55 protein-coding genes, 1 tRNA gene and 2 pseudogenes (2 of these 58 only partly in view) are annotated in these 55,757 nt (G+C 69.2%); 23 read left to right on the top strand and 35 right to left on the bottom strand.

All coding sequences use genetic code 11. The features are described from left to right. A protein-coding gene (dnaK, locus tag ACZ6AA_RS14410) for a molecular chaperone DnaK (RefSeq protein ID WP_468460913.1) crosses the window boundary here: on the bottom strand, positions 1–1,462 show its 5' portion. Its footprint begins 410 nt before the window's first position; 1,462 of the gene's 1,872 nt are visible here — the first part of the coding sequence; its start codon is at positions 1,460–1,462; the stop codon falls past the left edge of the window. 378 nt (positions 1,463–1,840) lie between these two features. Here dnaK and ACZ6AA_RS14405 point away from each other — a divergent pair, with 378 nt between their 5' ends. Beyond that, positions 1,841–4,108, top strand: coding sequence for a (Fe-S)-binding protein (locus ACZ6AA_RS14405; RefSeq protein ID WP_468460911.1), 2,268 nt, complete (start codon positions 1,841–1,843; stop codon positions 4,106–4,108). 129 nt (positions 4,109–4,237) lie between these two features. Beyond that, positions 4,238–5,557 (top strand): FG-GAP repeat domain-containing protein, encoded by a 1,320-nt coding sequence (locus ACZ6AA_RS14400; protein ID WP_468481634.1) that lies wholly within the window; start codon positions 4,238–4,240, stop codon positions 5,555–5,557. On the opposite strand, the gene ACZ6AA_RS14395 is transcribed toward ACZ6AA_RS14400, so the two are convergent. The 3 genes from ACZ6AA_RS14395 to ACZ6AA_RS14385 form a co-directional block, all read right to left on the bottom strand. Then, positions 5,550–5,738: a hypothetical protein gene (locus ACZ6AA_RS14395; protein WP_468481633.1), complete on the bottom strand. Its 189-nt coding sequence runs from the start codon at positions 5,736–5,738 to the stop codon at positions 5,550–5,552. The two genes, ACZ6AA_RS14400 and ACZ6AA_RS14395, sit on opposite strands and share 8 nt — an antisense overlap. Further along, positions 5,735–6,208, bottom strand: coding sequence for a hypothetical protein (locus tag ACZ6AA_RS14390; RefSeq protein ID WP_468481632.1), 474 nt, complete (start codon positions 6,206–6,208; stop codon positions 5,735–5,737). The genes ACZ6AA_RS14395 and ACZ6AA_RS14390 overlap by 4 nt, the downstream gene beginning before the upstream one ends. A 91-nt stretch (positions 6,209–6,299) precedes the next feature. Next, positions 6,300–7,550, bottom strand: a complete 1,251-nt coding sequence (locus ACZ6AA_RS14385) for a helix-turn-helix domain-containing protein (protein WP_468461120.1) — start codon at positions 7,548–7,550, stop codon at positions 6,300–6,302. A gap of 251 nt (positions 7,551–7,801) precedes the next feature. Here ACZ6AA_RS14385 and ACZ6AA_RS14380 point away from each other — a divergent pair, with 251 nt between their 5' ends. The 5 genes from ACZ6AA_RS14380 to ACZ6AA_RS14360 all read left to right on the top strand — a co-directional run bounded on the left by ACZ6AA_RS14380 (position 7,802) and on the right by ACZ6AA_RS14360 (position 15,431). Next, positions 7,802–9,193: an FG-GAP-like repeat-containing protein gene (locus ACZ6AA_RS14380; RefSeq protein ID WP_471458185.1), complete on the top strand. Its 1,392-nt coding sequence runs from the start codon at positions 7,802–7,804 to the stop codon at positions 9,191–9,193. Positions 9,194–9,236: 43 nt separating this feature from the next. Then, positions 9,237–10,706, top strand: a complete 1,470-nt coding sequence (locus ACZ6AA_RS14375) for an FG-GAP-like repeat-containing protein (RefSeq protein WP_471458184.1) — start codon at positions 9,237–9,239, stop codon at positions 10,704–10,706. 381 nt (positions 10,707–11,087) lie between these two features. After that, positions 11,088–12,587, top strand: coding sequence for an FG-GAP repeat protein (locus ACZ6AA_RS14370; protein WP_468481629.1), 1,500 nt, complete (start codon positions 11,088–11,090; stop codon positions 12,585–12,587). A gap of 153 nt (positions 12,588–12,740) precedes the next feature. Next, positions 12,741–14,219, top strand: a complete 1,479-nt coding sequence (locus tag ACZ6AA_RS14365; protein ID WP_468460897.1) for an FG-GAP-like repeat-containing protein — start codon at positions 12,741–12,743, stop codon at positions 14,217–14,219. A 126-nt stretch (positions 14,220–14,345) separates the two neighbouring features. Then, positions 14,346–15,431: a Yip1 family protein gene (locus tag ACZ6AA_RS14360; RefSeq protein ID WP_468460895.1), complete on the top strand. Its 1,086-nt coding sequence runs from the start codon at positions 14,346–14,348 to the stop codon at positions 15,429–15,431. 125 nt (positions 15,432–15,556) lie between these two features. On the opposite strand, the gene ACZ6AA_RS14355 is transcribed toward ACZ6AA_RS14360, so the two are convergent. Beyond that, entirely contained in the window at positions 15,557–16,054 is a 498-nt protein-coding gene (locus ACZ6AA_RS14355) for a phosphoribosyltransferase (RefSeq protein ID WP_468481628.1), read from the bottom strand. Positions 16,055–16,062: 8 nt separating this feature from the next. Further along, a complete protein-coding gene (dcd, locus tag ACZ6AA_RS14350; protein ID WP_030362097.1) occupies positions 16,063–16,638 on the bottom strand; it encodes a dCTP deaminase in 576 nt (191 codons plus the stop codon). A gap of 649 nt (positions 16,639–17,287) precedes the next feature. Between dcd and ACZ6AA_RS14345 the strand changes: the two genes are divergently transcribed. Then, positions 17,288–17,361 (top strand) — tRNA-Gly (locus ACZ6AA_RS14345). A 60-nt stretch (positions 17,362–17,421) separates the two neighbouring features. Here the strand turns inward: ACZ6AA_RS14345 and ACZ6AA_RS14340 are convergent. From ACZ6AA_RS14340 to ACZ6AA_RS14295, 10 genes and pseudogenes are all read right to left on the bottom strand, one after another. After that, positions 17,422–18,597, bottom strand: coding sequence for a tyrosine-type recombinase/integrase (locus ACZ6AA_RS14340; RefSeq protein ID WP_471458182.1), 1,176 nt, complete (start codon positions 18,595–18,597; stop codon positions 17,422–17,424). After that, positions 18,597–18,809 (bottom strand): excisionase family DNA-binding protein, encoded by a 213-nt coding sequence (locus ACZ6AA_RS14335; RefSeq protein WP_471458180.1) that lies wholly within the window; start codon positions 18,807–18,809, stop codon positions 18,597–18,599. The genes ACZ6AA_RS14340 and ACZ6AA_RS14335 overlap by 1 nt, the downstream gene beginning before the upstream one ends. After that, a complete protein-coding gene (locus tag ACZ6AA_RS14330) occupies positions 18,802–20,097 on the bottom strand; it encodes a replication initiator (protein ID WP_471458178.1) in 1,296 nt (431 codons plus the stop codon). Before ACZ6AA_RS14330 ends, ACZ6AA_RS14335 begins: the two co-directional genes overlap by 8 nt. Before the next feature lie 180 nt (positions 20,098–20,277). Next, entirely contained in the window at positions 20,278–20,523 is a 246-nt protein-coding gene (locus tag ACZ6AA_RS14325; protein WP_471458176.1) for a SpdD protein, read from the bottom strand. 25 nt (positions 20,524–20,548) lie between these two features. After that, entirely contained in the window at positions 20,549–20,743 is a 195-nt protein-coding gene (locus ACZ6AA_RS14320) for a hypothetical protein (RefSeq protein ID WP_471458174.1), read from the bottom strand. Between the two features lie 14 nt (positions 20,744–20,757). Then, positions 20,758–20,949: pseudogene (locus tag ACZ6AA_RS14315) on the bottom strand (mobile element transfer protein). Positions 20,950–20,959: 10 nt separating this feature from the next. Further along, on the bottom strand, positions 20,960–21,592 hold the full coding sequence (locus ACZ6AA_RS14310) for a DUF2637 domain-containing protein (RefSeq protein ID WP_471458172.1): 633 nt from the start codon (positions 21,590–21,592) through the stop codon (positions 20,960–20,962). Positions 21,593–21,681: 89 nt separating this feature from the next. Then, positions 21,682–23,001, bottom strand: coding sequence for an FtsK/SpoIIIE domain-containing protein (locus ACZ6AA_RS14305; protein ID WP_471458170.1), 1,320 nt, complete (start codon positions 22,999–23,001; stop codon positions 21,682–21,684). Next, positions 23,001–23,357, bottom strand: coding sequence for an SCO3933 family regulatory protein (locus tag ACZ6AA_RS14300; RefSeq protein WP_471458168.1), 357 nt, complete (start codon positions 23,355–23,357; stop codon positions 23,001–23,003). The genes ACZ6AA_RS14305 and ACZ6AA_RS14300 overlap by 1 nt, the downstream gene beginning before the upstream one ends. A 160-nt stretch (positions 23,358–23,517) precedes the next feature. Then, a complete protein-coding gene (locus ACZ6AA_RS14295) occupies positions 23,518–24,303 on the bottom strand; it encodes a GntR family transcriptional regulator (protein ID WP_471458166.1) in 786 nt (261 codons plus the stop codon). Between the two features lie 107 nt (positions 24,304–24,410). On the opposite strand from ACZ6AA_RS14295, the gene ACZ6AA_RS14290 reads away from it, so the two are divergent. The 3 genes from ACZ6AA_RS14290 to ACZ6AA_RS14280 are packed head-to-tail and all read left to right on the top strand — an operon-like array spanning position 24,411 to position 25,670. Continuing rightward, positions 24,411–24,818: an NUDIX hydrolase gene (locus ACZ6AA_RS14290; protein WP_362330397.1), complete on the top strand. Its 408-nt coding sequence runs from the start codon at positions 24,411–24,413 to the stop codon at positions 24,816–24,818. Between the two features lie 46 nt (positions 24,819–24,864). Then, on the top strand, positions 24,865–25,293 hold the full coding sequence (locus tag ACZ6AA_RS14285) for an ATP-binding protein (RefSeq protein WP_471458164.1): 429 nt from the start codon (positions 24,865–24,867) through the stop codon (positions 25,291–25,293). Further along, on the top strand, positions 25,287–25,670 hold the full coding sequence (locus ACZ6AA_RS14280) for a hypothetical protein (protein WP_471458162.1): 384 nt from the start codon (positions 25,287–25,289) through the stop codon (positions 25,668–25,670). Before ACZ6AA_RS14285 ends, ACZ6AA_RS14280 begins: the two co-directional genes overlap by 7 nt. Positions 25,671–26,048: 378 nt before the next feature. On the opposite strand, the gene ACZ6AA_RS14275 is transcribed toward ACZ6AA_RS14280, so the two are convergent. The 3 genes from ACZ6AA_RS14275 to ACZ6AA_RS14265 are packed head-to-tail and all read right to left on the bottom strand — an operon-like array spanning position 26,049 to position 28,804. After that, positions 26,049–27,779 carry a DUF2326 domain-containing protein gene (locus tag ACZ6AA_RS14275; protein WP_471458160.1) on the bottom strand — a complete coding sequence of 577 codons (1,731 nt, stop codon included), beginning with the start codon at positions 27,777–27,779 and terminating at the stop codon, positions 26,049–26,051. Further along, on the bottom strand, positions 27,763–28,014 hold the full coding sequence (locus ACZ6AA_RS14270) for an ABC-three component system middle component 6 (RefSeq protein ID WP_471458158.1): 252 nt from the start codon (positions 28,012–28,014) through the stop codon (positions 27,763–27,765). Before ACZ6AA_RS14270 ends, ACZ6AA_RS14275 begins: the two co-directional genes overlap by 17 nt. Next, positions 27,995–28,804 (bottom strand): ABC-three component system protein, encoded by an 810-nt coding sequence (locus ACZ6AA_RS14265; RefSeq protein ID WP_471458156.1) that lies wholly within the window; start codon positions 28,802–28,804, stop codon positions 27,995–27,997. Before ACZ6AA_RS14265 ends, ACZ6AA_RS14270 begins: the two co-directional genes overlap by 20 nt. Before the next feature lie 470 nt (positions 28,805–29,274). On the opposite strand from ACZ6AA_RS14265, the gene ACZ6AA_RS14260 reads away from it, so the two are divergent. Beyond that, positions 29,275–30,222: a Shedu immune nuclease family protein gene (locus ACZ6AA_RS14260; protein WP_471458154.1), complete on the top strand. Its 948-nt coding sequence runs from the start codon at positions 29,275–29,277 to the stop codon at positions 30,220–30,222. Between the two features lie 544 nt (positions 30,223–30,766). On the opposite strand, the gene ACZ6AA_RS14255 is transcribed toward ACZ6AA_RS14260, so the two are convergent. Further along, a complete protein-coding gene (locus ACZ6AA_RS14255) occupies positions 30,767–31,723 on the bottom strand; it encodes a hypothetical protein (protein ID WP_471458152.1) in 957 nt (318 codons plus the stop codon). Then, positions 31,671–32,813, bottom strand: coding sequence for a dynamin family protein (locus ACZ6AA_RS14250; protein ID WP_471458150.1), 1,143 nt, complete (start codon positions 32,811–32,813; stop codon positions 31,671–31,673). The genes ACZ6AA_RS14255 and ACZ6AA_RS14250 overlap by 53 nt, the downstream gene beginning before the upstream one ends. A gap of 145 nt (positions 32,814–32,958) precedes the next feature. Between ACZ6AA_RS14250 and ACZ6AA_RS14245 the strand changes: the two are divergent. Both ACZ6AA_RS14245 and ACZ6AA_RS14240 read left to right on the top strand, forming a co-directional pair. Continuing rightward, positions 32,959–33,171: pseudogene (locus tag ACZ6AA_RS14245) on the top strand (IS5/IS1182 family transposase); the annotation flags it as partial. Between the two features lie 78 nt (positions 33,172–33,249). Continuing rightward, positions 33,250–33,852 carry a Pycsar system effector family protein gene (locus tag ACZ6AA_RS14240; RefSeq protein WP_468481622.1) on the top strand — a complete coding sequence of 201 codons (603 nt, stop codon included), beginning with the start codon at positions 33,250–33,252 and terminating at the stop codon, positions 33,850–33,852. 131 nt (positions 33,853–33,983) lie between these two features. Here the strand turns inward: ACZ6AA_RS14240 and ACZ6AA_RS14235 are convergent, their stop codons facing one another. The 6 genes from ACZ6AA_RS14235 to ACZ6AA_RS14210 all read right to left on the bottom strand — a co-directional run bounded on the left by ACZ6AA_RS14235 (position 33,984) and on the right by ACZ6AA_RS14210 (position 38,063). After that, positions 33,984–34,586, bottom strand: a complete 603-nt coding sequence (locus ACZ6AA_RS14235; RefSeq protein WP_468481621.1) for a phage tail protein — start codon at positions 34,584–34,586, stop codon at positions 33,984–33,986. A gap of 376 nt (positions 34,587–34,962) precedes the next feature. Continuing rightward, positions 34,963–35,406 carry a PIN domain-containing protein gene (locus ACZ6AA_RS14230; RefSeq protein WP_468454259.1) on the bottom strand — a complete coding sequence of 148 codons (444 nt, stop codon included), beginning with the start codon at positions 35,404–35,406 and terminating at the stop codon, positions 34,963–34,965. Beyond that, complete coding sequence (locus ACZ6AA_RS14225; protein WP_471458147.1) at positions 35,403–35,663, bottom strand: ribbon-helix-helix domain-containing protein; 261 nt, start codon at positions 35,661–35,663, stop codon at positions 35,403–35,405. Before ACZ6AA_RS14225 ends, ACZ6AA_RS14230 begins: the two co-directional genes overlap by 4 nt. A gap of 103 nt (positions 35,664–35,766) precedes the next feature. Beyond that, on the bottom strand, positions 35,767–36,330 hold the full coding sequence (locus ACZ6AA_RS14220) for a YdcF family protein (protein ID WP_468454329.1): 564 nt from the start codon (positions 36,328–36,330) through the stop codon (positions 35,767–35,769). Between the two features lie 134 nt (positions 36,331–36,464). Further along, the gene (locus tag ACZ6AA_RS14215; RefSeq protein ID WP_471458145.1) at positions 36,465–36,905 is read right to left on the bottom strand and encodes a VOC family protein; all 441 of its coding nucleotides are present in this window, start codon (positions 36,903–36,905) and stop codon (positions 36,465–36,467) included. Positions 36,906–37,157: 252 nt separating this feature from the next. Next, positions 37,158–38,063 carry a LysR family transcriptional regulator gene (locus ACZ6AA_RS14210; protein WP_471458143.1) on the bottom strand — a complete coding sequence of 302 codons (906 nt, stop codon included), beginning with the start codon at positions 38,061–38,063 and terminating at the stop codon, positions 37,158–37,160. A 286-nt stretch (positions 38,064–38,349) separates the two neighbouring features. Here ACZ6AA_RS14210 and ACZ6AA_RS14205 point away from each other — a divergent pair, with 286 nt between their 5' ends. Continuing rightward, entirely contained in the window at positions 38,350–39,450 is a 1,101-nt protein-coding gene (locus tag ACZ6AA_RS14205) for a M20 family metallopeptidase (RefSeq protein ID WP_471458474.1), read from the top strand. A gap of 51 nt (positions 39,451–39,501) precedes the next feature. After that, positions 39,502–40,017: a hypothetical protein gene (locus ACZ6AA_RS14200; RefSeq protein ID WP_468454251.1), complete on the top strand. Its 516-nt coding sequence runs from the start codon at positions 39,502–39,504 to the stop codon at positions 40,015–40,017. 55 nt (positions 40,018–40,072) lie between these two features. Here ACZ6AA_RS14200 and ACZ6AA_RS14195 read toward each other — a convergent pair whose 3' ends face one another. Next, the gene (locus ACZ6AA_RS14195; protein ID WP_468454249.1) at positions 40,073–40,312 is read right to left on the bottom strand and encodes a hypothetical protein; all 240 of its coding nucleotides are present in this window, start codon (positions 40,310–40,312) and stop codon (positions 40,073–40,075) included. A 193-nt stretch (positions 40,313–40,505) separates the two neighbouring features. Between ACZ6AA_RS14195 and phoA the strand changes: the two genes are divergently transcribed. Beyond that, entirely contained in the window at positions 40,506–41,885 is a 1,380-nt protein-coding gene (gene phoA / locus ACZ6AA_RS14190) for an alkaline phosphatase (protein ID WP_471458141.1), read from the top strand. 84 nt (positions 41,886–41,969) lie between these two features. On the opposite strand, the gene ACZ6AA_RS14185 is transcribed toward phoA, so the two are convergent. Next, complete coding sequence (locus ACZ6AA_RS14185) at positions 41,970–44,099, bottom strand: TerD family protein (RefSeq protein ID WP_471458140.1); 2,130 nt, start codon at positions 44,097–44,099, stop codon at positions 41,970–41,972. Positions 44,100–44,239: 140 nt separating this feature from the next. After that, on the bottom strand, positions 44,240–45,571 hold the full coding sequence (locus ACZ6AA_RS14180; protein ID WP_471458138.1) for a helix-turn-helix domain-containing protein: 1,332 nt from the start codon (positions 45,569–45,571) through the stop codon (positions 44,240–44,242). A gap of 335 nt (positions 45,572–45,906) precedes the next feature. On the opposite strand from ACZ6AA_RS14180, the gene ACZ6AA_RS14175 reads away from it, so the two are divergent. Continuing rightward, entirely contained in the window at positions 45,907–46,800 is an 894-nt protein-coding gene (locus tag ACZ6AA_RS14175; protein WP_471458472.1) for a DUF4394 domain-containing protein, read from the top strand. A gap of 23 nt (positions 46,801–46,823) precedes the next feature. Here ACZ6AA_RS14175 and ACZ6AA_RS14170 read toward each other — a convergent pair whose 3' ends face one another. The 3 genes from ACZ6AA_RS14170 to ACZ6AA_RS14160 all read right to left on the bottom strand — a co-directional run bounded on the left by ACZ6AA_RS14170 (position 46,824) and on the right by ACZ6AA_RS14160 (position 51,175). After that, positions 46,824–48,095, bottom strand: a complete 1,272-nt coding sequence (locus tag ACZ6AA_RS14170) for a vWA domain-containing protein (protein ID WP_468454243.1) — start codon at positions 48,093–48,095, stop codon at positions 46,824–46,826. Next, positions 48,092–49,354: an AAA family ATPase gene (locus ACZ6AA_RS14165; RefSeq protein WP_471458136.1), complete on the bottom strand. Its 1,263-nt coding sequence runs from the start codon at positions 49,352–49,354 to the stop codon at positions 48,092–48,094. Before ACZ6AA_RS14165 ends, ACZ6AA_RS14170 begins: the two co-directional genes overlap by 4 nt. 93 nt (positions 49,355–49,447) lie before the next feature. Beyond that, entirely contained in the window at positions 49,448–51,175 is a 1,728-nt protein-coding gene (locus ACZ6AA_RS14160) for a hypothetical protein (RefSeq protein ID WP_471458134.1), read from the bottom strand. A 233-nt stretch (positions 51,176–51,408) separates the two neighbouring features. Here ACZ6AA_RS14160 and ACZ6AA_RS14155 point away from each other — a divergent pair, with 233 nt between their 5' ends. The 4 genes from ACZ6AA_RS14155 to ACZ6AA_RS14140 all read left to right on the top strand — a co-directional run bounded on the left by ACZ6AA_RS14155 (position 51,409) and on the right by ACZ6AA_RS14140 (position 54,639). Continuing rightward, entirely contained in the window at positions 51,409–51,966 is a 558-nt protein-coding gene (locus ACZ6AA_RS14155) for a tellurite resistance TerB family protein (protein WP_468454237.1), read from the top strand. A gap of 243 nt (positions 51,967–52,209) precedes the next feature. Continuing rightward, a complete protein-coding gene (locus ACZ6AA_RS14150) occupies positions 52,210–52,413 on the top strand; it encodes a cold-shock protein (protein WP_030362120.1) in 204 nt (67 codons plus the stop codon). A 238-nt stretch (positions 52,414–52,651) separates the two neighbouring features. Beyond that, positions 52,652–54,139, top strand: coding sequence for a DEAD/DEAH box helicase (locus ACZ6AA_RS14145; protein ID WP_468454235.1), 1,488 nt, complete (start codon positions 52,652–52,654; stop codon positions 54,137–54,139). 170 nt (positions 54,140–54,309) lie between these two features. Further along, on the top strand, positions 54,310–54,639 hold the full coding sequence (locus ACZ6AA_RS14140) for an SCO5918 family protein (RefSeq protein WP_468454233.1): 330 nt from the start codon (positions 54,310–54,312) through the stop codon (positions 54,637–54,639). A 93-nt stretch (positions 54,640–54,732) separates the two neighbouring features. On the opposite strand, the gene ACZ6AA_RS14135 is transcribed toward ACZ6AA_RS14140, so the two are convergent. Beyond that, positions 54,733–55,122, bottom strand: a complete 390-nt coding sequence (locus ACZ6AA_RS14135; protein ID WP_468481615.1) for a hypothetical protein — start codon at positions 55,120–55,122, stop codon at positions 54,733–54,735. A gap of 175 nt (positions 55,123–55,297) precedes the next feature. On the opposite strand from ACZ6AA_RS14135, the gene ACZ6AA_RS14130 reads away from it, so the two are divergent. Further along, a complete protein-coding gene (locus tag ACZ6AA_RS14130; protein ID WP_471458132.1) occupies positions 55,298–55,696 on the top strand; it encodes a helix-turn-helix domain-containing protein in 399 nt (132 codons plus the stop codon). A gap of 5 nt (positions 55,697–55,701) precedes the next feature. On the opposite strand, the gene ACZ6AA_RS14125 is transcribed toward ACZ6AA_RS14130, so the two are convergent. After that, positions 55,702–55,757 carry the end of a DUF5994 family protein gene (locus ACZ6AA_RS14125; RefSeq protein ID WP_471458131.1) on the bottom strand. 340 nt of this gene lie beyond the right edge of the window, so the window shows 56 of its 396 coding nt (coding positions 341–396); its start codon lies beyond the right edge, outside the window — the gene reads right to left on this strand; it ends in the stop codon at positions 55,702–55,704.

Raw genomic sequence — 55,757 nt, 5'->3', positions numbered from 1 at the left:
CGCGCATCCGGTTGACCTCGTCCTTCGGCAGCGAGGAGCCACCGGTGACGGTCATCTTCTGCTCCTTGCCCGTGCCGAGGTCCTTCGCGGTCACGTGCATGATGCCGTTGGCGTCGATGTCGAAGGCGACCTCGATCTGCGGGACGCCGCGGGGCGCCGGGGGCAGACCGGTCAGCTCGAACATGCCGAGCTTCTTGTTGTACGCCGCGATCTCGCGCTCGCCCTGGTAGACCTGGATCTGCACCGACGGCTGGTTGTCCTCCGCCGTCGTGAAGATCTCGGAGCGCTTCGTCGGGATCGTGGTGTTGCGCTCGATCAGCTTGGTCATGATGCCGCCCTTGGTCTCGATGCCGAGGGACAGCGGGGTGACGTCGAGGAGCAGGACGTCCTTGACCTCGCCCTTGAGGACACCGGCCTGGAGCGCGGCGCCGATGGCGACGACCTCGTCCGGGTTCACGCCCTTGTTGGCGTCCTTGCCGCCGGTCAGCTCCTTGACGAGCTCGGCGACGGCGGGCATGCGGGTGGAGCCACCGACGAGAACGACGTGGTCGATCTCGGAGAGCTGGATGCCCGCGTCCTTGATGACGTTGTGGAACGGCGTCTTGCAGCGCTCCAGGAGGTCGGACGTGAGCTGCTGGAACTGGGCGCGCGTGAGCTTCTCGTCCAGGTGCAGGGGGCCCTCGGCGGAGGCCGTGATGTACGGCAGGTTGATCGTGGTCTCCGTGGAGGAGGACAGCTCGATCTTCGCCTTCTCGGCGGCCTCGCGCAGGCGCTGGAGCGCCATCTTGTCCTTGGAGAGGTCCACGCCGTGGCCGTTGTTGAACTGCTTGACCAGGTAGTCGACGACGCGCTGGTCCCAGTCGTCGCCACCGAGGTGGTTGTCGCCGTTCGTGGCCTTCACCTCGACGACGCCGTCGCCGATCTCCAGGAGGGACACGTCGAAGGTGCCGCCACCGAGGTCGAAGACGAGGATCGTCTGGTCGTCCTTGTCCAGGCCGTAGGCCAGGGCGGCCGCGGTCGGCTCGTTCACGATGCGCAGGACGTTCAGGCCCGCGATCTCGCCGGCCTCCTTGGTGGCCTGGCGCTCGGAGTCGTTGAAGTACGCGGGGACGGTGATCACGGCGTCCGTGACCTTCTCGCCCAGGTACGACTCGGCGTCGCGCTTCAGCTTCTGCAGGATGAAGGCGCTGATCTGCTGCGGGTTGAAGTTCTTGTCGTCGATGCCCACCTTCCAGTCAGTGCCCATGTGGCGCTTGACGGAGCGGATGGTCCTGTCGACGTTGGTGACCGCCTGGCGCTTCGCAACCTCGCCGACCAGCACTTCACCGTTCTTCGCGAAGGCGACGACGGACGGCGTGGTCCTGGCACCCTCGGCGTTGGTGATGACGGTGGGCTCGCCGCCCTCCAGAACGCTGACGACGGAGTTAGTCGTGCCCAGGTCGATGCCGACCGCACGTGCCATTTCAATGCCTCCAGATAACTTCTTGAGTGGAACTGACTCAAGGATGCATGAGCGCTGCGCTAGCGTCAACAGAAGTGAGTCGAGGGGGCTCAACTCTTATGTCACCCTTACGGGCAAGATGGCGCCCCCGCCGGGGAGGCAGCGCATCCGACTGCGGGTCCGTCGCGGCTTGTCGCGCAGTTCCCCGCGCCCCTTCGGGGCGCTCTTCGCCAGGCACCCCGAAGGCCGCGACGCGGCAAGGCTTGCCTGAGCGACGCAGATCACCGCCTGGCTGGCTACAGTGCGGCGATGTAAGTGGGTAGTCTCAGACGGACTGCATAAGTTACCGCTTAGTAATACGTTGGATTGCCCACCCTCGCAGGCCCGAGGAGCCCCGAAATGCAACTCGCCGCGATCATCGTGTCGCTGGTCCTAATCGCGGTCGGCGTCGCCCTGTTCGGCCGTGCCATCCTGCAGATCTACCAGTTCATGCGGCTCGGTCAGCCCGTGCCCGCGGGCACAAGGACCGACGCGCCCGCCGAGCGCACTCTCACCGTGGCCAAGGAGTTCCTCGGCCACACGCGCATGAACCGGTGGGGCATCGTCGGTGTGGCGCACTGGTTCGTCGCGGTGGGCTTCTTCTCGCTGCTCCTGACGATCGTCAACGCCATCGGCCAGCTCTTCAAGGCCGACTGGATGCTGCCGATCATCGGTGACTGGGCGCCGTACAACATGTTCGTCGAGTTCCTCGGCACCATGACGGTCCTCGGCATCGTGACCCTGATCGTCGTCCGGCAGCTGAGCCGCCCCGACCGGCCGGGCCGCAAGTCCCGCTTCGCGGGCTCCAACACCGGCCAGGCGTACTTCGTCGAGACCGTCATCCTCATCGTCGGCGTCTGCATCTTCATGCTGCACGCCCTGGAGGGCGCCCAGCACCACGTGGACGGCTACGAGGCCTCGTTCTTCATCTCGTACCCGTTCGTCTCGTGGTTCGGGGGCATGGACGTCTCGACGCTCCAGAACCTCACGTACTTCTTCGCGGGCCTGAAGATCGCGACCTCCTTCATCTGGATGATCACGGTCGCCCTGAAGACCGACATGGGCGTCGCCTGGCACCGCTTCCTGGCCTTCCCCAACATCTGGTTCAAGCGCGAGGCCGACGGCTCCACCGCCCTCGGCGAGCTGCTGCCCATGACCAGCGGCGGCAAGGAGATCGACTGGGAGGACCCGGACGAGGACACCGTCTTCGGCGTCAGCCAGGTCGAGCAGTTCTCCTGGAAGGGCCTGCTCGACTTCTCCACCTGCACCGAGTGCGGCCGCTGCCAGTCGCAGTGCCCCGCCTGGAACACCGGCAAGCCGCTCTCCCCCAAGCTCCTCATCATGTCGCTGCGCGACCACGCGCACGCCAAGGCCCCGTACCTGCTCGCGGGCGGCGGCAAGACGATGGAGGGCGAGGAGAAGGCGTCCGAGGAGCAGCTGAAGGACGTGCCCGCGGCCGCCCTCGCCGAGGCCGAGCGCCCCCTCATCGGCACCCTCGAAGAGAACGGCGTCATCGACCCCGACGTCCTGTGGTCCTGCACCACCTGCGGCGCCTGCGTCGAGCAGTGCCCGGTCGACATCGAGCACATCGACCACATCGTCGACATGCGCCGCTACCAGGTCATGATCGAGAGCGCGTTCCCGTCCGAGGCCGGGACGATGCTCAAGAACCTGGAGAAGAAGGGCAACCCCTGGGGTCTGGCCAAGAAGCAGCGCGTGGAGTGGACCAAGGAGGTCGACTTCGAGGTCCCGATCGTCGGCAAGGACATCGAGGACCTCACCGAGGTCGACTACCTGTACTGGGTCGGCTGCGCGGGTGCCCTTGAGGACCGGGCCAAGAAGACCACCAAGGCCTTCGCGGAGCTGCTTCACATGGCGGGCGTCAAGTTCGCGATCATGGGCGGCGACGAGAAGTGCACCGGTGACTCGGCCCGCCGCCTCGGCAACGAGCCGCTGTTCCAGCAGCTCGGCGCGGAGAACGTCGCGATGCTGAACATGGCGTACGGCGAGGATGACGAGGACGAGAGCACCAAGAAGCCGAAGTCGGCGAAGAAGATCGTCGCCACCTGCCCGCACTGCTTCAACACGATCGCCAACGAGTATCCGCAGCTCGGCGGCGAGTTCGAGGTCATCCACCACACGCAGCTGCTGCAGCACCTCATCGACGAGGGCAAGCTGATCCCGGTCACGCCGGTCGAGGGCCTCATCACCTACCACGACCCCTGCTACCTGGGCCGCCACAACAAGGTCTACACGCCTCCGCGCGAGATCATGGACAAGGTGCCCGGCCTGCGCCAGCAGGAGATGCACCGCCACAAGGAACGCGGCTTCTGCTGCGGCGCCGGTGGCGCGCGGATGTGGATGGAGGAGCGGATCGGCAAGCGCATCAACACGGAGCGGGTGGACGAGGCGCTGTCCCTCAACCCCGACATCGTGTCGACGGCCTGCCCGTTCTGCCTCGTCATGCTGACCGACTCCGTCAACGGCAAGAAGAACGACGGCAAGGCCAAGGAGTCGCTCCAGGTCGTGGACGTGGCGCAGCTGCTCCTCGACTCCGTGAAGACGCCGGTGGACCCGGCGGGCGACGAGGAGTCGGCGGACGCGCCGGAGCCCGAGCCGGTGAAGTAGCCGCCGCGGCGGTACGTGGACGGTGGGGCCGGTTTCGCCTGGGGGCGGGACCGGCCCCTCGTCGTTCGTGTAAACCTGTGGTGCTGTCGTGCACATGAAGTCATCGGGTGACGCTGGGGTGGGTGGGGCATGAGGAGTTCCGGGATACGTCTGCTGGCCGCCGTCGTGGGCGGCGCCCTGGTCCTCGCGGGGTGCAGCGGCGGTGGCGGCGACGGCGACGAGTCCCCCTCCCGTCCGGCGGCCGCCGACCTCGCGAACAAGAGCGCGCCCCAGCAGCCCGTCCCCCGCGGCAAGGGCAGCAAGGTGCCGGACGACTTCAACGGCGACGGCGCCAGGGACCTCGTACTGGACGCGCTCGCCCATCGCGGGCACGGCGACGACCCCGGCATCGGCATCGTCTACGGAAGCCGCCGAAGCGGCCTCGTCCCCGGTGCGCGGCAGTTGCTGAGCGCGCACGCCAACGGCGCCCGTACGAAGGGTGAGTTGCCCGCCGCGTTCGAGTCCGAGGCGTCCTGCGACCTGGACGAGGACGGCTTCACGGACCTCGTCGTGTCGACGGACCCGCCCTACGACGGCCAGGGCCGCCCGCCCGTCCCCCTCCAGGTCCTCTTCGGCTCCCCCGCCGGCCTCACCGGCAAGGCCGTCAAGCTCCAGGTGCCCGCGCGGGCCCGCCTCGGCAACGACTGGGCCGACCAGCCGGTGTGCGGCGACTTCGACGGCGACGGGGCGAACGATCTCGTCCTGCACGCGAGCGGCGCCCATCTCACGTATCTGCGCGGCCCGTTCACCCGCAAGGGTGCCCCGCGCGCGGCGGGCAAACCCATCACCGCCCCCGGCAACGACCTGGCCACCGGCGCACCCGCCGTCGACGTGAACGACGACGGCTACGACGACCTCGTCGTCCGCGAGGAGGCACGCGCCTCCAAGGGCAGCCTGGTCCTCGGCGGCCCCAAGGGCCCCACCCGCACCGGCGTCCTCTTCCCCGCCGCGACCGACGTGGCGTTCGGCGCCTTCGGCCGCGGCAAGGACATGGACGCGGCCCTCGCGGCGCCCGGCGGCATCGCCCTGCGGTACGACGTGCCGGGCACCGCCCGCGCCAGGATCGGCGTACGGAACGCGACCGTGTACGCGGGCGACCTCGACGGCGACGGCCGCAGCGAGCTGGTCGTGGGCGGGGGCGGCCCCGGCGAGGTGTGGGTGTACCGGGGCCGCGCGTCCGGCCTCGCCGCCAACGCCACGGCGACGGTGGTGCCCTCCGGGGGCGCCAAGGCCACCGTCCAGGTCCTGAAGGTGGCCGACTTCGACGGGGACCGGCGGGCGGACCTCGTCGTGCGCACGGCCTGGGGGCAGGGCCGGGACCGGGTGGAGGTGTATCCCGGCAGGGCGGGTGCGGACGGGCCGGTGTCCCGGAAGCCGGGGGTCACGTTCTCCACGGCGGGGTTCAGGTAGACGCGGGCCTCCGGTGGGCCCGCAGGGAGGCGCCCTGGGCCGCTTTCCACGCCTTCCGCAGACGTACGCCTGTCGTGCAGTGGTCGCCGCCCTCGCACGGGCGGCACCCGTACAGATGGCTCATGTAGGCGGCGTAGACCTCCGTCGCCCGGGCGTCGAGTTCAGCGGGGGTGGTGCTCACGGCTCGACCACCTTCCAGGTCTCGGCGGTCATGAGTAACGCGCTCAGGTGCGCGGGTTCGCACAGGTCGCCGGGGACCGTCGGGGGCACCACCCAGCGCGTCAGCATCGACACCGGGTGGCCCAGCCGCGGGACGCCGAGGAACGTGTCGGTGCTCAGCCGCTCCTCCGCCCCGCTCCAGGCGGAGTCCGGGGAGATGAGGACGTAGTACGGGCCGTGGCCGCTGCGGATGTCACGGATGACGGGGCCCGCGAGCCAGTCCCCCAGGAACGCGGCCACGGTGTGGGCCTCGCTGCTCTGGACGGCGGCGTGGATGCGCGCGGCGGGCACGCGGACGGCATCGAAGCGGCGGCCCAGCGGGAGCAGGGCCACGCCCCGTTCCGCCCACGCTTCGTGGACGGTGTCCGGATGGGCATCGGCCTCCGCGAGCCAGGTGCTGATCAGTCGCTTGTTGCCTTCGAGCATGGTCATCGGGGCCCTTAGGGTCAGGGTGGTTCGCCTCACGCAAGTGACGTTAAGTCCACCCGAACCCGACTGATGACCGGAATCCGGTCACCCTGTGTCAGACACCCAAAAGGCCGATGCCCACGGCCAGGTCGGCGGCCCGGCGCCTTCGGCCGGAGTGCTTCGACTCGGCCTCCTCAAGGATGATGCGGCGGGCGTAGCCGTTGTAGCGGATCGTTTCGGGGGCGGTCTCGTATGCCTTCTGGAGGGTGGCGATCGCCACGTCCGGCTGGCCGTCGAGGTGGAAGCCGCGGGCCTCCTCGATCCGGTGTCTGGCCCTGCGGGGGCGGGACTTGATGACGGACTTGTCCGCGCGGGCCGCCTGGCGTACCGACTCGCCGCCCTGGCGCAGCTCGACCGCCACGGTGACGGCGTGCGCGCCCATGATCGCGCGGCTGAAGCTGGTGACGGGGTGGAAGTAGTCCGCGGGCAGCCGGGCCGCCATGTGCTTCGCCTTGTCCCAGTGGCGCCAGGCCGTGCCGGTGTCGCGGCGGCGGGCCGCGGTGTACCCCAGCTCGAATTCCAGGGCGCCCGCGAGGGCGAGGACGTCGTCGGAGGCGTCGGACAGGAGGGGTTCGAGGAAGCGGACGGCTTCGAGGTTGATGGCGTCGGCGGCGTCGAAGTGCCGGGGCCCGGTGTCGCGGTGGGCCTGCGCCAGGAGCCAGGCGGCCACGCCGATGGCGTGCGGGTCGCCGGAGTCCTGGGCGGCGACCATGCCGCGCTCCGCGACGCGCCACAGCAGGGCCGCGTCGGGCTGATAGGCGAGGAAGAACTGTGACAGCGAGTACGTCTCGGCGAGACGGGCCTGGGCCACCCGCCGCTCGACGGCCGTCTCGGCGTGCCGTGCGATCGCCCGCGCGTCGCGGATCAGACCGGGCAGCAACGTGCCGATGGCCTCACGGTGGTTGGGCGACTGGTGCCGTGCCTTCCAGGCCGCGTGCAGGCGGGCTTCCAGGTGGGCGACAGGGGGTGGTTCCACGGCCGTGGCCAGGGCGAAGTCGTCGACGGCCGCTTGGACGGCGGCGAGGCGGGGATGGCCCGGCCCGGCGAACAGGTCCACGTGCGCGTCCGGTCGACCGGTCAGCTCGGCCAGGTCGCGTACGCGCAGCGCCTCGGCGATGCGCAGCACCATGTCGAGCGCCGGGGCCCGCTGCTGCCCGTTCTCGATCTTGCGGAGGGTGTGCACCGAAACCCCGACGAAGTCCGCGAGTTGGGCGCGGGTCATGCCACGGCGCTCGCGCAGGATCTGTACGCGCTGACCGAATCGCAGCGGGTCGGCGTACGGGTCCGGGGTGTCACCTGGGGACATCACGGCCTTGCCCTTCTCTGGACGGCTCGCCACCGCCAGCGTAGGGGGCAGGGCCGACCCGTGTGAGCCCTCCGCGGACTCCACGCACGCGGGGACGTCAGGGGCCCGGGGCACCCCCGCCGCCCGAAGCCCCCGGCTCGCACAACCTTTCCCCCACCCCGCCAGTCACACCCCCGGAACCCCACACCACCGTTCACCCAAGGTCCACCCCCTGGTGACCCCCCGTGAACCCACAAGCTCGGGAGCCCCACGTGCGCGTAAGAAGCCTGGCCGTCGCGGTCACCACCGCGGCCCTCGCTGCCGGAGGACTGACCCTCCCCCTGGCCGGGACGGCCTCCGCGGCCCCCGCCGCCCTGAAGGACGACTTCAACGGCGACGGCTACCGCGACCTCGCGGTGGGCGCCCCCAAGGGCAACTCGGTGACCGTGACGTACGGTTCGGCGTCCGGCGTGAAGGCGGGCCGCGGCACGACCGTCACGCAGAACACGGCCGGAGTGCCCGGAACCACCGAGTCCGGCGACGAGTTCGGCGAGAGCGTCACCAGCGGCGACGTGAACAGCGACGGCTACGCCGACCTGATCGTCGGCGCCCCCGGCGAGAAGGTGGCGAACAAGCCCGACGGCACGGTCACGATCGTCTGGGGCGGCAAGAACGGCTTCAAGACCGGCGGCAAGACCCTCACCGCACCCAGCGCCGACGACCACCGCTTCGGCGAGGCCGCGACGTTCGTCGACATCGACGGCGACGAGGTGTCCAACCTCGCGGTGATCAGCGGCAACCACTGGTGGTACTACGCCGACGGCAACCCGCAGGACGGCCGCGCGATCCCGCTCGAAACCGACTTCCTGCCCAAGAACGTCCGCCTGGACGACATGACCGCGGGCCACTTCACGAACCAGGGCGGCTACACGTACATCCTCGCGGGCGAGCGCGAGGACGGCGGCGCCTACACCGCGTACATGAAGGGCGGCGCCGGTGACCTCGGCTACTGGTCCGGCGTCCTGGCCGAGGGCGACGACCCGACGGCGACGCGCGGCCCGCTCGCCGGGGCCGACGTCAACGGCGACGGCTACGACGACCTGATCACCGGCAACCCGCGCGCGGGCAGGGGCGGTTCGTTCAGCGTCCGCTACGGCGCCGACAGCAAGCTGGGCGAGCCCGTGACGTACACGCAGGACACCGCGGGCGTACCCGGCACGGACGAGGCGGGCGACGACTTCGGCTCGGCGGTGGCCGCCGGCGACGTGACCGGCGACGGCAGCGCGGACATCGCGGTGGGCGCGCCCGGCGAGCAGGTCGGAACCGTACCCGGCACCGGGAGCGTGACTCTCCTCAAGGGCGGGACGAGCGGACTGGGCGGCGGGAAGACCTGGCACCAGGAGACGGCGGGCGTCCCCGGAGTCGCCGAGAAGAACGACCGGTTCGGCTCGTCCGTACGCCTCAAGGACATCAACAAGAACGGCAGGGCCGACCTGTCGGTCGGCGCGCGCGGCGAGGACATCGGCGGCGCGGCGGACGCGGGCGCGGTGTGGGTGCTTCGCGGTACGACGACGGGTCTGACGTCGTCGTACGCGACCTCGTTCAACGGCTCGGACTTCGGCGCGGGCGGCGCGGGCCGGGGCTTCGGCGAGACGCTCCGCTGACCTCTCCCCAACTCACGTACCTTTTCGGCTACTTGGAGACACCTTGCGTAAGAAGACTCTCTCCGCCGCCGCACTGTGCGCGGCGACCGTACTCGGCGTCGCGGGCCTGGCCGCGACCCCCGCCGTCGCGGCCGAGCCCGCCCCGAAGCCGAAGTCGGACTTCAACGGCGACGGCTACGCGGACCTCGCCGTCGGCGTCCCCGGCGCGACCGTAGGCGGCAAGGCCAAGGCGGGCTACGTGAACGTGGTCTGGGGCGGCAAGAAGGGCCTGGGCGGCCATGGTTCGACGACCGTCAGCCAGGGCAGCGCCGGGGTTCCCGGCACCGTGGAGAAGGACGACGGCTTCGGGTACGCGGTGTCGCCCGCCGACATGAACGGCGACGGCATCACGGACATCGTCGTCGGCACGCCCGGCGAGGACAACGACTCGGGGGCCTCCGCGGGCACCCTCACCATCCTCTGGGGCGCCAAGTCCGGCATCAAGGGCGGCTTCACGGCCGCCAACGGCAAGTACGCGGGCCACCAGATCGGCGGCCTCGTCACCACCGGCGACTACGACGGCGACGGCGACCGGGACATCGCGCTCAGCTCGAAGAACGACGAGAGCGCCGCGATGGAGACCCGCCCGGGACCGTTCAGGGCCGGGTCCCCCGCGACCCTGCAGCGCGTCGACAGCTGGCACTTCAGCGGTCCCCGCGCGGTGACGTCCGGGGACTTCGACGCGGACGGCCGCGATGACCTCGCGGTGACGTACGGGGGGATGGAGATCGCGGGGACGGCGGTGTACGGCACGGGGTCGGGGGCTTCCGGCGCTTCCGGCGCTTCCGGCGCTTCCGGGGAGTGGAAGCGGACGTGGCGCGCGGGCGACACCGCGACCTCCCTCGCCACCGGCGACTTCGACGGCGACGGCACCGCCGACCTCGCCCTCGGCGAGGTCCGGCCCAACCCCGAGGCCGAGGAGGGCGACGAGGGCTACTGCGCGGACCGCCTCGGCGGCGCGATCGCCACGGTGTACGGCAAGTCGGGCACGACGCTGGGTGGCGCCGTGTCCTGCACGACCCAGTCCACTCCCCGGGTCGACGGCAATGCCGAGGCCGAGGACAACTTCGGCGCGGCGCTCGCCGTGGGCGACCTGGACCGGGAGGACGGCGACGAGCTGATCGCGGGCGCGAGTGCCGAGTCGGTCGGCATCGACAAGGCGGCCGGCGCGTACTGGATCCTGGAGTCCACCGGCACCGGCAAGGAGTTCTACGGCAGCGGCGTCAACCAGACGTCCCCGGGCGTCCCCGGCGCGGCCGAGGCGGGCGACCGCTTCGGCGCGGCGATCGCCGTGGACGACTACAACGGCGACACCTACCCCGACTCGGCCGTCGCCGCCCCCGGCGAGAACGCCTCGTCCGGCGGCGTCTGGTACGGCACGCCGAAGGACCGTCCGGCGCCGCAGGTGTCGGTGACGCCGGCGAAGCTGGGTCTCGCGGGGGCGCGTTCGTACGGGGCGGTCCTCGGCCACTGACCCCCCACCCTTCCAGCCCGTCCGGCGATTGAGGACGAGGCGCGGAGCGCCGATCAGCGGGGGTCCAGGGGGCGGCAGCCCCCGGTTTCGGAGAAGGGGCGGGACTGGGGCGCCCCGCGAGGGCCGACCTCAGCAGACACCGCCGAGGCCCCCGCGGGCGCCCGCGCCTCCCCGGCGAGCGCGGGCGCCTCACTCACCACCCCTTCATCACTGCCCCACCGCTCCCCCTCTATAACGACACAGCAACTACTCATCGACCCCATACAACCCACACATCCCACAAGTGGTCTCTCCTAGGCCCGGGTTGAGGACTACGCGCCCACGAACGCGCGGCCAACCCCTGGCAAACACATTCGCCGGCACCGCAGGAGAAACCACCACATGGCTCAGGTCGAGCGCACCACCTCCCGCGCCACCCACCCCCACAGACGGAACCGCCTCCGCCTCGCCGCGGCGACGACGGCCGCGCTGGCACTGACGGGCGGGCTGCTCACGCTCACGGCACCGACGGCGGCGGCAGCACCCGCGCGCACGGCGCCGGACGCCGACTTCAACCACGACGGGCGCGCCGATGTCGCGACGTCGGCCGCGCTCGCGCACGTCGGCGGCAAGGCGCAGGCGGGCGCCGTCACCGTGACGTACGGCAAGGAGGGCGGCGTCGGCCGGAGCGTGGCGTACTCGCAGGACAGCGCGGGCGTCCCCGGATCCGCCGAGAAGGGCGACGGGTTCGGCGCCGACCTCGCATACGGCGACTTCGACGACGACGGGTACGACGACCTGGCCGTCGGGGTGCCGGGCGAGGACGTGGGCGGCGACAAGGACGGCGGCTCCGTCCAGGTCCTGTGGGGCTCGCGGGACGGCCTGAAGGGCGGCAGCACCCTGAAGGACCCGCGCCCCTCGACGCACGACCGCTTCGGCGGCGTCCTCGAAGCCGCCGACTTCAACGGCGACAAGAAGACCGACCTGGCCGTCGGCACCGGCACCACCGCGGTCGTCGACGTCCTGCGCGGCGGGTTCAAGCGCGGCGGCTCGGTCAACGGCCACTACACGGTCAAGGCCCGCATCCACGGCAACGGCGAAGTCGGCGTGCTGAACCTGCACTCGGGCGACGCCAACGGCGACGGCGTCGAGGACCTGATCGTCAACGGCTACGAGAACACCGCGCAGGCCCCCAACGCCAACTTCTGGATCCCCGGCTCCCGTTCGGGCCTCAAGGCCGCCGCCGCCAAGAAGCTGCTGCCGGGCATCGTCACGGACCTCGGCGACGTCAACAAGGACAGCTACGACGACGTCGTCATCGGCACCTCGTGGGACAGCGGGCTCCCGGGCGCGGCCAAGGGCGGCGCGGTGAACGTACTGTTCGGCAACAGCGGCGGCCCGGACAACGACGAGCGCGACAAGATCACCCAGAACACCTCAGGCGTCCCCGGCAGCGGCGAGAAGGGCGACTCCTTCGGCAACGAGCTGGACCTCGGCGACATCAACGGCGACGGCAACCTGGACCTCGTCGTCGGCGCCCCCGGCGAGACCGTCGACGGAGTCGCGGACACCGGCGCGGTGACGATTCTCCACGGCAAGGCCGACGGCTCCGGCCTCACCGGCCGCGGCGCGAAGCTCCTCACCCAGAACACACCCGGCGTCCCCGGCTCCGACGAGAAGCACGACTTCCTCGGCTCGGACGTCCACGCCGACGACCTGAACGGCGACCTCCGCGCCGACGTGATCCTCGGCGCGGTCGGCGAGAACGGCGACAACGGCGCCGTGTACCCCCTGCTCTCCCGCACCGACGGCACCCTCCGCGGCACGTCCGGCATCTACCCGGGCACGGCCCACCTCTCCGGCACGGGCACCCCGCGCCTGGGCGCCAACTTCGCCGACTGACGCCCCGTCCCTCCCGGCCGGGCCCGCCACGGGCCCGGCCCCACCCCAAGGAGCCCTCGGGCGCCCGCGCACCACCGTCCCTCACACAACCGTTCCCCAACTCCGCGTGTCACACAGGTGAAGCCAAGCCACCACCAACGAGTTGGAGCACCTGTGCGCACACGCACCCTCGCCCTGGCCGCCGCCACGGCGCTCGCGGCGACCGGCCTCGCCCTGCCGTTCGCCGCGGGCGCCGCCGCGGACGAGCCGGCGCCGCCCGCCACCGAGAGCGACTTCAACGGCGACGGCTACGCCGACCTGGCCGTGGGCGTCCCCGCCGCGACGGTGGGCGGCAAGGCCAAGGCCGGGTACGTGAACGTGGTCTGGGGCGGGCCCAAGGGCCTGCACGCCAGGGGCAACGTACGCGTCACGCAGGCCACCGCGCACGTCCCCGGCACCCCGGAGGCCGGGGACAGGTTCGGGGCGTCCGTGGCCGTCACCGACGTGAACAACGACGGGTACGCGGACCTCGCGATCGGCGCGCCCGGCGAGGACATCGACGGGCGGACCGACACCGGCAGCGTCACCGTCGTGTACGGCGACGCGGGCGGCTTCGCCGGCTCCCACACGGCCGCGCGCGGCGAGAAGCCCAAGGACCAGTACGGCAACGCCGTCGTCGCCGGGGACTTCACCGGCGACACGGACATGGACCTGGCGATCGGCGGCACCGACAAGGTCGTCGTCAACTACAACCCCCGCGCCGACCGCACCCAGCCCGGCATGGGCGACCGCATGGGCGGCCGCGCCCCCGTCCTGTCCACGGGCGACTACAACGCCGACGGCCGCACCGACCTCGCCGTCGCGTACTACACGAAGCAGCAGCCGTACACCCAGTCGCACGTCATGCTCTACCACTACGACAGCCGCGAGGGCCGCCTCCTCCTCGACTGGGCCAACAGCAACGGCGCCACCTCCGCCTTCGCCACCGGCGACTTCAACGGCGACGGCCACGACGACCTCGCCCTCGGCAACTGCCGCGAGATAGCCGACGAGAACATCGACGACCCGTGCGGCCCCGAGGAGCTGACGAAGGGCGGCGGCATCCACATCCGCTACGGCGGCGGCCGCCCCGACAACTTCGGCACGCGCAAGCAGACCCTCAACCAGGACACCCCGGGTGTCCCCGGCGTCGCGGAGACCGGCGACGGCTTCGGTGAGGCCGTCACCGCCGCGGACGTCAACGGCGACGGCCGCGACGACCTGATCGTGGGCGCGCCCGGCGAGGCCATCGGGTCCAAGAAGAACGCGGGCAGCGCCACCGTCCTGTACGGCGGCAAGAAGGGCATCCTCGACGCGGACGACGAGATCGGGGACGGCACGGCCAACGGCTACGCGTTCCAGCAGGACACGTACCAGATCCCCGGTACCGCGGAGACCGGCGACCGGTTCGGCGCGGCGCTCGCCACGGGCGACCACGACAAGGACGGCACGCCCGACCTGGCCGTCTCCGCCCCGGGTGAGAACGCCTCGTCCGGCGGCGTCTGGGCGGCCCCGGGCGCCCTCCCGCCCGGCACCACCTCCCTCACTCCCAACTCCCTTGCCCTTCCCACCCCTTCGTCCGCACTGGCGTACGGGAACGTTCTCGGGCGCTGACCCGAGCCCCTGACCTGGGGTTGTCCCCTCAGGGTCCCCCTAGGGGTTGTCACAGCTCAGCCGCAAACCCGCTCTCCTCCACAGGACGGACGACCGCACCCCGTCAGACCAGGTACGTTCGATTCCGTGGCTGGATTCAGGATCGGACGCGGCGGCCGGGACAACCGCGCACAGCAAGGACCCCGACAGGGCCCGCCCCAAGGCGGGCACCCCGGTCAGGGCGGTCACCCGGGGCCGCACCAAGGACCGCGGCAGGACCCGTACGGACAGCAGGCCCCCCAGGGCGGCCAGCCGCCGTACGGGTACCCGCCCGCGCCCGGCGGCGGCCGCCCGGCCCCGCAGCCGTACGGGGGACAGCCTCCGTACGGCGGCCCGGGCCCCGGCCAGTACGGCGGCGGGCAGCGCGGCGGCCACGGCGGACCGCAGGGCGGCGGCCAGCACCACGGCGGCGCCCAGCAGTGGCCGCAGCCTCCGGGCGGCCAGGGCGAGCCCGAGTACTTCGGCGGCCAGGGCGGGCACGGCGGTCACGGTGGCCAGGGCGGTCACGGCGGCGGCCACGACCCGTACGCCGCCAACAACCCCGGGCACACCCAGTCCTTCTCCCTCGGCGAGGACCCGTACAACGACGGCGACACCTACCGGGCGGGACAGGCCCCCGCGGGCCCCATCGGCCCGAAGCTCCCCTGGAAGGACCTGCTGCGCGGCATCGTCTTCCGCCCGGTCCCGACGTTCCTCCAGATGCGGGACTACGCGATGTGGGGCCCCGCCGTCATCGTCACGTTCCTCTACGGCCTGCTCGCCGTCTTCGGCTTCGACGAGGCCCGCGAGGACGTGCTGAACGCCACGCTGTCCACGGCGATCCCGTACGTCATCACGACCGGCGTCGCGATCTCGCTGAGCGCCTTCATCCTCGGCATCGTCACGCACTCCCTGGCCCGCCAGTTCGGCGGCGACGGCGCCTGGCAGCCGACGGTCGGCCTCTCCATGCTGATCATGGCGATCACGGACGCCCCGCGCGTCATCGTCGCCCTGTTCCTCGGCGGCGGCAACGGCTTCGTCCAGCTCCTCGGCTGGGCCACCTGGCTCGCCGCGGGCGCGCTGCTCACGCTGATGGTGAGCAGGTCCCACGACCTGCCGTGGCCGCGGGCGCTCGGCGCGTCGGCGATCCAGCTGCTCGCGATCCTGTCGATCATCAAGCTCGGTACGTTCTGACGCGGGGGCGCACCAGCGTCCCGTACGCGAAGAAGGGCCCCGGCGAGCACAGGCTCACCGGGGCCCTTCCTCATGCACGTCCCCGTAGGGGCCAAGCATCAGGCCCAGACGTCAGACATCAGACATCAGGCGTCGAGAACCTGCCCCTGCCGCTTCACGACGGGCGGCTCGACACTCCACGGGAAGTTGATCCACTCATCGGTGCGCTTCCACACGTACTCGCATTTCACGAGCGAGTGGGACTTCTCATAGATGACGGCGGAGCGCACCTCGGCGACGGTGTCGAGGCAGAAGTCGTGGACGAGCTTCAGCGTCTTCCCGGTGTCGGCGACGTCGTCGGTGATGAGCACCTTCTTGTCGGAGAAGTCGATGGCGTTGGGGACGGGGGCCAGCATGACCGGCATTTCCAGGGTCGTCCCGACGCCCGTGTAGAACTCCACGTTCACCAGGTGGATGTTCTTGCAGTCGAGGGCGTACGCGAGCCCGCCCGCGACGAAGACGCCGCCGCGCGCGATGCTCAGCACGATGTCGGGCTCGTACCCGTCGTCGGCGATGGTCTGCGCCAGCTCGCGCACGGCACCGCCGAACTTCTCGTACGAAAGGTTCTCGCGAACGTCACTCATGGAAGGGCTCACACCTGGGTTCGATGGAAGTTGAGGAAGGAACGGGAGGCGGTGGGTCCGCGCTGGTTCTGGTAGCGCGACCCGTAGCGCTCGGACCCGTAGGGGGACTCGGCGGCGGAGCTCAGCCGGAACATGCACAGCTGGCCGATCTTCATCCCCGGCCACAGCTTGATGGGCAGCGTCGCGAGGTTGGACAGCTCCAGGGTCACGTGACCGCTGAATCCCGGGTCGATGAACCCGGCGGTGGAGTGGGTGACGAGCCCGAGCCGCCCGAGGCTGGACTTGCCCTCCAGGCGCGAGGCCAGGTCGTCGGGCAGGGTGATGACCTCGTACGTGGAGGCCAGCACGAACTCCCCGGGGTGGAGGATGAACGGCTCGTCGCCCTCGGGCTCCACAAGCCGGGTCAGATCCGCCTGCTCGACGGACGGGTCGATGTGCGGGTAGCGGTGGTTCTCGAACACCCGGAAGAAGCGGTCGAGGCGCACGTCGATGCTCGACGGCTGCACCATGGATTCGTCGTAGGGATCGATCCGGACCCGCCCGGCGTCGATCTCGGCCCGGATGTCCTTGTCTGAGAGAAGCACGCACCGAGGATACGCAGAGCGCGCGGGACCGCCCCAATCGGACAGACCCGCGCGCCTCGGGTACGGGGCGTGCTCGCCCTCCCCCGCCCGCTACCGCTTCTGCAGCTCCACCGGAACCGCGTGCCGCAGCCGGGCACACCGAGGACATCGGATCAGCCGACCGGGGCCGAGCCGGTCGGCCTGCTGCATCGGGAACGAAGCGGTGCTGAACACGTGCCCTTCGGCACAACGGACGACGGTGCGCTCCATCAAGTCCTCGAGTCCCTTCCCCAGAGCCGTATGGCAAGAGCCGTATGCGAGAGCCGTCCACTCATGTCATGAACGGAGGCCGTTTCCGGCCTTCCGACCGACGGCGAAAGCCACATTACGGGATGAAAGGGACGCCACTCCAGGCGGCACTCCGTCTCGTCCGGACCCCCGCACGCCGCCCTCACAGAACCCCCACGGAGCCCCTCCGGCCGACCCCTCGACCACCACCCCGGGCACCCCCGGGTCCCCCGAGGCGGCCCCTACCGTACGCCCCAACTCCCTTCGCCCGCAGTCACGCAGAGCCCACGCAGCGCAGCGGGGCCTTGGCGCGGCGGCGCCCGGGGCCTGGGATGGGGTAGAGTGTGCGAAGCTACGAAACCGGTTCAACCGGGAGCGTCGCGCGGGTGTAGTTTAGTGGTAGAACATCAGCTTCCCAAGCTGAGAGTGCGAGTTCGATTCTCGTCACCCGCTCCAGAGTTGAGGCCCAGGTCAGCGACCTGGGCCTTCTTGTTGTGCGCTTGCCGACCGCTCAGGTCACTCGTCGCGTGCCAGATCCGTGCCAGAAGGCGGACGGCTCGCCTCCTCGGCCCTGGTCTGCCGAGCCTTGCGTACGGTCCGGTGGAGCATGCCTGCCACCTCTTCCTGGCGCTCGTCCTCCGAGTGCTGATAGCCGAGCGCGGCCTTCTCGGAGGACTGCCCGGCGCGGACCATCGTGTCCTTGAGGGTGGCACCCGAGCGGGTCGTGAGGGTGTGCCCCGTGTGCCGCAGATCGTAGAACCGGAAGCCCTCCGGAAGGCCCTCGACGAGCCCACGGGCCTTGCGCCACTTCCGCCCGAAGGTGCTGCGCCGGAAAGGGGCCCCGCGCTCGCCGACGAAGAGCAGCCCCGTCGGCCCCGGCTCGGCGTACGACTCCATGTGCCAGCACAGCTCCCGGTGAAGGAAGGCGGGCAGGACAACGGTCCGCGTACCGGCCTCGGACTTGGTGTCACCCTGCACACGGCGCCCGTTCATCCGCTCCGGCTCGGCCAGGCGCACACGAATCCGCAGGGTGTCGAGGTCGACGTCACGGCGACGTAGGCCAGCGAGTTCCTCAGGCCGCATCGGACCGTACGCACCGAGATAAACCATCAAGCGCCACCGCATCCCCATGGCCTCGGCCAGCACGTCGACCTGGGCGACGGTCGCGATGCGCCGCTCGGCAGCCTTCTCCTTGCCCGCTCCCTTGATCCGGCACGGGTTGCGATCGATGAGGTCGTCATCAACGGCCGTCTCCATGACGGCCTTGAGCAGCCGGTACGCCTTGGCAGTGATCGTCTTGGCCCCAGTGGTCCGCAAGCGCTCGGTCCGCCACTCTCGTACGCGAGGAGCCGTGATCTCGTCCAGGTCGGTCTCACCGAAGGTGGGCAGCAGGTGCTTGTCGAGGAGGTAGCGGTAGAGGTCCTCCGTCAGCGGAGCGAGGTCGCGTTCCTCGACCCACTTCTCCGCGTAGGTGCGAAAGCTCACGGCCGCCGCATCCGGGTCCCGCCACTGACCGCGACGGATCTCGGTCTGCTTCTCGGCGAGCCAGTCGTCCGCGTCCGCCGTCGTCTCGAACGTGAACGGCGCCGGGCGCATCACGCCATCGGGCCCCGGATAACGGGCCTGGTACCGCCCGGATGGAAGACGTCTGATCGCCCCGAAGCGGCGCCGCCTGCCTTTGTCGTTGGCCATCAGGCAGCCCTCCCGTACCGAACACGCGGGCGCTTGATCGGCTCCACGGTGTGGGACGAGATGAACTCCTCGACCGCGCTCGCCGGGATACGTACGTGGCGGCCGACCTTCACGTACCGGATGCGCCGCTCCTCGATCAGCCGCCGGGGAAAGCGGGCAGTCGTGCCGAGCAGCTCGGCGACCTGGTCGACGGACAGGTAGCGGCTATCCACGGGTGGGCTCTCCTTCTGTTCCGGGGGCGGGGTCGAGGGTCGCGGCGAGCCAGGCCTCGGCCGGGGAGAGGCCGGTCCCGGCATAGACCCAGTGCGAGAGGACGAGGGTTGAGTCGGACTCGCTCTCGATGGCTGTTGCGGCTTGGGCTCGGCGCCATTCGGCGCGGGCGTCGCGAAGGGCTCCGAGGGTGGTGGAGTAGCGGCGGGACTTGGTGGAGAAGTGGCCGCGGAAGCCGAGCATGTGGGCCCAGGCGCGGAGGCGGAGGTCGGCTAAGTCCTTGCGGGCGCCGAGGCTCCAAGCGGTTCGGATGAGACGTCGGGCGTGGTCGTTGATGTCGAGTTGGGCCAGCTCGGCGAGGAACTTGAGCGGGCGGTCGAGCGCTCCCGTCGCGGTCTCGGCGCCCTTGGTGGCGTACTTGGCGATGTAGGCGGCGACGGCTCGCTCGGTCAGCTCCTGGTCGCCATCGAAGTCGGCGCTGCGGATGGTGCGTACGTCGAGTTGGCGGCCGAAGGCGAAGGTGTGTGGGCGGTCGTCGATGACCGGCCCGTCCACGCGTGCGCTGGCAGCGGCGGTCTGGATGGCGTCGGTGAGCAGGTCAGCCGAGGCCCAGGCTGGAGGCGGGGTGTCGCCACCCTCGGGACCATCGATTCGAATCACGGCGTGGAAGTGGACGGCGCCGCGCTTCTGGTACTCGGCGACCTTGGCGAAGGACACCCGGGCGTGCTCGCGGAGTGCCCGCTGCGAGAGTCCGGCCCGCTTGGCGACCTCACGACGTAGGGAGATGGAGAAGCGTCGCCACAGTGCTCCGGCATGGGCGTTCCAGAGCACGGCCGCTTCGTAGTCGTATGTGGACGGGGCGAGCGGGGTGCCGAGTGCGTCGTCCTCCTGGTCGTGCAGGACCCCGCAGCGGCAGCGACGGACCGAACCACCAGTGCTGGAAGGCCGGTTGTGGACCGGACCGAAGCTCGGTGCGGTGAAGGTCGCGAAGACGCGCGGGTGTGCGGCAACGCGTTCCGGGGTTCCCTTGCCGCCCCGGAGGCCCGAGGTGATCAGGTGGAAGGTGTCGCGCCGGTAGACCTCGGCACAGGATGAACAGCGCGTCGTGCGGCGGTTGTTGCAGCGCACGAGGAGCTGCCCGGCCGGGAGGGCGGAGGAGTCGAGGTGGTGGAGGGCGCTGCCGATCTCGCCGGTTCGGGTGTTCACGTCGTACTCGGTACGGTGGCCGTCGAGACGGATCGGGTTGGTGCAGCCGCCGAGGCCGGAGAGCTGACGGAGCAGGCCGGGCATGGTGCCGAGCGAGGCCAGTTCGCCGAGTTCGTGAAGCGGGGGCGGTGGCTGGGTGGCGCGGGCGAAGATAGTGGTTCTCCTTCTGGCTTCGGACAGGAGGGGTAGGGCCCCCGGGGCGGCGGATGCTTGGCGGTATCGGAGCCGTCCCGGGGGTCTGTCTTGTCTGGCGTTCAGTGGTGTTCAGTGCCGACGCTGGTCGCGGAGCATGGAGCGAAGGACCACGGCGGCGACGGCTACGGAGATGGCCGAGACGGCGACGGCAGCCAGGAGCGCGGTCAGGACGACTCCGCCGACGAGCACGGCCACGACGGCACCGGTACTGACGGAGATCTGGGGAGCCGGGCGGCGAGCAGGCGTCGGTTCGACCGGAGCATGGGTGTAGGCCGACGGCGGCGAGGGGTTCTCGGGGTACTTGGGCTGGAACACAGGGAAGCTCTCCTCATCTACTCGTCTAGTCATGTGAGCCGTTGACGATGTCGACGCCGGACCATGTGCCGGAGTCGATCGCGGGTGCCATGAAGGTGTGCGAAAGCAGGAAGCCGAACAGGGCGATCACGACGACGATCCAGGTGCGGACGCCGAGGAACTTGATCGCTCCCCAGGCGAAGAAGCCGAGGACGACGACGAGCGGCAGGCTGACGGTCACGGGGGCGGGTCCTTTCAGCGCACGGGGCAGCGGTGGGTCCGGGCGGCCAGTTCGGCGGCGGCGCGGCTGTCGTAGTCGGCGGAGAAGCCGCAGCGCGGGGCGGTGCAGGCGGCGGTGTGCTTCTCGCGGCCCCGGCCGTTGTACGACGTGCCGACCTAAACGGGACCAATACGGGCGACGGAGCGGAAGCGGCGGTTGGCGGTCACGCGATCTCCTTCAGAGGTGGGCGGCGATGGCCTCGGCCATGGGCACGGGGACCCCGAGCCGGGCGCGGAGGGTTGGGGTGTCGATGGCGGTGCCGGTGCGCTTGTGGTGATCGGCGGCGACCTTGCGGGCGTGCTCGACCAAGGCGGGTGGGACGGGTACGACGGCAGCCGCGGGCTCCTGCGCCGGTACGGGCGTGGGCGCGACAGCCGGTGGGGCAGTGGGCGCAGGGGCGGGTTCGACGGCGACCTCCTGGTCCTCGACGAGGTCCTCCGTCGTTGGCGAACTGGAGTGCGCGAGCAGGGTGCCACCGAGGAAGGCGACGGCTAGCCAGCCCGCGACGAGGATGCGGAGCCAGGCCGGCACGGCGTTCATGTCGAGGAGTCCGGCGGTGGCGACGTTCGCGCCGAGGGACGCGGCGAGTGCGATGACGAACCAGCACCATCCGGCGGCTTTCGCGTCACCGGTCCGCAGCCGACGCCAGGCGGCGACGAGCAAAAGGTCGACGGAGACCGGGTAAGCCCAGGCCTTCCAACCGTCCTGTCCGGCCGCCAAGGCGATGTCGTGAAGGTGGGCGAAGGACAGCGCTGCCGCGATGACCGCTTGGACGAGCACGGCGTCGACACGGGCCAGTTGGGCGCGCATACGGCGACTCCTTCCGTGTTCAGGCATGGGAGGGGTAAGGACGTGGCGCGAGAAGGTCGAGCCGACCATGGAACGTGAAGTGGCGCGTCTCAGACGACGGGCCGGAAGCGCTTGAGCGCAGGAAGGTCGGGGACCAGGTCCGCCGACTCCTGGCAGACCTCGGCGGCATCGCTGAGGGACAGGTACGGCGTACGGATGCGAGACCAGCCCCCAGAGGTGTCACCGGCCACGGCCAGGCCGGGCATCTCGGGAGCGATGGCGCAGGCGGCGGAGACCGCTTCGGGAGCGATGTCCCCGAGCGCCATCTTCGCGGAGGCTTCGTCGTTGACGCGGTGGCAGACGCGACCGGTCAACTGGGCCCGCAACATGGTCGCCCCCTTGCCCAGTTCAGCCCCGAAGCGCTGCCCGCATACCTCCAGATAGATCCCGGCAGCACGGCCGAGCTGAGCGAGCCTGATGAGCTGGGTGACCATCTCGTCCCGCCGCTCTTCGTCCTTCTTCGTGGCGACGAGGAAGAGCTCGGCGACTTCATCGACGAACAGAACGACAGGTACGGGGCGTTCGTGCTCAGGCAGTCCCCAGATGTCGGAGGTGATCTCCTCATCCGGCGTGCCCGGAGCGAGCCCCTGCCGAGCCTTGATCAGGTCGTATCGGTCCTCCATCTCCTTGATGAGTGCGGGCAGCAGCTCGGCGGCCTGCTCCGGATCGGTGGCGAGAGCCGAGAGGCGCGACGCGAAAGGCGCCAACTCCACACCACGCTTGCAGTCGATGCCGACGAGAGCGACGGGTTGTGGGGCGAGTCCGGCGATGAGGTGCCGCAGGTACATGGACTTGCCCGACAGCGTTGCGCCGAGGGTGAGTTGATGCGGAACGGCCCGGTAGTCACGTACGAAAGGAGTGGCGTCCTCTCTCAACGCCACGGGCACCTTGAGGAACTCCACCACGACCTTGCGAGGCATCCGCACCCGCCGCAGCACATCGAAGCCGACGAGCCGCAGCTCGACTACACCGGGCTTGGCCGCTCTGACGTACACGGAGTGAACTCCCCATGCGTGCCGCAGCCGTTCGGCGGAGGCGGCGACATCGGCAGGCTCCTGCCCCGGAGCAAGCCGCAGACGTAACCGCAGCCCGGTCGAAGTGGGCCGGATGAGGCCCCGACGCGGCGGCACGGGGCGGATGTCGCGATTACTGGTGGCCCGAACCGCCAGCACCCGGAGCCGGGACGGGGCGACGGTCAGACCGCAGGCCTCCATGACCGAGCCGTACGAGCCGAGCAGCCGAGCCGTGGTTATGGGTAAGCCGAACGCGGACCAGTGGACGCGGGGGTGACGGGCCCGGGCGTAGGCAGCCCCACCGCCGAGCACGGCGACGGGACCACCTACCTCCAGGAGCGTCGCGAGGTCACTCATCAGGCCGCAGCCTGAGCCGAGTTCGGGAAGGCGGCGGGAGTGACGGCGGCGGCGCGGTACGCGATGCCGTGCCGCTGCTGGCCGTTGAAGACGCTCTCCCAGGGCCGGGCCAGGAGCCCCGGAAGCGAGACCGGCGAGCCGAGCGCGAGCTCCTCGGCGACACCGCTCTCGGGGATGGTGACCTTCACCAGGGAGGACTCTCCGTCCTCGATGTAGACGACGCCGATCGTCATCAGGGCCTCGCCGGTGTTGGCGTCTTTGGCGATCTCGCCGGTCTGGCGGTCGCGGACCTTGGGCTCGGGGGCCTCGGTGAGCAGGATCGTCGCGGCCGAGGTCTCAACACGGATGGTGCGCAAGACAGACTCCCCATCTACTCGTCTATACAAGTAACGTAACGCGGACCCGATCTCCGGGAGCGTGGCCATCACCTTGCCACACAACTTGCCAACTCGTCTATACGAGTAGGCCTGTTGGGGCATACGAGTCCGAAGAAGAGTCGGTCTCGCGCACCAGCGGTCAGGTGGCCGGGAGTTGGTAGGACAGTACGTACGCGTCGGCAGCCATGACGGTGTCGCAGACTTCGACGGCCCGCCCTTCGGTGTCGTACGCGGTACGGATCAGGCTGATCACCGGCACACCGGACGCGAGCCGCAGCGTCCGCACTTCAGCAGGAGAGGGCATCCGCGCACAGATCTCTTCCTCGAAGTGGTCGAGGTGGTGGCCCAGTTCTTCGAGGCGGGCGTAGATGCCGCCGGGACCAGGGTTGGGCTCGGCAATCTGCGTGCCGCGCGCGATGTCGAGGGGAAGGTACGAGGTGGCGAACTCGACCGGCCGCCCATCCAGCAGATACCGCCGCCGACGAGCGAGCACCCGCCGCACGGACCCGAGCCGGGCGGAGATGTCCTGGCTGGCTTTCTCCTCCTTGACCTCCAGGCTGTCCACCTGCGGATGACTGCCGGCGGCATCGGCCTCGACGATGAACGCAGACTTCCCCTGCTCGCGGTGGCGCCGGGCGAACCGGTCGGAGGCGAGCCGCCGCACAGGAGGCCGCGGTCGCACGAAGACGCCCTTGCCATGCTCGGCATGGACCAGGCCTTCACCCTGAAGTACGGAGAAGGAGTTCCGGACGGTCATCCGGGAAACCCCGTAGTGCTCGACGAGTTCAGCCTCGGAGGGCAGCTTCTCGCCCTCCTTGAATCGCCCACGGTCGATGGCCTCACGCAACTGATCGGCGATCTGTCGAAAGACCGCACGATCGCTCGTGGGGTCGACATCGCCGAGCAGGCTCGGGAGTGACGTCACCTGTACTCCTTTAGGTATCTAGACGAGTGGGCAAGTGTTGTTGCTACGGTGGAGAGCCTAGCCATCCGAGAGGGCCGAGGACCGTGAGCACTGACCGTCCGCACTCCGTGAGCGTTGCCGGAGTCATCGTCGACGACCAGGACAGGGCCCTCCTCATCAAGCGCCGCGACAACGGCAAGTGGGAACCCCCGGGCGGCATCCTCGAACGCGAGGAAACCATCCCCGAGGCCTTGCAGCGCGAGGTTCTCGAAGAAACCGGCATCAAGATCGCGCTTCCCGCGACCCTTACCGGCATCTACAAGAACATGACGGGCTTGATCGTCTCCATGGTCTTCCGCTGCGAGGCCGCCGACGGCACGCCCACGACCGGCGCCGAGACTCGCGCTCTGCGCTGGGCCACCCGCGAAGAAGTTACCGAACTCGCTGACGAGGCGTACGCGATCCGCGTCCTGGACGCACTCGACGCGGCATCCCCGCCGGCCATCCGCGCCCACGACGGCGTCAAACTCGTCTAGCTCGAACCCGCTGCACATGGCGGCCTACCAGCACGAAGGAACTTGTATGCACGAGTATACGAGCATCGTCCGAGTCTGGGGCCTCACTTGCCCAGGTTTCCCGGAAGAGGTCAGCAGAGCCCGCCGCTGGACCCGCGACATCCTCGCGGGCTCGCCGTTGGCCGAGGACGCCGAACTGATCGTGAGCGAACTGAGCGCGAACGCGATCCTCCACACGGCGAGCGGCAAGAAGTCGGGCAGCTTCCACCTTGCGGTAGCGGTCTCACCGCAGGTGGTTGCCCTGTCGGTCACGGACGACGGCGGCACGGAGACGGCCCCGAAGACCGAGCACCCGAGTGGGGAGGTGGCACACGGCAGAGGCCTGGGCATCGTCGACTTCATCGCGCACCGGGTGGTGGTCCACGACACCCTCGGCGGCCACACGGTCACCGCGGAACTCTTCGTGGAAGCACCACCAGGAGAGCCGCCATGCTGAGCGACGAACTCACCCGCGGCTTCTGGTGCGAATGCTGGACGGAAGACTTCACCGCCAAGGGCCGGCCAACACTCACGGCATGCTCCGGCGCGCACTCGGCAGCCCAAGCGGACAGCTGGCTCTCGACGGCACTGCAGACCATCACGTCCACGCTCAACCCGATGACGCCCAAGGAGACTTGGGATGGCCTCTACGAGAACCGCATCGCCACGAGACGAGCACTCCTCCGCGCCCAGCCCTGCACGGCATCCATCACCTACACCGGCACGCGCATCACATGGACGGTCCGCCCAGTGCTCTTCCTCCCACTCGCGGACCGCAACGAGGCCGAACCCCCAGCCTGCACAGAGGACTTCAAGCCCCACACAACCGACTGAGTTACAACTTTCTCTACTGGTTCAAGGCGGCTCGCTCCGCTCCCCGCGCGCGGCCCGGCTCCCCGGGCCGCCGCTCCTGTCTCCGCCCCGCTCCGGCCCGGTCCACCAGGCCGCGCGACAAGAGCCAGCGGCCAACTGACCTCAAAGAAGGGGTACATCGTGGCTGGGGCGGTCGGCTCCACGGCTTTAGGCAGCCACTTTGGGGCGAGCCTCTAAGATCATGGCCCCAACGTCGTGCTTTAACGGGCAGGTCCACAGACTGCCCGACTCGCGATGAGCTTACGGGGCCATGATCACTCGCCCCAAAGCAGCTCCAGCCCAAAGCCGCTCCGCCGACGGCTCACAGAGCGTTCGGGCCCAAAGAGCACCCGTGCCCGATTAGAACGATATGCCCACGATCCCGCCAACCTCGGTATCGAGCACAGTTCTCCGAATACCATCCTTGAACCAGGGCTCACCAGAAATAGCGGGCGGCACATCATTACTATTCATCGCGCAAATGTATTGACAGCCAGATTGAGTCACTGTTTTTTGCGCCAATGACAGTCCAGCCGCAACCTGCCTCGGGTCCACACCATCGAAAATTACGGAGTCATGGATAATAAACCCTGGATGGCGTTTAGACTTCACACCTTCAGCCATAAGGGTAAGGTCGAAACAAAGAAGCTGCATTCGAGTGACGCCACTACTGGAAGACGTCGCAACCTTAATGCTGAATTTATAACCCAGATCATCAACCTCAGCAGTCAGAACTCCACTTACGCCGTAGAGTTCTTGCATCATCCGATCGAACCGAGCGGCTACGGTATCTAGCTTCCGCCGTTTTGCACTCAGGTCGCGCCCTGCTTCTTGGCGCATCTGAGCCTTCTTAAGACGAACGTCTTCTTGCGCTTGGGCAAGTTCACGAACGTTATTTAGTGCAGTCTCGATCTCTGCTACACGAGCCGCCACTTGAACCGCCTCTGACTGCAGAGCTGCTAGCTCTTCGAGAGCTCCGCCAGCATCCAGAACAGCCAGGATCGAGTTCCTACTCGAATTCAGTTCCTTGATTCTCTCGTCACGCTCCATTTGCCGAGTTCGTAGCCGTTCCAACTCGGCAGAAAGGAAGCGCCGCCTATTGCCCATCAACTTCTCATGGAATGCAGCAACCGCATCGAAGCTACGGAGAGCGTCAGGCGTGAAGGCCCGTCGCATCTCAGCATAAAGATCAGCTACGTCTGTGCTTGCGACTGGTTCCTCCTCACTCACCTCCATAGAGTCCCTGTAGAGCTCGATCATGCGTCGATCGACGACGCTCTCATTTCTGAGCTCCTTAAGCTCCTCCGTGATGCGATCTGCCCGAGCAATAAGACCCTGAGGATCTTCGACTACTTGGAACCCTGAGACCCTGGATTGGATATCATCGAGTTCGCGCTGAGCTTCAGCAAGCTCAAGCATCAACTCTGGCTCCGGCCTCAACGCCTTAGGCAAGAGGTTATTCTTAGTAGCTTTCGCAATAGCCTTGTATGTTTCGGATTCCTCTTCCAGCCTGGACAGGTCTCGCACCAGTTCCCAGTTTAGGTCGAGAAGGTAGGCAACATGCTCTCTTGAACTCCAGGCCGCCTGCTGCGGAAGGATCTTCAACGGATCCTTAACCGCTTCAGTTCGGATAACGTAAGAAAGTAGCGTGCGTGGCGAGATAGCTCGCTCGCCCGATTCAGCAACGCGATCTAGCGAGAAAAGGCCGAGCCCAAGGAGGAACTTCCAGTCATCTACAGAAATGGTTGATGACTCGTCAATAAAACTACCAAGAGCGTCGGTCAATGAGGCCGGATGGGAGAGCTTCACACGAGTCCCCCCTTTAACGCTGCGAGTCGCAGAGACGCGCTCATCAAACAGGTCTAGGTCCAAAGTAAAAGACCAGCCGAGTTCACCAAGCGGCGAAATTGACTTAGGCAGATTGCCACCTAGGCAGTAGTTAATCGCATGGATTAGCGTCGTCTTCCCTCGCGCATTCCTACTATGCTTTTCAGTAGCACCAGGGGCCTTGTCGGCAAGAATTACGTTAAATCCCGGCTCAAAGTTGACAGGAGTGAAGGAATCCCTATTTGCGCTAATCCGGCGCAACATCACTACTCACCACCTTGCTTAGCAGTGCCCCATCAAACTCCAGGAGCTTTAGTGCCACAAGTACGTCTAACGTCAGAACGAACCGCTCAAACGGGAGATCAGGATACAGATCCTTGTAGGACATCCAGGCCGTACCCACGGTGGAGGTAGATTCGAGCTGCGCATATAGCCGTGCCGCATGGACAGCAAGGCTACTTGACGTCTTTAGGTGTCGGTTAGGCAGCAGAAGACTCATGCTCGAAAATCTCACACATCTCGAATAGATGGGCTACCGTAGCAAGTGCCGCTGCACGCAACGTGTCCGATTCAACAGGCCCTGAATTCTCCAGCGCGACAGCGCAGATGTATTCAAACAAATCATCACCCTCCAGACCTTGCGCGATCCCGCCGTAGTACTCTTGCTTAAATCGCGCAGCCAGCAGGTTACCAAAATTAGGCCGTATCCTGCTGAGGGACTCAATAAACTCGCCAACTTCGTTGGACTTGGCCAAGCCGGTTTGAATCCGATCCTCTGCTATCGGGCCCAGATCATTCAGATCGATTTTCTCTTGAATGTCGAGAGGCATTACAATCGCATCATCTGTTTTCGCCGTAGACGTGCCAATAAATTTACAAACAATCTCTAGGTGTTCGAAGCCCACCTGTCCCATGGCGTGACTCATCGCACGAGCAACTTTACGTTCATGGGACTGCTTGGCCGTCAACAGATACTCTGTTGTGTGAAACGCCAGTTGAGTGTCAATAGCGTCATGGTGGGGTCCACACAGGTAAATAAGGTTCGCGGCACTACCGCGTTGCTGCGATGTCATGCTGGCGTCATAGCGTGGGCCGCCAGCGCTTGCTGCTGCGATATGCGCGATCTTTCCAACGACTTTATCGTCGTCCTCTGCGATCTTGGCATCGATCGTCAGTACCGCCCCGCAGTCAGGGTATGCACAGCGATCGCCACTCCGCTGGATGACGATCTTCGCTTGAGCTGCCGGCACAGGGTCCCTGGCCATGGTCGTCCCCCCAACATGGTCCATGCCAACACGCTTCTGTGGCCCGCTGCTTGGAGCAGGGCCACAGAAATATCCAGCCTAACCGGTCTGGTCCCCTACAGGTAGATGTTGAGCATCACGCAAGCTGACCACCCCTGCGGGAGATATCGTGAGCTCGTTGTCGAGGCCCTGATAGCGCTGACGTCCTGTCAAGCACACACCAGGTCTCGCACCAGGCCCGCTACACACCAGTCCGGGACTGATGCCACCGAAGCGGACTGTGCGCCTGAAGCCCCGCCGCGACCAAGCTGATGAGGCCCACGGTTGTCCGCCCAGGTCAGTACCGCCACCTTCCCAGCTGATGGATCCGAAGTTGTAATTGCGGGCCAACTGTCCGCAGCTTGCTCCGGTCGACGGCACGCACGGGCAAGTGCGGCTGAATCCGCTGCCACATCGACTGCGCCAAAACTGACGAAGTGCCAGCTGCGCCAGCTCAGCTGCGGCAGGATCGAGAGATGGACAGCCCCATTAACCCCTCCTCCGTTAGCCGTGGCCACAGAGGCACCTCCGCGTCCGTCATCAAGATCGCGTTTGGACGGTCCGCGAACAGGTGCGCGTTCCCTGAGTGTCCTCCGGTAACGCTGGACAACGGTGTTCCCCTGCTCGAAATTGCTTACATATCTTCATTCTCGGCAGGTAGTCCGCGATATTCGCCTGCCCTGACAAGAGCCGGAGCAGGCTCGGTCGACAACATCATCATCCTGTGCCCGACGCACCACCGCTTCGTCGACAAGAATCCCGAAATATTCACGGTCGAAGAACTTGCAAGAATTCGCGACGAACACTACGAACGAGTACAGCATGCACTATCTGCCGAGCAGAAACTTACCGCGTCAAACAGACTTGCTGTTCTGCTGGATATTTGGAATCAGAAACGGGAAAACGGCGACGAGGAATTTTGGCATCAGCTTTTCTCTGATCGCCCTGAGGCGTTCTCTCTCGCACTTGAAGGGAGAGCCTACACTCTGAGCAGCAAGTGCTACGTGGGAGGGAAATCTGTCGCGAATGAAGGTGGCAACATACTGGATTTTCTGGCCCAGCACAGCGGAAGCGTCGCGCTCGTAGAGATAAAGACTCCTACGGCGAAGCTGCTAGCGCCTCAGAAATACAGGGGTAATGTCTATCCACCTTCGCGAGAACTAGCAGGGTCAACCGTGCAAGTACTGGAGTACCGCCACAGCCTGATTTCGAATCTTCCTGCCCTTGCATTCGAAACGCCAGGTCTCAGGGCGCCCCAGCCAATGGGGGTAGTGATTATCGGCGATCTAGGAAGGGAAGAGATGAATGAAGACGGACGTAGGTCATTCGAGCTGTACCGCTCATCTTTCAGAGATCTAAAGATCATGACATACGATGAGCTGTTCGGTGGTATCCAAATGCTGGTAGATATTCTGCGCGATTAAAGGCTTGTGAGAACTTCGAGTCAGCTCATCCCTGCAGTGGAAACCAACAGGCGCCGCTGACAACACCCTTGTGCGTGTGGCCGGCACCCAAGACAGCCGTGCCAGAAGCGTGCCAGGTCGTGCGGGGAACCACGGGGAACACCGGATGCCAACTCGGCGGTCGCCTGGGTCACAGACGCCTTTAGGCACAGGTCAGCGAGGGAGACAAGGCCGGAGCACCCGAGCTTCCCAAGCTGAGAGTGCGAGTTCGATTCTCGTCACCCGCTCCATAGCTAAGGCCCAGGTCATCCCGGGCCTTTTTGCTGTCCGCGACGATCACTCGTCGCGTGCCAGATCCGTGTCAGATCGCTTCCCCGCCGCCTTCTCCTTGGCGGCGGCCCGAGCCCGGCGGATCGCGGCGTCTCGGCGGACCGCTGCTGCTCCAGCTCTGGAACGCAATGTCGATGGCGGTGGCGCCCACGACAACGTGGCATTCAGGGCAGGAGGCCACCACAAGGCTCGTCCCTGGCAGGCGCGCCGGACGGCATCTCAAGCAACCCGTGCGTCACATCGCTTTCAACGCGCCGAGGGATTCGAGGAGAGTGCCTGCTTCAGTGCAGAGCAATTCGAGCTGATCGATGGAGCCCTGCCGTACTTGGTTCTCGGGGTTTGCGATGCGCTCACGAACGTGATCCCGGGAGCGTTCGAGTTGTTCCCGGTACTGGGCCAGGTTGTCCACCAGGTGATCGATGACATCCGTTCCCTGAACACTTGTCGCCAGCGTGAACTGTTCCTTGATCGCAGTGACTTCGGAGTCCATCGCACTGATCCACTCGTCCTGGAGCACTTGCAGGGAGCTGATTCTGCGTTTGCGGCGATGAACGCCGAGGAAGACCAGTGCGGCGACCCCTGCGACGAGTCCGGCGGGCGGGAAGAGCGTGCCGGCCGCCGCGAGACCGTAAAGCCAGCCTCCGCCCGCTGCGACGGGTGTGACGATGCCGACCAGTGCGGCTGCACGCTGGACCACGTCATGGCGGGTGGTCGAGCGCCGGGCCTGCTGGGGCACGGAGAGGTTGTTCACGTCCAGGGTGAAGTCTGGGAGCCGTCCTGCGAGATCTTTGTCGCCGAAGACCTGATCGACCGTCTGAACGATGTCCTGCTTGAAGGCTTCGAACTGTTCGGTCCAGAGCGTCGCAGGCCCGGTCGGGGCCTCGATCCAGGTGCGGAGTGCCTGGGCCTTGGCCACCTGAATCTGGTTCGCTTTGGTGGGCCTGTTGAGGTCGGTAGCCCTGATGACATGGTCCAGCTCGGTGTGGAGGTGGCCCGCAAGGCGCGTGAAGGGGCGGACGGTCCGTGCGATGCGGTTTTGAAGCTTGCGTTCCAGGTCCTCGCGGATGCGAGGCAGGGCTGTGTCCAGGAGCTCCAGCCCCCGTTGCTGGCTTTTCAACAGGTCCTTGAGTTCGTCGATCTCAAGGCGTTCGTTGCTCAGTCGCTCGGCGAGTACATGGTTCCGTGGAGCCATGAGGATCTGAGCTTCCGTCGCCACCGCGGCGATGTGCTTGGTGCCGGCCCCGGTACTGATCAGGTCCTCGATCGCCTGACGCAGTGTCGCCATACGGCTTTCCGCATGTGTCCGTTGTGCGGCGGCCTCTGCTCCGTCCGCGCTGAGTTTGTCGGCACGTGCTTCGTTGGCGGGGGGAGACCGGCAGGAAGCCTTCGCCGATGAAGCCCAGGTCCGGTCGGCCGTCCAGCGTGAAGTTCTCTCTCAGGTAGTCGTTGTTCCGGGCGACCGTCGCCTGCCACTCCCGGGCGTTTCTGAAATCGAGATTGTCTGCTGCGTCGATGGCGGTGACCACCCACACGACCCTTTTCCGCGAAAGCAGATAGTGGTCGTACAGGAAGCGGATCAGATCAAGGTCGCGCTCTGAAAGGGTACGGCTGGCGTGCGTGACATACATGAAGCAGTCCGCGTCGGCCATCGCAGTCCGGACGATCATGTCGTGGATCGGGTTCGGGGAGCCATAGCCAGGCAGGTCGTAGAGCTTCGCAGGGAGTTCGGCTTTGGCGAGCATGATTTCGAGTTCGGCGACCTCGCGGCCTCGGTGCGCTCGGAGCCGGTCAGTCATATCTGCTTCCTGCATCGCGTACGCCGCGACCACCGAGGGGGCAGGAGAGTTCCCGACGTCCTCCCACTCGTCCTCGCCGGAGTCGGTGAACCGCACGCGCAGATAGCCGGTGCCGGACGCGTCAACGGTGGCCTGTTCGTCGACCGGAACTACGCTGGCGGGACAGGCGGTCGTGGGAATCGGGGACGAGGGCAGCAGTCCGACGAACTTGTCTGCGGTCTGACCATCGGCAGTTGGCACCTCAACCAGTTCGAGGCCTCTCTGCAGGCCACTGAGAAGGAAGCTCTTGCCAGACGAGAAGGCCCCCAGCAGCGCCACGTTGATCAGGGCTGAGGCCGCCCGCGTCCTCAACCGTTTCATCGTGCCCGCGTCCTCGAGCAGCTCCTGTGACCAGTCCGCAGGAGTCTCGGGAGCGGCTGATGCGGCACGCATCCACAGCTCGCACCGATCGAGAACACTGCGCAACTCGTTGCGTGCTTCGTCCACGTCCCTTGGCACCGTCACAGCACAGGTATAGCCCAGGTTGGCGAGGCGGGCAGGTGCTTCCGGAACACTCGTCCGTTCCGTGGTCCAGTGCTGGACCTACCCACGTGTCGAGAACCCACCTGATCGTCGACCGTCGTGGCCTGCCCTTGCCGATCGGCATCTCCGCTGCGCCATCGCCCGCGAGGGCATCGAGTCTTCCCAACGACCGGGCAGACATCGCCGGGTCGTGGAAGAGACCGTGTCCTGGCTATCAGGCTACCGACAGCCCCACCGCCGCCACGAGCGCGAGCCCGAACACTTCCTCGCCTTCACAGCCATCGCCGCAACCCTCATATGCCACCGCAGACTCACCAACTGAAGCGGCGTCTAAGGCGCCTCAGCGCGGACGAACCAGTGGCCGCCCGTCGGCGTCTCCGCTTCAGGGGACGGAGGCCTCGTGGCACAGGGATTGAACAGTGGCGCGGACCATTCGTCCGACAACTTGAATGACGCGCTCAGGACACTCACCAGCGAACTCGCACGGGCTGACGCCAAGGCAAGCATCGTGCTGGCGATGACCGGCGTGGGCCTTGGCTTCGTGGCAACACAGGGCTCCAGGCACCAAGGCGCAACCATACTGACTGTCGGCGCGGCCGGCGCGATGTGCCTAGTGATTGCCATCGTGGTTCTGCTCATCACCGTCCGACCAGTCCACATCACCACTGTGGCCGCCAAAGGCTGGTCTCGTTGGGCGACTCTGAAACCCGAGGCGCTACGCGACCACATGCGTGCGGATCTGCGAGCCGAGCGGGTTTCATTCCTCTCCCGCGCAGTCATGGTCAAGTTCCGTCGGCTCCGTCTCGGCATCAGCCTGCTATGTGCTGAGCTTGGTCCTGTAGAGCCACGGCCGAGGACGAAGTGCCGTGCCGGACTAGGGCCCGGTCCGGCGGGGAACCACGGGGCTAGCGGGGAGCGCGCTCCCGACCGGTCTGGCCCACCAGCAGTTCCGCCGCTGATCAGCGCGGCAATCATCCTAGAGGGCCCGAGCTTCCCACGCTGAGAGTGCGAGTTCGATTCTCGTCACCCGCTCTTCTTGGAACCCTCGGGTCATGGACCCGGGGGTTCTTTGCTGTGCCCGGAGCTCCGCGCCGTGCGGGTGCTCCGAGCCGCTGGCCCGATCAAGGGAACGCCCTAGCCGACCGACAGGGACGAGAACTGGATCGTGACGCTCTGGGCGGTGCCGGTCTGAGGGTTGTCGACCTTGATGACCCTGGGCTCTTGCAGGGTGTACTGCTTCGTCGGGTTGCCCGCGGCGTCCAACTGGCTGAGGGACGCCGACTCGGGCTGGATGCTGCCGTCGATCAGGTCGGTGAACTGCTGGGACTGTGTGGCGCCGCGGACCACGGTCACCGTGCCCGTCTTCTGCTCGCCGGGAACGAGCCTGCGGTAGGGGGACTGCTGCGTGGGCTGGTCCACCGTCAGTTCGGAGACTCCGCCGAGGGCCTCGGTGCCGCCGCCGACGCTCAACTGGAAATTGTGGGCGCTGAGGGCATCGCCCGGCTGGAGGCCCGCCTCCCCGCCTTCGGACCGGGAGGACAGCTTCGAGCGGTCCTTCGCGCCGCCGTCGGACGGCTTGGCACCCGACTCGGCCTTCTGGGAAGAGCCGGCGCTCGACGCGTCGGTGTCCGAGGAATCGGAGCCGCACGCGGTCAGCAGCCCCAGGGACAGCAAGGCGGCGGTGGCCACCCCGGCCATGCGCATGCGACGGCGCGAGCTGATGGTGGAACGGGTCATGGGGAGACTCCCTGAGCTGTCTGCGCAGGAGCTGTCTGCGCTTGGGCCGTCGACGGCGGGCCGGGGTCACTTCCCTGGTGCCCACCGGTCAACGGCTGCGTGTGTTGGACGACTTGAGTCTGCGAGCTGTCCATCCCAGCCGCCACAAAAGGCGGGCAGGACGGGAAGCCGGAACGCTCTGTCCCCGCTGACCAGGTGAAACGCAGCATGGATGGAACGCTGGGGTGGAACGCCCACGGCGGGAGCGCGGTGTGATCGGCGGGGTGCTCCAGGGCCCGCGCATGGTGCGGGCGGGGCGGGCCAGGTCGGCGAAGGCGTCGTCCAGGTGCGGGCCCTGGATCAGGGCCGGGCCGTGTGGGGGCCGCCGGCAGAGAGGTCAGAGGGGGAGGTCGTCGGGCAGTACCCGGAATGCCTTGTGGCGGCCGAGCGGGCGTACGGCGCGGAAGTCCCGGCGGTCGAGCGTGAGGATCGCGTCCGTGTCGTAGTCGGAGGCCAGGGCCACATTCACCGCATCCGCGAGGTCGAGATCAAGGGAGCTGTAGCGCGCGCGGACGGACTGGGCGGCGCCCAGGTGATCCTCCGTGATCTCCGGCGCGACGACGCGGCCCCGGCGCATCCAGTGCCGGATGTCGTCGATCGCGCTGAGCGCGGCCTCCCGGCCCAGTTCGCGCGTCGCGACGTGGTCGAGCTCGGCGAGCAGAAGCGGGGACATGACGAGAAGGCCGGCGGCCAGAATCGCCTCGTTCGCCGCGGCGTGCTCCGGATGCGTGGCGTCGAGCGCGGCCAGCAGGCCGGAGGTGTCGGCGATGACGATGATCACGCGGCGGTTCCGGCGTCCGTCTCACGGCGTACTGCGTCGGCGACCGCGTCGCGGACCTCGGCCTTGGACGGCGCACGGCCCCGCCCCTCGAAGGTGCGGGAAAACAGCGGCTCGTCCCAGACGCGGTTCGCCATGGCCGCGAGGTGGATGCCTTGGCGAATGATCTCGGCCTCGCTTATGCCCCGGCGCTTGGCGGCCTCCTTGATGATCGCCAGGTCCTCGGGGTCGGCGTAGACGTTGGTCCGCTTCATAGACATGTACCAATGGTAGTCCATGTACCAGATTGGGGCATGTTTGCTCGCGCAGGCACCCCAGTACCCCCAGCCCTCTCCCAAGGCCGCGCCCACGGATCGCAGAGGTTCAGGAAGCGATCAGGCGGCTGGTGAAGCCGTCCCGGATGAGGGATTCGTACGCGGCATGCACCCCCTCCGGAACCTCCTGCTCGATGGCGAACCCGCGCTTCGGATACTCGATGACCCGCTGGAGGTCACCGACGAGCATGTCCACCACGAGCTTCTCGTCGCCGATGCTCTTCAGGTAGTCGTCGAACTCCATCCGCTCCGAGGCGCACACGAACTCGACCTCGGGCCACAGCTTGCGGGCGGTCGCGAAGGACCGGCGCTCCATGTACGGCTTGGAGATCAGGAGCACCGTGGCCGGTGTGATGCCTGCGGCCGCGAGGACGTCACGGGAGAGGGTGATGTTCTGCCCGGTGTTCGCGGCGTTCGGCTCCAGCAGGATCGCGGATGCGGGTACGTCGAGGTCGATGGCGTGCTCGCGGTAGTGCACCGCCTCTCCGCGCGGGAAGCGGGCGCGGGTGGTGGGGCTGTTGCCGCCGCTGAAGACCAGGACCGGGAAGAGGCCGGACCGGTAGAGGTCCGCGGCGGCCGTGGCCACGCCGAGGTCGTGGCTGCCCGGACCGATCGCCGTCGAGCAGGGGCACGCCGCTCCCGAAGGCTGAGCCGGGAGGCTCTGGACCTAGCTTCGAGGTCCATCTCCTGACCCCTGGCCCCTGGCCCCTGGCCCCTGGCCCATCCTCACCCTTCTCAGCGCCCTTCTCAGCTCAGCTGCTCCGCCAGGCCGACGATGATGCCCTCCGGGCCACGGACGTAGCACAGCAGATAGCTGTCCTCGAAGCGGGCGATCTCACCGACGAGTTCGGCTCCGTGCGGGCGCAGGCGGGCAATCGTGTCCTTGAGGTCGTCGACGGCGAACATGACGCGGTGGGTGCCCAGGATGTTGTGCGGGCGGTTGCGCGGGCCATCGCTGATCGCGGCGGGGCTGCGGTACTTCGCCAGTTCGAGGCGGCTGTGACCGTCCGGGGTCCGGACCATCGCGATGTCGCAGCGGACACCGTCGAGGCCGGTGCACTGGTCGGCGACGCGGCCCTCGATCTGCGCCCTGCCCTCCAGCTCCATTCCGAGTTCCACGAAGAACGCGACGGCGGCGTCCAGGTCCTCGACGACGATGCCGACGTTGTCCATCCGCTGAATCGCCATGGTGGTTTCTCCTTCTTCCTGGTGCGGCCGGTGGTGGCCGCTGCTGCCCCAGGGACGGAGCCGGTGGCACGTTCTCGACATCCGCGGACCGCCGAATGTCAAAAGGGGGAGATGGTGATGGGGCGAGATGGTGAAAGGGCGGGAGGGCGGGAGGGTGTGGCGCTCCTGCCACCAGGCTCCCCGGGCGGTGGTTCTTGATCAATTACCTGCGGGGCGGGTCGGTGCGGGTCCCGGATAGCGGTGGCCCGGGCGTCAGGACGGGCGGGGGTTCTTCGTGCGGTGCTCCGTGTGCAGCAGGTCCCGGAGTTTCAGGGCCGCCGGTAGCGGGGTCGCGGGCAGCGCCACGTGGACCGTCCGGTGCAGGGTGCGGTCGGTCAGGGGGCGGAGGGTCAGTTCGGTGGGGACTGCCCAGGCGGCAAGGGAGGGGACCAGGGCCACGCCGAGGCCGGCGGCCACGTAGCCGAATTTTCCGGTCCATTCGGTGATGCGGATGACCTTTCTCGGGGTGAAGCCCGCGCGGGCGCACGCGTCGGCCAGCAGCGTGGGGCGGTCGCCGTACGCGCCCTGGAGCCAGGCCTCTTCGCGGAGTTCGCGTAGGTCGACAGTCGCGGTATCGGCCAGGCGGTGGCCGCGTGGGAGGGCTACGAACAGTTCGTCGTCGCACAGCTTCGTCGTCGTGACGCCGTCGGCCGAGGGCAGGCCCGACGGGTAGTCGCTGACCACGGCCAGGTCCAGGGAACCGTCCGCCAGACGCTGCATCAGCGCCTCCGTCGGGCCCTCCACCGCGACCACCTCCACCTCCGGCCGCGCCTCCTGCAGCGCCCGCAGCGCCCTGGGCACCAGCGCGATGTTGGCCGTGGCGAACGCGCCCACGTGCAGCAGGCCGCCGTGGCCCGCGTGCAGCACCGCCAACTCCCTTTCCGCCCGCTCCAGTCGGTCGAGAACGTCGACGGCGTGCCGGTGCAGCGCGTGACCCGCCGGGCTGAGGCGTACGCCTCTGGGGAGCCGGTCGAACAGCGGGCCGCCCGCCTGCTGTTCCAGCGTGGCGATGCGGCGGGACACCGCGGACTGCGTGTAGTTGAGCCGGGCCGCCGCCCCCGTGAACGATCCCGTCTCGGCCACGGCCAGCAGCAGTCTCAGGGCGTCTGTCTCGAACACGGCTCTACCGCCCGTCTATTGGGGTGCGCGCCCGACAGGGCACCGCGACACATTCCCGAGGCGCATTGATCCCATGCAATCTAGTCGCTGGTGGCATGCGTCGGGTGGTTCTAGCGTCGGATGCGCACGGCGGTACGCGGGGACCCCGGCACTCAAGGGCCCGTACCCAAGGGCCCGGCACCCCAGGGTCCGGAGCGCGGCCCCGGCGCCACGCGCACCCGCTCGCCCGCCCCACCCCCCAGGAGGAAGCGTGCTCTCGCCGACGAAAGACCTCCACCTGCCCGAGATGCTGGCCGATCTGCGGGAGCTCGTACGCTGCGAGTCCTTCTCGGCCGACCATGCCGCAGTCGCTCGTAGCGCCAAGGCCGTCGCCGCTCTCGGCGCGCGGCTGCTCGGGGCCGAGCCGGAGACCATCGTGGTCGACGGAGTGACCCATCTGCGGTGGCGGTTCGGCGCCCCGCGCGTCCTGCTGGTGGGGCACCACGACACGGTGTGGCCCCTGGGCTCCCTCCGGACGCACCCCTGGTCGCCGGCCGACGGGGTCGCCCGGGGGCCCGGGGTCCTGGACATGAAGGCGGGCCTGGTCCAGATGTTCCACGCGGTGGCCTCGCTGCCTTCGCCGGACGGCGTGTGCGTGCTGGTCAACGGGGACGAGGAGGTCGGGTCGCGCAGTTCCCGGGAGCTGGTCGAGGAGAGTGCGCGGGAGGCCTCGGCGGCCTTCGTGCTGGAGGCGGCCGCGGACGAGGCGGGCGCGCTCAAGATCGGCCGTAAGGGGACTTCGCGGTACGAGGTCGTGGTGCGGGGGAGGGCCGCGCACGCGGGTCAGGAACCGCACCGGGGGGTCAACGCCGCGGTCGAGGCCGCGCATCAGGTGCTGGCCGTCGAGGGCATCGGGGCGGTGGTGGGGGGTGCCGACGCCCACCCCCTCCTCGGCCCCACGACCGTCACCCCCACCCTGCTCTCGGCGGGCACCTCCCGCAACACGGTCCCCGCGCTCGCCCGCGTGTCCGTGGACGTACGCGCACCGACCCGGGCGGCACAGGAACGCGTCGACGAACTCCTCCGGGGGCTCACACCCCGTACGCCCGGCGCCGAGTTGGAGGTGGTCGGCGGCATCGCGCGGCCGCCCATGCGGCCGGAGTCCTCCGCCGGACTGTTCGCCCTCGCTTCCCGGCTCGCCGCCGAACTGGGGCAGGAGCCGCTGCGTGGGCTCGCCGTCGGCGGCGCGTCCGACGGCAACTACACGGCAGCCGTGGGGTGTCCGACGCTCGACGGCCTCGGCGCGGTGGGCGCGGGCGCGCACGCCGACAACGAGTACGTGGAGGTCGCGCGGATGATTCCGCGCACCCGGCTGCTGGCTCAACTCATCGCCCGTACACGGCAGTAGACGTACACGGCAGTAGGCGTCCATGGACAGAAGAAGGGGAGGCGGTTCGTCGTGGGGCGAGACGTGAAGGGGGCCCGGCTCGGGCGCGGGCTCGGGCTCGGGGAGGTGCGCGGGAGTTACGCCGTCGCGGGGGTGGGCGGTGCGCTCCTGCAGGTGTTCCGGCGGTTGGTCGTGGTGCTGGTGGCCGCCCTGCTCGTGATGCTGGTCGTGAAGAAGCCGCCGGGGGCGTTCGGCAAGGGCGCCGTCTCTGTGGCCGTGGTGCTCGCCCTCTTCGCCCTCAAGCTGGCCTGGGGGCGGGTGAGCGCCCGGTTCGGGATCAGGAGGTGTTACGTGTGCACGGGCGGCCTGGTCGTCACGAATCTGTTCGGCGGGGTGCGGGACGCGGTGGCGTGGGGCGACGTGACCGTGCTGAACCGGACGGTCGCGCTGTCGGCGTGGATGACGTTCCACAGGTTCGAGATCGCGCGGAACGGGGCGGCGCCGCTTGCGTTCCTGGCGCTGGGGCAGAGCCCTGAGCTGGCGGTGGCGCTGCCGAACCAGGCGGCGAGGAACGGGATTCGGCCGTGAGAGGGCCCCTCGGTCGGCTCCGAGGGGCCCGGGTGGTGTCCGTCCGGCGAGGGGCCTAGCGGCCGGAGTGGTCGATCACGTTGCCGTTCGAACAGTTGTTCTTGTGGAGGCCGGTCCAGTCGGCCAGTGCGGGCACCACGGCCAGTTCCTGCATGCAGACGGCTGCCGCCGTGAAGTTCCAGTTGTTCGCGGCGTTCACGCCCTGGCCGAAGTTGCTGTCGTCGTCGGCGTGGGCGGGGGCGGCGAGGGCCGCGGTGGCGAGCGCGAGCGTGGCGGTGAGGATGATCTTTCGCATGTCCGGGGCAACGACCACGAGGGGGGAAGGGCACGGCGGGGGTGGGCAGGTGGGTGGTCGATGCACGTGCGCGCCACGCGGTCGTCCTCAGGTCATCGAGAAGGCACCGGTACGTCCCGTCCGGTTCATGTGGCGCTGGTGAGGTGGCTGCACCGTACAAGGACGTAACAAAGCACGTTTTGAGGAGTTCGCCATGGCCAGACCGCGTCTGTCCCGTCGTCGCCTGATAGCCGCCGGTTCCGTGGCCGCCGCCACCGCGGTGGCCGTGACCGTCACCGCGTCCGCGGGGGCATCCGACACCAAGGACCAGGCCCAGCGGGCCATCAAGGGCGGCAAGGCGAAGAACGTCATCCTGCTCATCGGCGACGGCATGGGCGACTCGGAGATCACGCTCGCCCGGGACTACACGGTGGGCGCGAACGGCCGCCTCAACATGGACAAGTTCCCGCTGACGGGCGCGTACACGACGTACGCGGTGCACGCGGACGGCACGCCCGACTACGTCACCGACTCCGCCGCGAGCGGCTCCGGCTGGGCCACCGGCGTGAAGACGGTCAACGGGCGCATCTCGAAGACGCCGGGCACCGACAAGGCCGTACCGACGATCCTGGAGCTGGCCCAGAAGAAGGGCTACGCGACCGGCTCGGTCACCACCGCCGAACTCACCGACGCCACCCCGGCCGTGCTCGCCTCGCACGCCACCGACCGCAGCTGCCAGGGCCCGGCCGACATGGCCAAGTGCCCGAAGGACACGATCGCCAAGGGCGGGCCCGGTTCGATCGCCGAGCAGAGCGTGAACCACAAGGTGGACGTGCTCCTCGGCGGCGGACAGCAGCGGTTCGACCAGAAGGTCACGGACGGCAAGTACAAGGGCCTGACCGTCACCGAGCAGGCGAAGAAGCTCGGCTACCAGGTCGTCACCAACGACCGCGAGCTGAAGAAGGTCAAGTCGGTCAAGAACGGCAGGCCCGTCCTCGGCCTCTTCGCGCCCGGCAACGTGCCCGTCGAGTGGACCGGCAAGGCGGCGGCCAAGGGCGGTACGGACCCGCAGCGCTGCACGACCTCCAACCCGGGCCGCCCGGCGGGGACCCCCGCCCTCAAGGACCAGGCGAGCAAGGCCATCAAGCTCCTGGAGGCCAAGCAGAAGAGCGGCAAGAACAAGCAGGGCTTCTTCCTCCAGATCGAGGGCGCCTCGATCGACAAGCAGGACCACGCCGCCGACCCGTGCGGCCAGATCGGCGAGACGGCGGCGTTCGACCGCGCGGTGAAGGTCGCCCGCGCCTACGCCGCGAAGCACCCGGACACCCTGGTCGTCACCACCGCCGACCACGCCCACACCAGCCAGATCGTCCCCCTGGAGGCCCAGCCCCCCGGCCTCTCCTCCACCCTCGTCACCAACGAGGGCCAGCAGCTGAAGGTCAACTACTCCACGAACACCCCGGGCCAGTCCCAGGAACACACCGGCACCCAGGTCCGCATCGCGGCCCAGGGCCCGCAGGCGTACCGGGTCCTCGGGGTGACCAACCAGACGGATCTGTTCACCACAGTGCGGGAGGCTCTGCGGCTGCGCTGAGCCGGGGCACGACCGGGCTGAGGCTCCGCCGAGTCGAGGCTCTGCTGGGCTGAGGGACGCGGCCGGTACTCCTCCGGCGCGCCCTCAGCCCACAGCTGCGCGTTCCGGGGACGGGTTCCGGCGAGGCGCCGGGCGGTCCAGGTGGGTCACCACCGTGGCGTAGAAGCGGTCGACGGCGTCGTCGACGCTGCGGATGAAGCCGGACTCGGCGTTGCCGCGGCTGCTGCCCATGCCCTTGAAGAGGGTGAGGCGGAAGCCGGTGATCGGTGCGTCGTTCCTGGGCAGGAGGTCCGCCGGTTCCGGGCGCAGTCGCTCCAGCGTGCCCCGCGGCCCTCCCGTACCGCCTTCCACCAGGGTTTCGACATGGAGGTCGGCGGGGGCTTCGGCGAGGCGCCGGACTAGGCGTTTGACCCAGGTCAGGGGATAGCCCTGGGCGGGGGCGGAGGTCTCGATGGAGACGCGGAGCTTGCCCGTGCGCAGGTCGGCGGCGATGACGAGGACGCCCGGCGTGTCCTCGATGCGCATCTCCGCCTGCAGCCGCCCCTCGAGGCAGAGTCGGTCCGCCAGGTGGGCGCGTCGGATGCCGGGGTCCGTTCCACGCCGGGAGCGCTGTACGGGCAGCACCTTCTGGCCGAGTTCACCGCCGAGCCTGAGACAGACCTGGCGGATGAGCCGCTCCCAGCTCTCCACCACCTCAAGGCTGCGCGGGTCGCCCTGGCAGAGGGTCTCGTCGTCGATGCCGTTGCGTACCGGCACCCAGGCCGAGCCCATGTTCTGGAAGCCGTGGCAGCCGGAGTTCTCGTGCTGGAGGTAGTGCAGCAGTTCCTGGAGCAGCCACGCGTGCGCGATATTGCCCACGCCCTCGTGCCGGATCAACATCTGTGCCTGGTGGGCCACTTCGGCCCAGGACAGATGCCACAGCGCCACCTTGTGCTTGCGCCGCCCGTCAATCCTGACGTCGACCAGGGGGCTGCCCTCCAGCGCGACGTCGTTCGAGAGCGTGATCACGGCCTCGTAGCCGCGGCGTGCGGCGATGTCCATGTACGCCTGGACCTGCTCGCCCTTGAGAGGGTTCCCGTTGGTCTTCGTCTCGACCAGTACCGTCCACAGCTTGCCGGCCCGCTCGACACGGATCACACCGTCCGGTCGGCGCGGGGAGTCACCGTTGGGCAGGGAAACCTCGGTGAACGTCTCCATGCGGCCCGCCGGGGCCCCGAACGCGGCGGTGAGCCTCCTGCCGAACTCCGGGATCTGCGCCATCACCGACAACAGCACGGAGGTGGCCCGCATTTCCCGGTCTCGGTCGCTCTTGAGCGCGGAGAGCGGGAACAGCCTGGCCTCTTTCCAGGACTCGTTCTCCGCCAAGGACTTCTTGGCCGCCTTCGGCAGGGTGACCTTCTTCTTGGCGGTACGGGGTCGTGCCGGGGCCCTCCTCGGCTGCGCGTCCGCTTCGGGACGTCTCTGCGCCGGGACCGCCTCCAACGTGGGCGGGGGTTCGCAGTCGGCGGCCGGAGCAGGCTCCGGGGTCACGGCCTCGGCCGGAGCCGCGGCCGGGTCCACGTCCGGAGCCCGGGACAGGGCCTGGGTCGGCGTCGCGGCCTCCACCGGCCCGTCCACTGCCTCGCCGTCCAACGCCTCCTCGGCGTCCAACGCCTCCTCGGCAGCCTCGTCGTCGTCGATGTCGACGCCGAAGTCCGTCGCCAGCCCGGCGAGACCGGCGTCGTAGCCCTGCCCGACAGCCCGGAACTTCCACTCCGCGCCCCGCCGGTAGACCTCACCGAAGATGAACGCGCTCACCGAACCCGCGTCCTCGATCGCGAACCGCAGCAGCCCCTCCCCGGAGCCGTCGGCCAACGTGAGCCGCAGGTCGCCGAGTTCGCCGAAGTGCGCCCCGCCGTACCGGCTCGCCGCCACCACGATCCGGTCGACGCGCTCCGGGACCGCCGTCAGATCGAAGCTGATCCGGTCCTTGTCGCCGCTGCCCGTAGGCGTCTTGCCCAGGAGCTGCACGCTCCCGTCAGCGGCGACGGGGTTGTTGTAGAAGTAGAAGTCCCCGTCGCTGCGCACCTTGCCGTCGGCGCCCAGGAGCAGTACGGAGACGTCCGCGTCGCCCTCCCCCGTCGGGCTCGTCCAGTCCAGACTCACGATCACGGAGTCGGCGTTCTCGCTCAGGGTCCCCAGCCCCACATTGGCGCCCTTGCTCAGCTCGTACATGGCCCCACCCCCAATAGCGCACGTCAGGCACACGTCGGCCACCACCCCGTGGCCATGCGTCGACCGAGCCCGTGTGACGTGGCACACACTGACTGCACACGGAACTGTAGTACCGAGCGAGCACAGCCTGTGGCCGTCCGTCAGAAACGCGGACCCCACGCCCCCGACAACCCCCGCGTCACCACCGCACTCAGCGCCCGCACCCCATGCGTCGACCCCGGTGCGATCCCCGTCAGTTCGCGTACGCGGCGCAGGCGGTAGTCCAGGGTGCGGGGGTGGACGTTGAGGGCCGATGCCGTGGCTGTGCGGTTCAGGTCGTGGGTGTAGTACGCGTCGAGGGTGAGGAGGAGGTCGGGGCCGGGGGCGAGGCTGCGGGCCAGGGTGTGGAGCCAGGCGTCGATGAACGGGACGTCCGCCACGGCGAGTTCGACGAAGACGTCCGCCGTGGTGTGCGGGGCCGGGTGCGCCGGGGCTCGGCGCAGGGGGGCCGCTCTGCTGATCCGTCTTGCCCGGTCCAGGGCGTCGGGGAGGTCGGGGAGTGGGGCCGTGGCGGTGCCCGCGGCGTAAGGGGTGGCGCCCAGGGCTTGGGCGAAGTCTCTTACCAGGTCGCACACTTCGGGGGGTTGGGGGGCGTCGGCCTTGGCGGGTGGAGGTGGGAATGGCACGGGTGCCGGGGGCTCTGAGGGTGCTGGGGGCTCTGAGGGTGCTGGGGGCTCTGAGGGTGCTCGGGGCGCTGGGGGCTCTGGGGGTACTGAGGGTGCTGGCGGAACCAACGGCACCAGCGCTATCAGCTCACCCGGCGCCGCGCCCGCCCCCGCGCACCACATCACCGGCACCTGATGCTCCTTGACCAGCGCCTCCACCTCGCCCTCCAGGCCCCCGCGGCCCTCCGCGGCCGGCACCCGGACCACCGTCACCGCGCACCACGCGGGCACCTCCATCCCCACGGACCGGGCAAGTTCGTCCGCCATGGGATCCCCGGCCAGCAGCGCCCTGACCAGGAGCGCGACCTGGTCGACGTACGGGAGGCGATGGCGCAGGGCGGAGACGAAACCCTGGCAGTACGCCTCGATGCCGCGCTCGCCCTGGGCGGCGAACCAGGCGAGGAGTCGGACGAGTTCGTCGGCGTCGCCGTCGCGCTGGGCGTCCGTCGCCTCGTTGACCTCGCGGAGCATGAGGGCGGTGTGCAGGCGCAGGACGCGTTGGCGGGATTCCGGGGACAGGCCGGAGGTGGCTCGGGTCGCGCCCATCGCGGCGATGGCAGCGAGGTCGGACTCGGTCAAGTCGGCGCTGGTGGGGGCCAGTTCGCCGGTGCGGTGGCGCAGCCAGACCGCGTACTCCAAGGTCTCCGCCCTCGCCCGGGCGTTCGTGTCCAGGATCCTGAACTCCGGGATCTCGCGTGCGTACGTCTCGACCTCCCGGCGGGCGCTGCTTGGCGCGCGCCGGGCCAGCTCCGCGAAGAGGTCGCCCATGGGACGGAGCTTGCCATTCCGACCGAATTGATCGACAGGTGAAATCCGGACGGGATTTGTCACTTCGGGTGAATTGGGCGGGCAATTGCATGGCGCCCCGGGGTGCGCATTTGTCATGGTGCGCAAAGTTGCCGGGCGGCGGCGGGCAGATTGCTTTCTTTGGTTGTGACCCCCCGGCGCGACGGGCTTAATAGGGGATCCGGAAATACCACCGCCATATTCACGCCCGTCCGGACTTCTTCACTCGGGAGGAAATCGTGAGACGTGATCCCAGAACCAGGACTCCCAGTACCGGGACGACGGAGAGGACACACGGGTCCAGGAACGTCAAGCGGATCGTGGCCGCCCTCTCCGCGTCGGCCGCCTGCGCCGCCCTCCTGGTCGCCGCGCCGGGCGCCAGCTCGGCCACCGACCCGGCAGCCGGCACCAAAGCCGCCGCCACCACCAAGACCCCCGCCGCCACCCCGAGCCTCCGCGCCTACGGCATCCTCGTCAACGGCACCCGCATGGCCACGTTCACCACCGACAAGCCCGGCCAACTCGACTGGGTCAAGATCATCAAGGGACTCAAGGGGGACACAAGGTTGATCGGCATCGACTACCGGGTGCAGAACGGGCTGATGTACGGCGTCGGCGACCAGGGCGGGATCTACACGATCAAGACCCCGCCGGACGTCCCGGACGTCGAGGTCACCAAGGTGTCCCAGCTGCAGATCGCCCTGTACGGAACGAAGTTCGGCGTCGACTTCAACCCCGCCGCCGACCGGCTCCGCGTCATCAGCGACAACGCGCAGAACCTGCGGCACAACCTCGGCAACGGCACCACGGAGGAGGACGGCATCCTCACCGCCCCGCCGAGCCCCTCGCCCGTCCGGGGCGTCACCGCCGCCGCGTACACCAACAACGATCTCAACGGCGCCACCGCGACAACCCTGTTCGACATCAACACCACGTCCGACCAGGTAGTCATCCAGTCTCCCGCCAACAACGGCACCCTGGCCCCGACCGGATCCCTGACCCTCGACGCGGGCGCGGATTCCGGTCTGGACATCTTCAGTTATCTGACGGGCGGCAAGACCACCTCGAATATCGCCTTCGCGTCCCTCCACCCGTACGGGGCGGAGACTCCGTCCCTCTACAGCGTGAATGTCTTCACCGGTGAGGCGACCGCCATCGATCAATTCCCGCTGGATGTCACCGATGTGGCGATCAAACTCGGCGGCAGCTGAGGGGACATTCGGGTGAGCGCCCGCTATCCGATCTCCACCACCCGCGCCCACTCCGGTGGCGTGTCCGGTACGTAGTCGGGGTCGCTCTCGTCCCGCGTCGAGGTGTCGCGGCGGTGGCGGGGGAACAGGCCGACCACCGTCCGGCACGGCGGCTGCGAACTCGGCCACGGCGTCTGGCCGTCGGTGAGTGCCACGACGACGTCCGGCCGTGGCCGGGTCCGCAGCGCCCGCTCGAAGCCGGTGCGCAGGTCCGTGCCCCCGCCGCCGATCAGCGGGATGCCCTCGCCCGTGCACAGCGGGTGGACGATACGGGCCGACGCGTCGCAGGGCAGTACGGAGACGAGGTCGCGGCGGCCGCCCACGGCGCGGGCGATCGCCGCGACCTCCAGCAGCGCGCTGCCCAGTTCGGCGTCGCTGACCGAACCCGACGTGTCGACGACCACCGCGACCCGCGGCGGTCTGCGCCGCAGGCTGGGCAGCACCACGCCGGGCAGCCCGGCCGACCGCCGCGCCGGACGCCCGTACGTGTAGTCCTCGCCCGCCCCCGGCCCGGACACGGCCGAGCGCACCGCCGCCCCCAGCAACTCCCGCCACGGCTGCGGCGGATGGAACACCTCCTCGGCCCACCGCTGCCACCCCTTCGGGGCCTTGCCCGGACGCCCGCTCAGCCCCTGCGCCACCCGGAACCGCACCGCGTCCCGCTCCTGCGCGCTCAGGCCGTGGGCGCCCTCCGGGCCGAGGTCCCAGTCCCGTTCCCTGCCGTCGGCGCCGCTGCCGCAGTCCAGCCAGGACAGGTCCGCGGTGCGCGGCCCGAGCCGGAACTGCCGCAGGTAGTCCTCCATCAGCTCGCCCGGCGGCAGCGCGAGGGTCCCCGGCCGCACGGCCCCTTCGGGCCGGACCAGCCCGTCCCCGTACACGTCGTCGTTGATCTCGCAGTCCGCCGCGATGTTCATCCGCAGCCTGTCCCCCGCGCCCGTGAGGCCCCGCTCCCGCGCGACCCGGTCCCCGCGCCCGTGGTGGTCCCGCAGCAGGTGGGACACCTCGTGCACCCACACCCCGGCCAGCTCCGCGACCGGCGTCCGGGCCACGAAGTGCGGCGAGACGTAGCACCGCCAGTACCGGTCCACGGCCATCGTCGGCACGTCCCGCGACTCGACGGTGTGCAGGGCGAACAGCGCCGTCGCCAGGTACGGGCGCACGCGGGCCGCGTGCAGACGGGCGGCGAAGAGTTTGTCGCGGTCCAGGGGCAGGGGGGCGTGGGGTGCGCCGGGTGGGTTCGGTGCGGTCGCCGTCATCGTGCCGCCCCCGTCCCCGCTGTCGCCTTCGTCCGCGCACCCTGCCGGTCCGCACGCTGCGACAGCGACACCGCCCCGGCCAGGCGCTCGATCGACTCCGGTACGTCCCAGTCGTCCCGCCGGAGCGACGCCAGCGTGGTCGCGGGCACGACGACCAGGTCCGGGGCGCCGGTCTCCAGGGCACGGACGAGCAGCGCCCAGGCCGCGTCCCAGCGGGACCGGTCCGGGCGGTTGCGGACCGTGGCCACCACGCCGTCGAGTGCGGCCTGGCGCAGGTCGCCGCGCTCGGGCAGCTCGGCGGCGGCCGGGTCGGCGAGCAGCAGCTCGGGGTCGGGGAGGTCCATCCGGTCGATCCCGGCGAGGAGTTCGAGGCCGGGGCCGTCCCCCACCGTGCCTCTGGCCAGCAGGGAGAGGACCTCCCGCGACGAGCCCGCCGCGGTGGCGAACGCGATCAGGCGCAGGGTCATCTCCCAGCTCCGTGGCGAGGGCCAAGGGCCGCCCCAGCGTGTCTCGTTGCCGGGCAGGCGGTGAACGAGGGCGGGGCGCGCGGCCAGCAGTTCGCACACCACGCGCCGGGCGAACTCCACGGCCTCCGGCAGCTTCCCGGGGTCGAGCCGGGGCAGGGTCGCCCGGGGCCAGGTCCCGCCGAGTCCGCGTACGACGACCTCGTGGTCGTGCGTCCACTGCAGATGCACGAACCGGTTGGCCAGGGGCGGGCTCAGCTCCCAGCCGTCGGCCGCCGACGACCGGGGGTTGGCGGCGGCCACGATCCGTACGTCCGGGGGGAGTCGGAGGGCGCCGACGCGGCGCTCCAGGACGAGCCGGAGCAGGGCGGCCTGCACGGCCGGGGGCGCGGTGGACAGCTCGTCGAGGAACAGCAGGCCCCGGCCCGCCTTCACCAGGCGCACGGCCCAGTCCGGCGGGGCCATCGGGACGCCCTGTTCCGCCGGGTCGTCCCCGACGACCGGCAGCCCCGAGAAGTCCGACGGCTCGTGCACGCTGGCGATCACCGTGGTCAGCGGAAGCCCCAGGGACGCGGCGAGCTGGGTCAGGGCGGCGGTCTTGCCGATCCCCGGCTCCCCCCACAGGAGCACGGGCAGGTCGGCGGCCACGGCCAGCGTCAGGGCCTCCAGCTGGATGTCGGGGCGTGGCTCGGTGGAGGTGTCGCGGAGGAGGGCCAGGAGGTCATCGGCTACGAGGAGTTGGGCGGCGGAATCGGAGGAATCGGAGGAATCGGAGGTGGGTGTGCGTGTGGGCATGTGTGGTCACCTTTGGGGTTGTGCGCGGCCGCGTGGGGCCGACGGCAAGCGAAAGGGGAAGGGGAGTGAGGGGTACGAGGAGGAAGGGGCGCGCTAGTACGCGGAGTTGGGGCGCGGCTGCGCGTGGCGGTCGCGGGCTCGGCCGCGTCCGGGGCGGACCCGCGCCCCGCCGCCGCCTCCACCCCTGGCGCCCGCGCCCAGCAGCCCCGCCCGGAAGAGCCCGTACGTGATCCGCCGCGCCGCCGCGGCCTCCAGCTCGTCCCGCAGCGGCCCTTCGCGCAGGACCGCGTCGGGGCCGAGGAGACCTTCGACGACGGCCAGCGCGCCGGCGATGTCGCCGTGGTCGAGGCGTTCGCGGACGCCGGTGAGGCAGTCCGGGCGGCGGTGGGCCTCGTCGATGGCGCGCAGGCACGGGAGCGGGGGGCCGCCCAGGGCGACCAGGAGTTCCTCGCGCCGGACCTCGGCCGGGTCGTGGTCGAGGGCGGCGAGCGCCCCGTCGACGAGTCCGATCCGGTGCCGGGCGCCCCGGCAGTCCACGACGCGCGGCTCGCCCGGCCGGTCGGGGGTGCGGGTCGGCCGTGTCGGCGGGCGGTCCGGTACGAGCGCGGAGGCGACGAGCGGGTGCAGCCGGTCGATGTCGAGGGCGCCGGTGCGCAGCAGTTCGAGGTCGGGCAGGACCCAGGTGGCGGCGTCGGGCAGGACGGGCGGGACGACGCTGCCCCGATCACGGCCGTCGCCACGGCCTCCTTCAGCCCGACCGTCGCCCCGGCCCTCAGCCCCGCCGCCGGAACGCCCCTCAGGCCGCCCACCGGAACGCCCCTCGCCCCGACCACCGGAGCGACCACTGCCGCCCGCGACGCCCACGACCTCCACCCCACCCGCCCCGTCCAACCGGAGCACCACCCGCCGCCCAGACCCCACCCACACGGCGAAGACCCCGTCGGCCCGCCCCTCGGACCCCGCCTCGGCCGACCCGGGAGCCCGCCCGGGGCCCCACCCTTCGGCCCGCAGCAGGATCTCCCCCTCGGCCGCCCAGCGGTCGACCGCGCAGGCGAGCCCGCCCGGCACCGCCGACAGCAGTTCCGGGTCCCTGCGGAAGAGGGCGTCGTCGGCCCCGGCCACGGCGGGTGGCTGGTCGACTCCGGAGCGTACGCGCAGCTCACCGGCCCTGCGGGCGTCCCACAGGTGGCGGTGCAGGTCGAGCCGGAAGCGTCGGCTGGGGTGCGGATGGGGGTGCGGGTACGGCCGTGCACGCGGGTACGGGGACAGGGGCGAGGGCGGGTCCTGGTGGCCGTGGACGCCGGGACTGGCGCGGGACCCGTCCCACAGTGCGAGGCTGATCCGCTGGCCCGCGTCCGCCCACGCGGGCGGCGTACGGACCACCAGGTGCACCGGACGCGGGGCGCCCGCGCCGCCGCGCGCCCCCGTGTCGTGCCGGGGCGCCCCCGAGCCGTACTCGGACTCCCCCGTGTCGTACCGGGCGAGCACGACCGTCAGCCCCGGCCGGAGCAGCCCGTCGGGGGCGATCCTCGGCAGGTGCCAGCGCAGCAGGTCGGGCGCGAGGTGGCGGAGGTCGTCGCGGACACGGGCGGCGAGTTCGCGGCCGTGCGTGCGGGTCAGGGAGCGCGGGCTCAGGTCCACGTCGACGCCCGCGGCGGCGCACGCCCCGGCCCAGTCACCGGCGTGGCGGCGGGCGGTCGCGGTCTCGATCATGGCGGGCGGCACGGCGAACTCGCGTACGCGCGGCCAGAAGGACGGGCGCCCGTCGGAGGGGCGCCGGAAGGAAGGACGGGTGTGCCCGTTCGCGAGGTCGGTGAGCATCAGCACTCACCTTGCGCGGACGGGTCCCCCAATCTGTCAACAGAGTGAGTCGTCATCGCGAGGGATGGTACGACCACACACGGCGCTGTGTCAGGTGTTTTTCCTGAGCTGTACCGAGTCCTGGTCCGCCCTGTACTGAGTCTGGAACTTCGGGGAACGTGGGGGCGTTGGCAGAAGGACGCGCGGAACGCGCGCTCACGAGCGGTTACATGGCAGAAGTTGAGGTGGCACGGATGGCTATGTGGGACAAGCTCAAGGAGCAGGCCAAGGGTCTGCAGCAGGCGCAGGGTTCGCGCTCGGGCAGCTCGGGCGGGCACGGGCACGGTCGGCCCGGCGGGTCCTCCGGCGGCTCGAAGGCGCAGCTGATCAGCGCGCTCAAGTCCCAGCTCACGTCCCTGAAGACGGAGTTGAAGAGCGGTTCGTACCGCGACGCGAGCATGGCCATGTGCGCCCTGGTCGCGGCCGCCGACGGCCAGGTCGACCCGGCCGAGCGGCAGCACGTGGAGTCGCTGATCCTGCAGAACGACGTGCTGCAGAACTTCCCGCCGGAGCAGCTGCGCCAGCGGTTCAACAAGCACGTGGACCAGCTGGCGTTCAACTTCCAGCAGGGCAAGACGGAGGTCCTCCAGGAGATCGCCAAGGCGGCCAAGAAGCAGACGGAGGCGCGGGCGGTCGTGCAGACCGGCCTGGTCGTCGCGGGCGCGGACGGCTATGTCGCCCCGGCCGAGGAGCAGGTCCTGCGCGAGGCGTGCGCCGCACTCGGCCTGTCCCCGCAGGAGTTCGGCCTCTGAGATCTCGGCGGGACAATATCTGTCGTGGCGAGATGAGGAATTGCGGCGAGGCGCACTGAGGGTTCCTCGCGCGACAGCCGGAGCAATTTCCTTTTTCACCCTCACGCGATCCTGCCGTGCTACTGTCGATCTCAGTTGCAGTTGTGGTTCCCGAAAACGGTTCATTTTTTCCGACGGGGCACATCACGGCGACACGGGGTCCGCACAGGGCGGACTCCGAGCACCGCCCCGAAGGAGAAGAAAATGGCTGCTGGTACGGTCAAGTGGTTCAACGCGGAAAAGGGCTTCGGCTTCATCGAGCAGGACGGCGGCGGCCCGGACGTCTTCGCCCACTACTCGAACATCGCCACCCAGGGCTTCCGTGAGCTGCTCGAGGGCCAGAAGGTGACGTTCGACATCGCGCAGGGCCAGAAGGGCCCGACGGCGGAGAACATCGTCCCCGCCTGACGCAGCGGATACACGCACTTCGCAGCTGGGGCCCGCACCTTGGGGTGCGGGCCCCAGCTCGCTGCGTTTCCGGACGCCCACCGCGTCCGCCGTATTCCACGGCAGCGCCACAGGGCGCATTTCTCGCGGGAATTGTCCCGCCACTCTTGGCTCGTTCTTGCGATTCTCTGCGCCGCCCCTTGTGCTGCGGGAATTCCTTGATACCTGCCGATACGTGCCACATCAAGGAAGGTTCCGCATGAACCGCACACGCAATGGCGATCGCTACACCCGTACCCGAACCGGCGGTTCTGGCCGCCCGAATTCCGGCGGCCGCACCGGCTCGGGACGACCGAATTCCGCGGGCCGCGCCGGCGGCCCGTCCCGCCCGAACGGCCACGCCCGGCACCGCACCGCGCTCCAGGGCGAGTTCGCCCCGCCGAAGACGATCACCCCCGCGCTGCCCGCCGTCGAGGCGTTCGCCGACCTGGACATGCCCACGGAGCTCCTCACCGCCCTCGGCCGGGAAGGCGTCACCGTGCCGTTCCCGATCCAGGCGGCGACCCTGCCGAACACCCTCGCGGGCCGCGACGCGCTCGGCCGCGGCCGCACCGGCTCCGGCAAGACCCTCGCGTTCGGCCTGGCCCTGCTCGCCCGCACGGCGGGCCGTCGTGCCGAGCCCCGGCAGCCGCTCGGACTCGTCCTCGTACCCACCCGTGAACTCGCTCAGCAGGTCACCGACGCGCTCACGCCCTACGCCCGCTCGCTGCGGCTGCGCCTGGCCACCGTCGTCGGCGGGATGCCGATCGGACGCCAGGCGAGCGCGCTGCGCGGCGGCTCGGAGATCGTCGTGGCCACTCCCGGGCGCCTGAAGGACCTCATCGACCGGGGCGACTGCCGTCTGGACCAGGTCGACGTGACCGTCCTCGACGAGGCCGACCAGATGGCCGACATGGGCTTCATGCCGCAGGTCACGGCGCTGCTCGACCAGGTGCGGCCCGGCGGGCAGCGGATGCTGTTCTCCGCCACCCTGGACCGCAATGTCGACCTGCTCGTCCGGCGCTATCTGAACGACCCGGTGGTGCACTCCGTCGACCCGTCCGCGGGGGCGGTGACCACGATGGTCCACCACGTCCTGCACGTGCGCGCCGCCGACAAGCACCAGGCGACCACCGAGATCGCGGCCAGGGACGGCCGGGTGATCATGTTCCTGGACACCAAGCACGCGGTGGACCTGCTGACCAAGCACCTGCTGAGCAGCGGTGTCCGCGCCGCAGCGCTGCACGGCGGAAAGTCCCAGCCGCAGCGCACCCGGACCCTCGCCCAGTTCAAGGACGGGCATGTGTCGGTGCTCGTCGCCACCAACGTGGCGGCGCGCGGCATCCACGTCGACCAGCTCGACCTGGTCGTGAACGTGGACCCGCCCACCGACCCCAAGGACTATCTGCACCGCGGCGGCCGCACGGCCCGCGCCGGGGAGTCCGGCAGCGTCGTCACCCTGGTGACCCCCAGCCAGCGGCGCGCGATGAGCCGTCTGATGGCGTCCGCGGGCGTCACCGCGCAGACCACAGAAGTGCGCTCGGGCGAAGCCGAGTTGAGCCGCATCACCGGAGCTCAGGCGCCGTCCGGGATCCCGGTCGTGATCCGCGCGCCCGCCCCGGAGCGACCCCGCCGCAGCGCCTCCTCCTCGCCCCGGGGACGTCGCGGTCGCGGCGGGCGGAGCCGGTCCGCCACCCCGAGGGCCTAGGGTCGGCCCACCGGACAGGCCCTAGAGTCTCCTCAGGGCCCCGTGGCCCGGCGGACCCGCGGCCACGCCCGGGCCGCCCGGCCCCCGCGCCACCCGGCCCCGTCTGGACCGCTCAGCCCGCTCAGCCCGTAGCCCCGCTCAGCCCCTTCTCTCCCCGTCTGTGAGGCATCATGCGCTGCGTCATTGCCAGGTTCCCGTTCGACCTCTCCAAGAGCGAAGTGCTGGCCACGATGAAGGACGTCGAGCCCGAGCCGGTCACCGGTGGCGAGTACGTGATCATCGGCCGCCGCAACTACCCCGCCAAGCAGGTCGGCGCCGTCATCACCCGCCAGGACCGCCGCGACTTCACCAGCGGCGAGGTCACCCGCGCCATGACCCGACTCGGCTTCACCTGCCGCAGCGCCCAGGAGCCCGCGCCCCAGCAGCCCCTCGCCCCCGTACAGAACGCCTCGGCGCTGCTCGGCGGCCCCGTCCCCGGCCCCGCCACGCTGGAGCCGTAGGGCGCCCCGGAGCCGTAAGGCACCGCACACAGGTCCGAAAACCGTGAAGGGCCCCGCCGAGACGAGTCGGCGGGGCCCTTCACGCATGCGTGTTCACTGGTCGGAGTAGCTGAAGTCACCCACGGTCCAGGCGCTGACGTCCTTGATCGCGACCCGGTACATGCCCCCGGTATCGGGGATCCCCACGCTGCCCTGGAGGATCCGGGCGAGGTGGAAGTGGAGATGCGTGGGCGCGCCGCCGCCGTCGTCCGTGTCCGGTGCGGACCGGACCGGCGTGCTGTGACCGGCGAAGACGTCGGAGAACGGGCCGAGGCGGTCCGAGTCCTTCAGGACCTCGGAGACCCGCTGCCTCCACACGCTCTCGGGAGCGAGGCGGCCGGTGAGCACGGCGCCGGCGACGACTACGGTAAGCGACATCTGGTTGCTCTGCTCCGACTCGACCATGGCGGAGATGTTGACGAGCAGCTCGTCAGTGTTCGACATGACAGCGGATTCTATTCAGCGGCCGGTCCCCGCCCCACCCCGCGTACGGCCCCGACCGGGGGCGGAATCGGAAAGTCGCCAGGGCGGCGGAGGCGACGCATGGTGTTGAATTCGTTCGGGGCCCCGGGTGCCGTACGGCATCGGGGCCCCTCGACGCGTTGCACAACGAGGTGACATGACAGCAGATATCCCCCTCAGTGGTCGTCTGGACGACGACGACTACCCCGCCTACACGATGGGCCGAGCAGCGGAGATGCTCGGCACCACCCCGGGCTTCCTCCGGGCCATCGGCGAGGCCCGCCTGATCACCCCGCTCCGCTCCGAGGGCGGCCACCGGCGCTACTCCCGCTACCAGCTGCGCATCGCCGCCCGCGCCCGTGAACTCGTCGACAAGGGCACCCCCATCGAAGCCGCGTGCCGCATCGTCATCCTTGAGGACCAACTTGAGGAGGCCCAGCGGATCAACGCGGAGTACCGCAGGGCGGCGAGCGAAGCAGCCGACGCCCGGACTTCCGGCGCCGAGTCCGAATCCAGGCCGGACACCGACACCGACACCGGCCCCGGCCACCGCTGAGCCGCTCAGCACGCCTGCGCCGCCACCGCCGCCATCAGGCGCTCGGCGTCGGACCCGGCCA

Source organism: Streptomyces sp. NPDC040610, from assembly GCF_055594065.1.
The sequence above is the reverse complement of the archived record's forward strand: the minus strand, read 5'-3'. Positions and strand labels throughout refer to the sequence as shown.

Bases quoted from the DNA above. Each gene is read 5' to 3' on its own strand.
- ACZ6AA_RS14405 (WP_468460911.1), top strand. From the start codon at position 1,841: ATGCAACTCGCCGCGATCATCGTGTCGCTGGTCCTAATCGCGGTCGGC.
- ACZ6AA_RS14400 (WP_468481634.1), top strand. From the start codon at position 4,238: ATGAGGAGTTCCGGGATACGTCTGCTGGCCGCCGTCGTGGGCGGCGCC.
- ACZ6AA_RS14390 (WP_468481632.1), bottom strand. From the start codon at position 6,208: ATGACCATGCTCGAAGGCAACAAGCGACTGATCAGCACCTGGCTCGCG.
- ACZ6AA_RS14385 (WP_468461120.1), bottom strand. From the start codon at position 7,550: ATGTCCCCAGGTGACACCCCGGACCCGTACGCCGACCCGCTGCGATTC.
- ACZ6AA_RS14370 (WP_468481629.1), top strand. From the start codon at position 11,088: ATGGCTCAGGTCGAGCGCACCACCTCCCGCGCCACCCACCCCCACAGA.
- ACZ6AA_RS14355 (WP_468481628.1), bottom strand. From the start codon at position 16,054: ATGAGTGACGTTCGCGAGAACCTTTCGTACGAGAAGTTCGGCGGTGCC.
- ACZ6AA_RS14340 (WP_471458182.1), bottom strand. From the start codon at position 18,597: ATGGCCAACGACAAAGGCAGGCGGCGCCGCTTCGGGGCGATCAGACGT.
- ACZ6AA_RS14330 (WP_471458178.1), bottom strand. From the start codon at position 20,097: ATGCCCGGCCTGCTCCGTCAGCTCTCCGGCCTCGGCGGCTGCACCAAC.
- ACZ6AA_RS14310 (WP_471458172.1), bottom strand. From the start codon at position 21,592: ATGCGCGCCCAACTGGCCCGTGTCGACGCCGTGCTCGTCCAAGCGGTC.
- ACZ6AA_RS14305 (WP_471458170.1), bottom strand. From the start codon at position 23,001: ATGAGTGACCTCGCGACGCTCCTGGAGGTAGGTGGTCCCGTCGCCGTG.
- ACZ6AA_RS14285 (WP_471458164.1), top strand. From the start codon at position 24,865: ATGCACGAGTATACGAGCATCGTCCGAGTCTGGGGCCTCACTTGCCCA.
- ACZ6AA_RS14280 (WP_471458162.1), top strand. From the start codon at position 25,287: ATGCTGAGCGACGAACTCACCCGCGGCTTCTGGTGCGAATGCTGGACG.
- ACZ6AA_RS14275 (WP_471458160.1), bottom strand. From the start codon at position 27,779: ATGTTGCGCCGGATTAGCGCAAATAGGGATTCCTTCACTCCTGTCAAC.
- ACZ6AA_RS14270 (WP_471458158.1), bottom strand. From the start codon at position 28,014: ATGAGTCTTCTGCTGCCTAACCGACACCTAAAGACGTCAAGTAGCCTT.
- ACZ6AA_RS14265 (WP_471458156.1), bottom strand. From the start codon at position 28,804: ATGGACCATGTTGGGGGGACGACCATGGCCAGGGACCCTGTGCCGGCA.
- ACZ6AA_RS14260 (WP_471458154.1), top strand. From the start codon at position 29,275: ATGGACAGCCCCATTAACCCCTCCTCCGTTAGCCGTGGCCACAGAGGC.
- ACZ6AA_RS14255 (WP_471458152.1), bottom strand. From the start codon at position 31,723: ATGGCTCCACGGAACCATGTACTCGCCGAGCGACTGAGCAACGAACGC.
- ACZ6AA_RS14235 (WP_468481621.1), bottom strand. From the start codon at position 34,586: ATGACCCGTTCCACCATCAGCTCGCGCCGTCGCATGCGCATGGCCGGG.
- ACZ6AA_RS14225 (WP_471458147.1), bottom strand. From the start codon at position 35,663: ATGTCTATGAAGCGGACCAACGTCTACGCCGACCCCGAGGACCTGGCG.
- ACZ6AA_RS14215 (WP_471458145.1), bottom strand. From the start codon at position 36,905: ATGGCGATTCAGCGGATGGACAACGTCGGCATCGTCGTCGAGGACCTG.
- ACZ6AA_RS14205 (WP_471458474.1), top strand. From the start codon at position 38,350: ATGCTGGCCGATCTGCGGGAGCTCGTACGCTGCGAGTCCTTCTCGGCC.
- ACZ6AA_RS14195 (WP_468454249.1), bottom strand. From the start codon at position 40,312: ATGCGAAAGATCATCCTCACCGCCACGCTCGCGCTCGCCACCGCGGCC.
- phoA (WP_471458141.1), top strand. From the start codon at position 40,506: ATGGCCAGACCGCGTCTGTCCCGTCGTCGCCTGATAGCCGCCGGTTCC.
- ACZ6AA_RS14185 (WP_471458140.1), bottom strand. From the start codon at position 44,099: ATGTACGAGCTGAGCAAGGGCGCCAATGTGGGGCTGGGGACCCTGAGC.
- ACZ6AA_RS14180 (WP_471458138.1), bottom strand. From the start codon at position 45,571: ATGGGCGACCTCTTCGCGGAGCTGGCCCGGCGCGCGCCAAGCAGCGCC.
- ACZ6AA_RS14170 (WP_468454243.1), bottom strand. From the start codon at position 48,095: ATGACGGCGACCGCACCGAACCCACCCGGCGCACCCCACGCCCCCCTG.
- ACZ6AA_RS14165 (WP_471458136.1), bottom strand. From the start codon at position 49,354: ATGCCCACACGCACACCCACCTCCGATTCCTCCGATTCCTCCGATTCC.
- ACZ6AA_RS14160 (WP_471458134.1), bottom strand. From the start codon at position 51,175: ATGCTCACCGACCTCGCGAACGGGCACACCCGTCCTTCCTTCCGGCGC.
- ACZ6AA_RS14155 (WP_468454237.1), top strand. From the start codon at position 51,409: ATGGCTATGTGGGACAAGCTCAAGGAGCAGGCCAAGGGTCTGCAGCAG.
- ACZ6AA_RS14150 (WP_030362120.1), top strand. From the start codon at position 52,210: ATGGCTGCTGGTACGGTCAAGTGGTTCAACGCGGAAAAGGGCTTCGGC.
- ACZ6AA_RS14145 (WP_468454235.1), top strand. From the start codon at position 52,652: ATGAACCGCACACGCAATGGCGATCGCTACACCCGTACCCGAACCGGC.
- ACZ6AA_RS14140 (WP_468454233.1), top strand. From the start codon at position 54,310: ATGCGCTGCGTCATTGCCAGGTTCCCGTTCGACCTCTCCAAGAGCGAA.
- ACZ6AA_RS14135 (WP_468481615.1), bottom strand. From the start codon at position 55,122: ATGTCGAACACTGACGAGCTGCTCGTCAACATCTCCGCCATGGTCGAG.
- ACZ6AA_RS14130 (WP_471458132.1), top strand. From the start codon at position 55,298: ATGACAGCAGATATCCCCCTCAGTGGTCGTCTGGACGACGACGACTAC.